Annotated in this window: 37 protein-coding genes (1 of these 37 only partly in view); 19 read left to right on the top strand and 18 right to left on the bottom strand. The window is 56.0% G+C overall.

All coding sequences use genetic code 11. The annotated features are described in order from the left end of the window. Positions 1-35 precede the first annotated feature (35 nt). A complete protein-coding gene (locus tag ACOTTU_RS12300) occupies positions 36-173 on the top strand; it encodes a VOC family protein (protein WP_425658369.1) in 138 nt (45 codons plus the stop codon). Positions 174-276: 103 nt separating this feature from the next. Then, entirely contained in the window at positions 277-1,683 is a 1,407-nt protein-coding gene (locus tag ACOTTU_RS12295; protein ID WP_425658337.1) for a pyridoxal phosphate-dependent decarboxylase family protein, read from the top strand. A gap of 152 nt (positions 1,684-1,835) precedes the next feature. Here ACOTTU_RS12295 and ACOTTU_RS12290 read toward each other — a convergent pair whose 3' ends face one another. The 6 genes from ACOTTU_RS12290 to ACOTTU_RS12265 all read right to left on the bottom strand — a co-directional run bounded on the left by ACOTTU_RS12290 (position 1,836) and on the right by ACOTTU_RS12265 (position 10,501). Then, positions 1,836-2,813 carry an ABC transporter ATP-binding protein gene (locus ACOTTU_RS12290; RefSeq protein WP_425658335.1) on the bottom strand — a complete coding sequence of 326 codons (978 nt, stop codon included), beginning with the start codon at positions 2,811-2,813 and terminating at the stop codon, positions 1,836-1,838. After that, the gene (locus ACOTTU_RS12285) at positions 2,810-3,790 is read right to left on the bottom strand and encodes an ABC transporter ATP-binding protein (protein WP_425658333.1); all 981 of its coding nucleotides are present in this window, start codon (positions 3,788-3,790) and stop codon (positions 2,810-2,812) included. Before ACOTTU_RS12285 ends, ACOTTU_RS12290 begins: the two co-directional genes overlap by 4 nt. 1 nt (position 3,791) lies before the next feature. Then, a complete protein-coding gene (locus ACOTTU_RS12280; protein ID WP_425658331.1) occupies positions 3,792-4,721 on the bottom strand; it encodes an ABC transporter permease in 930 nt (309 codons plus the stop codon). Beyond that, positions 4,721-5,650 carry an ABC transporter permease subunit gene (locus ACOTTU_RS12275; protein WP_298919628.1) on the bottom strand — a complete coding sequence of 310 codons (930 nt, stop codon included), beginning with the start codon at positions 5,648-5,650 and terminating at the stop codon, positions 4,721-4,723. Before ACOTTU_RS12275 ends, ACOTTU_RS12280 begins: the two co-directional genes overlap by 1 nt. A 65-nt stretch (positions 5,651-5,715) precedes the next feature. Continuing rightward, complete coding sequence (locus tag ACOTTU_RS12270) at positions 5,716-7,335, bottom strand: peptide ABC transporter substrate-binding protein (RefSeq protein WP_425658329.1); 1,620 nt, start codon at positions 7,333-7,335, stop codon at positions 5,716-5,718. 298 nt (positions 7,336-7,633) lie between these two features. After that, positions 7,634-10,501, bottom strand: coding sequence for an ATP-binding protein (locus ACOTTU_RS12265; protein ID WP_425658327.1), 2,868 nt, complete (start codon positions 10,499-10,501; stop codon positions 7,634-7,636). A 252-nt stretch (positions 10,502-10,753) separates the two neighbouring features. Here ACOTTU_RS12265 and ACOTTU_RS12260 point away from each other — a divergent pair, with 252 nt between their 5' ends. The 3 genes from ACOTTU_RS12260 to iolB all read left to right on the top strand — a co-directional run bounded on the left by ACOTTU_RS12260 (position 10,754) and on the right by iolB (position 14,012). Then, positions 10,754-11,068 carry a hypothetical protein gene (locus tag ACOTTU_RS12260; RefSeq protein ID WP_298919622.1) on the top strand — a complete coding sequence of 105 codons (315 nt, stop codon included), beginning with the start codon at positions 10,754-10,756 and terminating at the stop codon, positions 11,066-11,068. A gap of 24 nt (positions 11,069-11,092) precedes the next feature. Beyond that, a complete protein-coding gene (locus ACOTTU_RS12255; RefSeq protein ID WP_425658325.1) occupies positions 11,093-12,994 on the top strand; it encodes a RiPP maturation radical SAM C-methyltransferase in 1,902 nt (633 codons plus the stop codon). 193 nt (positions 12,995-13,187) lie between these two features. Further along, on the top strand, positions 13,188-14,012 hold the full coding sequence (gene iolB, locus ACOTTU_RS12250; RefSeq protein WP_425658323.1) for a 5-deoxy-glucuronate isomerase: 825 nt from the start codon (positions 13,188-13,190) through the stop codon (positions 14,010-14,012). A gap of 32 nt (positions 14,013-14,044) precedes the next feature. On the opposite strand, the gene ACOTTU_RS12245 is transcribed toward iolB, so the two are convergent. Genes ACOTTU_RS12245 through phnG form a run of 8 tightly spaced genes read right to left on the bottom strand, consistent with a single transcriptional unit; the run spans position 14,045 to position 20,180 of the window. Continuing rightward, on the bottom strand, positions 14,045-15,193 hold the full coding sequence (locus ACOTTU_RS12245; protein ID WP_425658322.1) for an alpha-D-ribose 1-methylphosphonate 5-triphosphate diphosphatase: 1,149 nt from the start codon (positions 15,191-15,193) through the stop codon (positions 14,045-14,047). Further along, positions 15,183-15,761 carry a phosphonate metabolism protein/1,5-bisphosphokinase (PRPP-forming) PhnN gene (phnN, locus tag ACOTTU_RS12240; RefSeq protein ID WP_425658320.1) on the bottom strand — a complete coding sequence of 193 codons (579 nt, stop codon included), beginning with the start codon at positions 15,759-15,761 and terminating at the stop codon, positions 15,183-15,185. The genes ACOTTU_RS12245 and phnN overlap by 11 nt, the downstream gene beginning before the upstream one ends. Next, positions 15,758-16,441 carry a phosphonate C-P lyase system protein PhnL gene (gene phnL / locus ACOTTU_RS12235; RefSeq protein ID WP_425658318.1) on the bottom strand — a complete coding sequence of 228 codons (684 nt, stop codon included), beginning with the start codon at positions 16,439-16,441 and terminating at the stop codon, positions 15,758-15,760. Before phnL ends, phnN begins: the two co-directional genes overlap by 4 nt. Before the next feature lie 5 nt (positions 16,442-16,446). Further along, positions 16,447-17,217, bottom strand: coding sequence for a phosphonate C-P lyase system protein PhnK (phnK, locus tag ACOTTU_RS12230; RefSeq protein ID WP_425658316.1), 771 nt, complete (start codon positions 17,215-17,217; stop codon positions 16,447-16,449). Then, positions 17,214-18,083 carry an alpha-D-ribose 1-methylphosphonate 5-phosphate C-P-lyase PhnJ gene (locus ACOTTU_RS12225; protein WP_425658314.1) on the bottom strand — a complete coding sequence of 290 codons (870 nt, stop codon included), beginning with the start codon at positions 18,081-18,083 and terminating at the stop codon, positions 17,214-17,216. The genes phnK and ACOTTU_RS12225 overlap by 4 nt, the downstream gene beginning before the upstream one ends. Next, positions 18,080-19,165, bottom strand: coding sequence for a carbon-phosphorus lyase complex subunit PhnI (locus ACOTTU_RS12220; RefSeq protein WP_425658367.1), 1,086 nt, complete (start codon positions 19,163-19,165; stop codon positions 18,080-18,082). Before ACOTTU_RS12220 ends, ACOTTU_RS12225 begins: the two co-directional genes overlap by 4 nt. Then, on the bottom strand, positions 19,165-19,725 hold the full coding sequence (gene phnH / locus ACOTTU_RS12215) for a phosphonate C-P lyase system protein PhnH (RefSeq protein WP_425658312.1): 561 nt from the start codon (positions 19,723-19,725) through the stop codon (positions 19,165-19,167). Before phnH ends, ACOTTU_RS12220 begins: the two co-directional genes overlap by 1 nt. After that, on the bottom strand, positions 19,722-20,180 hold the full coding sequence (gene phnG / locus ACOTTU_RS12210) for a phosphonate C-P lyase system protein PhnG (protein ID WP_425658310.1): 459 nt from the start codon (positions 20,178-20,180) through the stop codon (positions 19,722-19,724). Before phnG ends, phnH begins: the two co-directional genes overlap by 4 nt. 104 nt (positions 20,181-20,284) lie before the next feature. Between phnG and phnF the strand changes: the two genes are divergently transcribed. Continuing rightward, positions 20,285-20,995, top strand: a complete 711-nt coding sequence (phnF, locus tag ACOTTU_RS12205; RefSeq protein WP_425658365.1) for a phosphonate metabolism transcriptional regulator PhnF — start codon at positions 20,285-20,287, stop codon at positions 20,993-20,995. A gap of 33 nt (positions 20,996-21,028) precedes the next feature. On the opposite strand, the gene phnE (ACOTTU_RS12200) is transcribed toward phnF, so the two are convergent. The 4 genes from phnE (ACOTTU_RS12200) to phnC form a co-directional block, all read right to left on the bottom strand. Next, on the bottom strand, positions 21,029-22,318 hold the full coding sequence (gene phnE / locus ACOTTU_RS12200) for a phosphonate ABC transporter, permease protein PhnE (RefSeq protein WP_425658308.1): 1,290 nt from the start codon (positions 22,316-22,318) through the stop codon (positions 21,029-21,031). Beyond that, the gene (phnE, locus tag ACOTTU_RS12195) at positions 22,315-23,181 is read right to left on the bottom strand and encodes a phosphonate ABC transporter, permease protein PhnE (RefSeq protein ID WP_425658306.1); all 867 of its coding nucleotides are present in this window, start codon (positions 23,179-23,181) and stop codon (positions 22,315-22,317) included. Before phnE (ACOTTU_RS12195) ends, phnE (ACOTTU_RS12200) begins: the two co-directional genes overlap by 4 nt. A gap of 75 nt (positions 23,182-23,256) precedes the next feature. Beyond that, the gene (phnD, locus tag ACOTTU_RS12190) at positions 23,257-24,165 is read right to left on the bottom strand and encodes a phosphonate ABC transporter substrate-binding protein (RefSeq protein ID WP_425658304.1); all 909 of its coding nucleotides are present in this window, start codon (positions 24,163-24,165) and stop codon (positions 23,257-23,259) included. 43 nt (positions 24,166-24,208) lie between these two features. Further along, positions 24,209-25,003, bottom strand: a complete 795-nt coding sequence (phnC, locus tag ACOTTU_RS12185) for a phosphonate ABC transporter ATP-binding protein (RefSeq protein ID WP_425658302.1) — start codon at positions 25,001-25,003, stop codon at positions 24,209-24,211. A gap of 218 nt (positions 25,004-25,221) precedes the next feature. On the opposite strand from phnC, the gene ACOTTU_RS12180 reads away from it, so the two are divergent. The 13 genes from ACOTTU_RS12180 to aspS form a co-directional block, all read left to right on the top strand. Next, positions 25,222-25,572: a YbaY family lipoprotein gene (locus ACOTTU_RS12180; RefSeq protein WP_425658300.1), complete on the top strand. Its 351-nt coding sequence runs from the start codon at positions 25,222-25,224 to the stop codon at positions 25,570-25,572. 58 nt (positions 25,573-25,630) lie between these two features. Then, positions 25,631-26,467, top strand: a complete 837-nt coding sequence (locus tag ACOTTU_RS12175; RefSeq protein WP_425658298.1) for a M12 family metallopeptidase — start codon at positions 25,631-25,633, stop codon at positions 26,465-26,467. Next, positions 26,460-27,626, top strand: a complete 1,167-nt coding sequence (locus tag ACOTTU_RS12170; RefSeq protein WP_425658296.1) for a caspase family protein — start codon at positions 26,460-26,462, stop codon at positions 27,624-27,626. Before ACOTTU_RS12175 ends, ACOTTU_RS12170 begins: the two co-directional genes overlap by 8 nt. Continuing rightward, positions 27,623-29,317, top strand: coding sequence for a hypothetical protein (locus tag ACOTTU_RS12165; RefSeq protein ID WP_425658294.1), 1,695 nt, complete (start codon positions 27,623-27,625; stop codon positions 29,315-29,317). The genes ACOTTU_RS12170 and ACOTTU_RS12165 overlap by 4 nt, the downstream gene beginning before the upstream one ends. After that, positions 29,314-32,313 carry a hypothetical protein gene (locus ACOTTU_RS12160; RefSeq protein ID WP_425658292.1) on the top strand — a complete coding sequence of 1,000 codons (3,000 nt, stop codon included), beginning with the start codon at positions 29,314-29,316 and terminating at the stop codon, positions 32,311-32,313. Before ACOTTU_RS12165 ends, ACOTTU_RS12160 begins: the two co-directional genes overlap by 4 nt. Positions 32,314-32,460: 147 nt before the next feature. Then, the gene (locus ACOTTU_RS12155) at positions 32,461-33,630 is read left to right on the top strand and encodes a WD40/YVTN/BNR-like repeat-containing protein (protein WP_425658290.1); all 1,170 of its coding nucleotides are present in this window, start codon (positions 32,461-32,463) and stop codon (positions 33,628-33,630) included. Between the two features lie 19 nt (positions 33,631-33,649). Continuing rightward, a complete protein-coding gene (locus ACOTTU_RS12150; protein WP_425658288.1) occupies positions 33,650-34,498 on the top strand; it encodes a LysR family transcriptional regulator in 849 nt (282 codons plus the stop codon). A gap of 55 nt (positions 34,499-34,553) precedes the next feature. Further along, positions 34,554-35,810: a 3-sulfinopropanoyl-CoA desulfinase gene (gene acdA / locus ACOTTU_RS12145; RefSeq protein ID WP_425658286.1), complete on the top strand. Its 1,257-nt coding sequence runs from the start codon at positions 34,554-34,556 to the stop codon at positions 35,808-35,810. A gap of 126 nt (positions 35,811-35,936) precedes the next feature. Next, positions 35,937-37,349 carry a tetratricopeptide repeat protein gene (locus tag ACOTTU_RS12140; protein ID WP_425658284.1) on the top strand — a complete coding sequence of 471 codons (1,413 nt, stop codon included), beginning with the start codon at positions 35,937-35,939 and terminating at the stop codon, positions 37,347-37,349. A 77-nt stretch (positions 37,350-37,426) separates the two neighbouring features. Beyond that, on the top strand, positions 37,427-38,104 hold the full coding sequence (locus ACOTTU_RS12135) for a GntR family transcriptional regulator (RefSeq protein ID WP_425658282.1): 678 nt from the start codon (positions 37,427-37,429) through the stop codon (positions 38,102-38,104). 165 nt (positions 38,105-38,269) lie between these two features. Continuing rightward, entirely contained in the window at positions 38,270-40,072 is a 1,803-nt protein-coding gene (locus tag ACOTTU_RS12130; RefSeq protein WP_425658281.1) for an NAD(P)-binding domain-containing protein, read from the top strand. A 120-nt stretch (positions 40,073-40,192) separates the two neighbouring features. Next, on the top strand, positions 40,193-41,062 hold the full coding sequence (locus ACOTTU_RS12125) for a glycosyltransferase family 2 protein (RefSeq protein WP_425658279.1): 870 nt from the start codon (positions 40,193-40,195) through the stop codon (positions 41,060-41,062). Between the two features lie 258 nt (positions 41,063-41,320). Next, positions 41,321-42,946 carry the 5' portion of an aspartate--tRNA ligase gene (aspS, locus tag ACOTTU_RS12120; protein WP_425658278.1) on the top strand. Its footprint extends 150 nt past the window's final position, so 1,626 of the gene's 1,776 nt are visible here — the first part of the coding sequence; its start codon is at positions 41,321-41,323; its stop codon lies off the right edge, out of view.

Here is a 42,946-nt window from a genome sequence, read left to right as displayed (position 1 = left end):
TACCAGCCCCCAACCTCTACCCAGACTTCAACACCATCCGCCTCTCACACCTGTGCCTGAACGTCACCAACCTCACCGCATCAAAAAACTTCTACTGCAATACTCTCGGTCTACAATGCACGGGGGATGACAACCGGACATCCCGGAAACGCTCTCTTTGGCGGAAGCCGTGAAAAACAGACATTGCCACTCGAAGCATTGGCTAAGACCATGCTTCGAGTGGCAGCGAAAGAGCGGAACGCGATGGCTCAGAATAGATCGACAAGGAGATAGCTATTGAACTGGGATGAATTCGCTCAATGGGGCAGCCGCATTTCCGATTGGAGTGCTGATTATCACAAAACCCTGCGGGATCGGCCGGTCCGTGCGCAGACTTCCCCGGGCGAGATCGCGGCACAATTGCCCAAAACACCTCCCGAAGATGCAGAGGCCATGGACACCATCCTGGCTGATTTCGAAGACATCGTGATGCCGGGCATGACACATTGGCAGCATCCGCGCTTTTTCGCATATTTTCCAGCCAATGCGGCGCCTCCGTCCATGCTTGCAGAGATGCTTGTCACGACAATCGCGGCGCAATGCATGCTCTGGCAAACCTCACCTGCGGCGACCGAGGTCGAGACCGTCATGGTCGATTGGTTGGGCCAGGCACTGGGGCTTCCCGAAGGATTTACCGGGGTTATTCAGGACAGCGCGTCCTCGGCGACATTATCGGCGGTTCTGACCATGCGTGAACGGGCCACCGGGTATTGTGGCAATCGAGATGGACTTTCTGGTACCGGCCAGCTTCGGATATATTGTTCAGATCAGGTTCATTCTTCCATTGATCGTGCATGTTGGGTGGCTGGTATCGGTCAGGCAAACCTTGTGAAGATCGGCACGCGTGGTGCGCGCCATGCAATGGATACAGCGGCTTTGAAAGAGGCAATCGCTGCGGACCGGGCGGCAGGACACATACCTGCGGGCATCATCGCGATTACCGGTGGCACGGGTGTCGGCGCCTGCGACGTGCTGGGGGCCATTCTGGCCGTCGCCAAAGAGGAAGACCTTTACACACATCTGGATGCTGCCTGGGCCGGTGCGGCAATGATATGCCCCGAAATACGGCAAGATTTTTGGGCAGATGTTGATGGTTTTGACAGCATCGTCTTCAACCCGCACAAATGGTTGGGTGCCCAGTTCGATTGTTCGGTTCAGTTTCTCAAAGACCCTAATCCCCAACTCAACACGCTCAAGATTGAACCTGAGTATCTGAAGACGACCGGGGCCAAGGTCACGAATTACTCTGAGTGGACAATACCGCTGGGACGGCGCTTCCGAGCGCTCAAAATCTGGTTCCTGATCCGGTCCTATGGGCTTGAGGGTCTGCGCAGTCGCATTCGCAACCATATCCAATGGAGCCGTGAGCTCTGCAATGCCCTGCGCGAGCTTCCCGGTTTCGAGATCGTGACAGAGCCGATCCTGAGCCTGTTTTCGTTTCGATGTCCGGGAAGTGACGATGATCAACAACGCCTGGTCGATGCGCTCAATGAAGATGGCCGGATTTATCTCACGCAAGGCGCGTTCAGTGGTCGAAAGATCATCCGATTTCAGGTGGGCCAGTTCGATACGACACGCGAAGACGTCATGCTTGCCCGACATGTCATCGAAGAGGTGTGGGAGAAAATCTCGCGTGGCTCATAACGCTCAGCGTGCATGGTAAAGCCTGAGCAGCTTCAAGATACGCGCCCCTGACTGTCTTCTCGCCGATTTGTTTTGCAAAAAGAGTTCGGCAAAACGGCCTGCTCCCTCAGGGGTCATCCCGACCGCGCTGCAAATTGCTACGCAAATGCCCGTCAACTCCCGGCGAGCAAACAGGCAGATTTCCCATCTGGCGTTGCCTCAAGGGACGGACGCGTTGTTTTGCAGGCATCGAACCGCTTGGGGCATCGGGATTGGAAGAGGCACCCCTGTTGTTGTTCGAGGGGGCTGGGTAAATCACCTTCCAGCACCTGAGGGGTGGATTTTGCCCGGGGGTCCGGGACCGGCACGGCAGAAAGCAACGCCTGACTGTAGGGGTGATGAGGCGCTTCGATCAACCGGCCCGCTGGTGCGGTTTCCATCATCCCTCCCAGATACATCACCAGGATATCATCCGAAATATGACGGACCACGCCCAGATCGTGGGCGACGAAGATGAGCGACAACGAGAGCTCGGATTGAAGGTCTTTGAGCAGATTGATCACTTGCGCCTGGATAGACACGTCAAGTGCCGACACAGGTTCATCACAGAGCAGAACGCGGGGCTTGGCGACAAGTGCGCGGGCGATGCCAATACGCTGACACTGTCCGCCCGAAAACTCATGCGGGAAGCGGTTGAATTGATGGTCGGCAATCCCGACGCGGTCCAGCATGTCACGAGCGGCGTTGGTGCGGTCGATCGAGGACAGATCAGGGCGGAAGTAGATCAGCGGTTCAGCAACAATTTCGCGGATCGTCATGCGCGGGTTCAGCGATGCAATAGGGTCCTGAAAGATCATCTGCAACTGGCGGCGCAGGTTTTGCAGCTTTGTCTTACTGCCATAGTCAATTGGTTGACCATCCAGGTGAACAGTCCCACCAGTCATCGGCGCAAGGCCGGCGATGGCGCGGATCAGGGTGGATTTGCCGCAACCGCTTTCGCCGACAATGCCGAGCGTTTTGCCGGGTTGCAGATCGAAACTGACGCCATTTACCGCGCGCACGATGCCCGGCGCAGACCAGGGCCAGGCCTTTGTCTGATTGACGCGGAACTCAACATGCACGTCCTTGACGGAGAGGATCGACGGATTCATGTCAGTTCCTCCACCGGTCGCAGGCAAGCGCGTTTGGAGTTGCCGCCATCAAGTTGGGGCAGCTTTTCAGCGCAATCGGTTACCGCATCAACGCAGCGCGGATGAAATGGGCAGGACGCAATCGCCCGGCGCTGGTTGGGCGGGCTGCCGGGGATTGCAAGTAGTTTGGCAGCCGGGTCTCCGATGTTGGGAACGGCGCGCAGCAACCCGCGGGTATAGGGGTGCCCCGGCTTTTCGAAAATCTCGAGCGTGGGGGCCTGCTCCATGATCCGCCCGCCATAAAGCACAAGTGTGTCCTCGCAAAAACCCGCAACAAGACCGAGGTCATGGGTGATCAGAACGATGGAAGTGCCCAGATCCCTTTGAATATCGTCCAGTAACTGCATGATCTGCGCCTGAACCGTAACATCAAGTGCTGTTGTCGGCTCATCTGCGAGGATCAGCTTTGGCTGGCACATCAGCGCCATAGCGATCACCACCCGTTGCCGCATGCCCCCCGAAAACTCATGCGCGTAGGATTTTAGCCGGTTCTTGGCGTCCGGAATGCGCACGGCGTCCATGACCTCCAGCGCGCGTTTGCGTGCGGTACTGCGGGATGCCCCCTCGTGCAGCTCGACAATCTCGCCCAACTGGCGTTCGATGGTCATATAGGGATTCAGGGAGCTCATCGGGTCCTGAAAAATGATACCGATTTCCCGGGCGCGGATATTGTTCAGCTCTGAGGTGGGCAGCTTCAGAAGGTTGGACCTGTCAAACAGGATTTCGCCTTCGGCTTGGGCATTGCGGGCCAAAAGCCCCATGATGGACAAGGCGATCTGGGATTTGCCCGAACCGCTTTCGCCGACCACTGCCAGTTTCTGACCGCGCGCGATGTCGAAACTGACATCGTTAACCGCGTGAACCATGCCGTCGCCGGTCCGGAAGCGGATGGAGAGGTTCCGGACGGACAGGAGTGGAGGTTTGGGATGAGGCGTCATCTTAGCGCTCCTTGGGGTCGAGCGCGTCGCGCAAGCCGTCACCGATGTAGAACAGGGATACCTGCGCGATGACGAAAAACATCGCAGGGAACATCAGCTGCCAGGTGGTTCCGAATGTCATCGTTCGGGCACCTTCAGAGATCAGCGCGCCCCAGGATGTGTTGGGTTCCTGAATGCCGACGCCGAGGAAGGACACGAGGCTTTCGGCCATGATGACCTCCGGGATCACCAGCGATGTATAGATCACGATCACCCACAGGATATTCGGCATCAGGTGTTTGAAAATGATTGCCATGTCGCTCATGCCCAGGAGACGCGCGGCGTCAACAAATTCGCGGTTCTTGAGCATCATCACCTGACCGCGCACGATGAGCAGCCCCGCTGTCCAGTTCACGAGGATGATCACCAGGATCATCTGCCCGAGCGAGCGGCCAAAGAAGGCCTGCCAGACAACGAAGAAGATGATGTAGGGAATGGAAATCCAGATGGTGTAGAAACCCAAGACCGTCTGGTCCAGTCTGCCGCCAAAATACCCTGAAAGCGCGCCCAGGATCGCGCCGAGGATAACTGCAGCAGGCCCGGCCACAAAACCTACGAGAAGTGAGGTGCGTGTGCCCTGCACGACGCGGGCATAGAGGTCGCGACCCAGTTCATCGACACCGAAGTAGTGACCATTTGTGAGGGAGGGACCACCTTCGGTTTTGACCTTGCCCAGAACCGACCAGTCAATTTCTTCATAGTTCCACTGCGCAAGGAGATGACCAAAGAGGGCGAAGAGGAAGAGACAAAACAGCATAAAGAGCGAGAAGACGGCCATGCGGTTGCGGAAGAACCGCAGGCGGGCGTCCGCCCAGAACGACCGGCTTGTGACCATTTCTTCCGCTGCGTCATCGGCGAAGGCACGGGAGTTGAGGCGCTTTCGGGCTTCCATCACATATTGCTCCGTACCTTTGGGTCGATCCAGGCGTAGAGCAGATCAAGCAGAAGGGTCAGGGTGAAGGTCAGCACGCTGTATAGAATAGCGAGACCCAGCAGGATCGAGTAATCGCGGCTATAGGCCCCATCAATGAAGTCCTGACCGATCCCGCCGGTGGAGAAGAAAACATCAATGAACACCGATCCGGTGATCATGTAGACGAAAACGGGGCCCATATAGGTAAGCGTTGGCAGTAGTGCCGGTTTGAGCGCGTGGCGGATGATGATCGTGCGTTCCGGCAGCCCTTTGGCGCGTGCTGTTCGGATGAAGGGCGAGCCGAGAACTTCCAACATGGACCCGCGCGTCAGACGCGCAACGCCGGCCATGTAGGAGGTGCCCAGAGCCACGGCGGGCATGATGACGTATTGCCATTGGCCGCCATTCCAGCCGCCGCCGGGCAGTAGCCCCCAGGAAAGCGTGAAAAGAAGGACCATCAGCGGCGCAAGAACGAAATTCGGGAAGATCTGGCTGAAGATAGCCAGTCCGGTCATGGTGTAGTCCCAGAAACTGTTGTGGCGCAGGGCCGCAATCACCCCCAAGGGAACGCCACAGACCAAGACGAAAACAGCAGACCAGAATCCGTAGGTCAGGGTGACCGGAAATCCCTGGGCGATGACGTCGTTCACCGTGCGATCTTTCTGTGAAAAGCTTGGTCCGAAATCGAAATGAAAGACGATGTTCTTGATGTAGGTCCACAGTTGAACGTGAAGGGGTTCGTCCAGACCATAGCGCTCCAACACATTGGCCATGACCGCTGCGGGCAGGGGGCGCTCAGACGTGAAAGGCCCCCCCGGTGCCAGGCGCATCAGATAGAAGGAAAAGATGATCAGAACCAACAGGATTGGTATGACCGTGAAAAGCCTGCGCAGCGTATAGTTCAGCATGGATGCCCCCGGAACCCTTGCCCGCGAGGCAGGCAAGGGTTGTTAGTGTCGTGTGAACTTGCGGATTACTCGGCGGCGACCTTGAAGAGGTCTTTGGAGTACCAGGTCTGTTCAACGTTATCGACCGGCCAACCCTGAATGGAAGCATTCAGCATCATGTTGGTCGAGTAGTGATAGATCGGGATGACCGGCATTTCGTCCGCAAGGATCTGTTCCACTTCGGTGTAAAGCGGTTGGGTATCCTGCGAAGATTTGGCCTCCACCATCAACTCATCCAGGCGGGCGTTGGCGAATTTACCGTCGTTGTAGCCGGAGGGGGTGGTCAGCAGATCAAGGAACGTCGAGGCTTCGTTGTAGTCGCCACACCAGGCGCCGCGCGCCATCTCAAAGTTCTGAGCGCCACGGTTTTCCAGGAACACTTTCCATTCCTGATTTTCCAGTGTCACGTTGATGCCCAGTTTTTGTTTCCACATCTGCGTTGCCACGATGGCAACCTGCTGGTGCGCCTCATTGGTGTTGTAGAGGTAGCTGAACGACAATTCCTTGCCACCTTCGCCATAGCCCGCTTCTTCCAGAAGCGCCTTGGCCTTCTCATCCCGCTCTGCCTGCGTCATGCCGGCATAATCCACACTGGGCACTTCAAAGTTCGCTGTCGCAGCGGGCGTAAAGGTATATGCCGGGAACTGACCGCCCTGCAGCACCTGATCCACAATCACGTTGCGGTCAATTGCGTAGGCCAATGCCTGTCGGACACGGACGTCTTTAAAAGCCTCCGGCCCGCTGTCCAGATTGAACGTGAAGTAATAGTTGCAAAGTCGCGGCAGTGCGTAAGCTTCTTGGGGGAACTCATCTTTTAGTGCAGGATACTGACCTGCGGGGATGTCGGTCTTATCCACTTCACCGGCGCGAAATCGCGTCAGCCCCTGTGCGTCGTCGCCAATCACCAGCGTGACGACCTTTTCAAGCACCGTGTCATCGGCGTTCCAGTAGTTGGTGTTAATCTCCCGAACAGACCGTTCCTTGGGGACATGTTCGGTCAGCACATAAGCGCCGTTCGACACCAGATTGCCGGGGCGTGTCCATTCCGCACCATGGGTGTCAATGGCCCATTTCGGCGAGGGGAAGGTTGTTGCGTGACTTACCATCTTGTCAAAGTAAGGCAGAGGTTGGCTGAGGTTGACGACCAGGGTGTGATCGTCGGTCGCGGATACACCGAGATCGGTGATCGGTTTTTCGCCAGCGATGATCTCGGCGCCATTGGCAATGGACATCAGCTCCATGTACCAGGCGTAAGGGGAGGCGAGTTCCGGGTCGACAGCGCGCTGCCAGGCGTAAACAAAGTCGCCCGCTGTCACCGGTTTACCGTCCGACCATTTGGCGTCTTTGCGCAGTTTGAAGGTATAGGTCATGTTGTCATCGCTGACCTCATGGCTCAATGCGACGCCGGGGACATTGTTGCCGTTGGCATCCTGATTGTAGAGACCCTCAAAGAGATCCCGAACAATCTCGGATCCGTAGGTATCCTCGACGACTTGCGGGTCAAATGATGAGAATTCATCCAGAACGCGGTAGGTAAAGGTCTGGTCCTGAGCAAGGTTGGTTCCTTCGGGCACATCGGCTGCAAAAACCGGGACCATCAGCGTGCTGGACATTAGGGCGGCAAGGCAAAGAGCGCGGCGTTTCATAGAGTTCTCCCTAGTTGAATTTTTTGAAGTGATACCCCACTAAAGTGCATGAATGCTGGAGAGTCAAAAGGCCATATCTTGACGTTGCGATAGTTTGCTTCTCCAGTCTCATCGAAACGGTGAGGTAAGATGTTGGCATCGATTTTATGGATGCTGGCGTATCTGCGCGGTCGCGTTCGAAGGTTTTTAACCAGCTGTTTTAAAGTGGTTTTCGCCCAATTGAGGGGGTCGGTCACTTAAGTCGGAATGCCAAGAAGGGCGCAGGTAAAACGGCAAGTCTGAGTATTGCAGCCAACAATCAGATTTCGCTAACATACTGTTTAATCAATCCGTTATATCCATTCTTCCGGCACATCTCGATCAAGCGGTCCTTGATCTCACGATTTTCAGCCAGTGGGTCAATTTCACTCGAAATTTCCAATTCGGCCGCAAGGAGCTGGGCAACAAAGGCCGCCATCCCCATTGGGCCGGCAATCTCTTGACCCATGGCCAGCGTTTTCTTGGCAGCATCGATCTGGTGCAGCCCGGCATATGCCTTGGCCAACGGGGCTGACAGGAAGGCCCGCAGCACGTCGATTTTGGCCACTTCACTGGTTTCTCTGGCAAACTCCAGACTAGCGCGACTCTTTTCGAAGTCGTTTTCCTGCAAGGCGAGGATGCCGACAGATATGGCATGATACGCCATATCATAGGGTTTCCCGGTGCCCTGCACGAGCTTTTCCATCCTGTCGCACACCGCGGCAGCGTCGTCGAATTTCCCCATGAGGCTTAAAGCATTCGCATGAGTGCCTGATCCCAGGACCGAGACTGTCCCATTGGTTCCGGTGGTCAGGCGATCATTTTCAGGTACGAAGAGGTATCCAAACTTGTCAGCGATTTGCGCGGATTTTTCAAACTCTCCCGTGAACCAATAGGCTTGACTCAGCGCAAATGCAGCCGTTGCGATGAAGCCCGGCGCACCGCTTTTGATCGCCGCATCAAGCTTCTCCTGGCCAATGGGTATGACTGCAGCGACATCCGACAGGATTGTCATCATGATCACGCGGTCAATACCAGCGCCAAGGGCAGATGCGTCATCGCCGATCCGGCGCGCGAGGATTTCAACTTCCCCGGTAATCTCCAGAATATGCGAAAAATCCGCCTTTGGCAGGTAGGCAATCCGCAGACCCTGGCGCGCCTGCATGTTCAAGGTGGCGATCTTTCGAGGATTGGTGTCGAGGCGGCCGGCACAGAAAATCGATCTGTTGAAATGCTTTATCCCATCATCGAGTGCTGCGCGCTCCAACGCTAGATGCCCGCAAACAATGTAGGCTTCGGCCGCTTCGGTCCAGCGTTGGGATTGCTCGGAATGAAAGGCTAGCGAACTCATGGTCGCAAGGTTGGTGACCCGGTTCATGCTCTCAATGATATCGACGAACAAGCCATGCAGATGGCGCAGTCGCCGCTTTGGCAAGGTAGAGTAGGCGACTTGCTGAATAAGCGCATGACGGAATTTTGCTGTCGGCGCGCTGACGTTCTCCAAAAGATCCAGCCGAGCGAGCGACAAGAGCGATCTGGTATCCTCCAGCCCCTCCCTGCGCAGCAGTTTCTTCAGCAGGTCTACCGAAAATTCGGTCCCGATAACCGCAGCGATCTGAAGCGTCTGCCGGTCTGCAGGGCTCAACTCATCAATACGTTGAGCGATGAGTGGCTGGACCGTGTCCGGTACCTTGAAATTCTGCCCCGCCGAACCGTCCGCCGAAATGCCCGTCGCTTTGAGATTGCGAACGACCTCTTCGATGAACAATGGCGTGCGACCGCAAATTTCTTCGACGAATGTGCTGAGATCGGCCTTGCCGCTGTCATGGCTGAGCAGGTTATTGATGAGATTGCGACTGGACTGGTCATCTAAAGGTCCAAGAAAAAGGTGCTGAATGACCTGGTCCATTTCCTGTGGGATGCCATCGAGCGTTCGCGAGGTTAGAACCAGCATCAGCTGATACTCCGGTGCCGCACGGATCAGTTCGAGGCACAAGGACAACGTGTATTGGTCAGCCCAGTGCATGTCCTCGAAAATGATGACAAGCGGCTTCTTTGCTGCCATCCCGGTGATGACCGCAACCAATGCCTCCACGATGGCGTCTTGGCGGGCTTTTGGCCCCAGTGCCGTCCACGCAGGATCATCGCTTGCGGCATGGAGAATGGACTGCAATGCGTTTGAATGTCTGCGAAACAGGGCTGATGCGCCATCAAGGTAGCTGCTTACTGCCTTTTTGATTTCCTCGGGATTATCCGAAGATGAAAGACCGAGGAATAGTTTGATCGCGCGCGTCACCGGGGCGTAAGCGACTTGTTTGTCAAGCGCCGTCGCGCTCACACCAAGCACTTGGGCGGTCGTGAAATTTACCGAATCCGTGAATTCGTGGACAAGGCGCGATTTCCCGATCCCGGCTTCGCCAATGACCGCAACGGAAGATCCCGACCCCGCCAGACTTGCGCTCCAGGCCTGCCCCAGCTGTTCCAGGTCCGCCTCTCGACCCATGAAAGGCGACAAGCCCTGGCCAATGCGGATCTTCCATCTCGAGATCGCTTGATCGCGGTCAATAATCTCAAAGAGCGGTAGTGGTTGATCGACGCCACTGATAACGGCGTTTCCCGCTGGCCGGCTGTGAAACATCTCTCCTACGGTATCGACAACAGTTCGGGACACGGTGACGGTATTCGTGCGCGCAGCAGATTGTATCTTGTCGGCTAAATGAACGACCGGACCGGTCAGCGTCAGCTCATCGAAATTTGTATGGGACAAACTGCCAAACAGCACAGGACCACTGTGAATGCCAACCCGGATGTCCACGCGATCAGACTTCATTGCCGACACCCGTTCGATGACCGCCAGCCCGGCTTCGACCGCCCGGATACAGTGGTTTTCATCCGCTGCAGGAAAACCGAAAACAGCCAGAGCACCATCGCCGACAAACCGCATGGAGGCACCAAATTCTTCACAGGTATCCATGATCATCTCAACCGCTGGCCCCAGCCGGTCGAGTGCCTCTTCCGGATCAAGGTTCTCGATAAGCGCCGTCGACTGGACGATGTCGATGAAAGCAATTGTGCAGATTTTCCGCTCGCGCGCCTCGATCTGCATATTGCGCTTTCGCGGTCCTGACGATTTCGGGCGTTGCGACACGATTTCCCTCCGGGTCGGCACTAGCGGTATGGGTCAAAAACAGCGCGTTACTCTTTAATTGCCCGGCAAAAAACCCGAACACGATCATAGCAGTTTGGCCGTCTCACTCGCAAACCCGATCGTTAACATTCCTTAACTACTAGGAAGTAATGGGTTTGAACTATGGGTGGAACCCCTATTGACGATGAAGAGGTTAACAATGTTAACTGTTTTGGCAGAGCACTTAGACTTCATTTCTCCAGGGGATAATTTATGGCCGACAATGAGCACACACACGGTGACAAGCATCTGACGCTCGAGGATGTTCAACTGATTATCGGACGGGCAATGGTGGATGAAAGCTTTCGTTCCGAATTTACGCGCGCACCCAAAGAAACGTTGAAAAAGCTGCATATCAGCGCGACAGTTGGCGGCAAGGAAGACGAAAAGACAATGAAGTTGATCAATGCTCTCGCGGAAGCATTCAGCGACAAATGTTCGGGTGCAACACTTCAGGAAGCACTTGAAAACATTAGGAACTCCTACCTTCAATCAACTGATGGGGTTATCCGCCCCCGTTGCGGCTGATCGTCGTGAGACCAGGTTGAACGGATGTGGAACCGGTCGGACCCGGCGAGGGTCCACCTGGTCTCATTACCATTCACATCATTGCAGTACCCAAACCTGGGAGCCAGCCTTTTGGGGACGGCGCTCAAGGAACGCGGAGTCGATTGCGCGATCGACTATTTCGCCTTCGACTTCGCAGAAGCGATAGGTATCGATGCTTATCTTTTTCTCTCGCATGAGAAGTTCTATCAGGCGTTTTTGGGCGAATGGGTGTTTTCACCCCTGGTTTTCGAGCGTCCTGAATCGCTTGACATGGAATACCTGACGGATGTCTTGCCGGATTTCGCCGATCCACTCGAAGCCTTGCTTTTGACGAACTCCGCTTTGGCCGCAAGAAAAGCGGTGAGAGGGTTCATTGAAAACTGCGCAGATCAGATCGCGGAAAACGCGCCTGAAATCGTTGGCGTGACCACTTCGTTCCAACAGAATATGGCATCTATTGCATTCGCAAAGGCGCTCAAACAACGGGCCCCGGATACGACAATTGTATTTGGCGGAGCAAATTGCGAGGCCGAGCTGGGCCAGCATCTACTGGACCGCTTCGACTTTATAGATGCGGTTTGCAACGGTGAAGGGGATGTTTCATTTCCAACATTTGTCGAGCGTTTCTCTCTCGCAAAACCGCTCCCCGAGGTTCCGGGCATCACAACCAGAAACGGCAGCTCGTCGCGGCAACAAGGTGGGCTTGTCCAAGCACTCGATGACCTTCCCACGCCGGATTTTTCTGAATTCTATGCCCGGTTTGACAAAACGCCTGGGCTCGATGAGCTTTTGCAACCAGCGCCGACAATCGAAACATCGCGAGGCTGTTGGTGGGGCGCCAAACATCACTGCACATTCTGCGGCCTCAACGGAAATTCCATGGCCTACCGAAGTAAGTCTCCTGACCGCGCGTTTGCGGAATTCCAGACCCAGGCGGAAAAATATGGTCCGGATTTTGTCGTCGTGGATAATATTCTGGACTACGCCTATTTCGATAGTCTTTTGCCGATGCTGCGGGACGCTCCGACCCCGTTTCTGATGCACTATGAAGTGAAATCGAATCTTTTTCCGAAACATATCAAGGCGATGGCTGAAGCGGGTGTCCGCAAGATTCAGCCGGGTATAGAAACTCTCGACAGTCAGATTTTGCGATTGATGAAGAAGGGTGTGACCGCTCAGCAAAACGTTCAAACACTAAAGCTTTGTGCGCAGGCTGGGATTTTTGTGGATTGGGGGTTTATCTTCGGTTTTCCGGGCGAAAACCCGAAAAGCTATGATCAAATGGCCGAGCTCATACCTTATTTGCATCACCTGCAACCACCAACTGCCTTTGGGCCGGTGCGTGCAGATCGGTTCAGCCCTTACTTCACCCGCCCTTCAGATCATGGCATTCAGCTGGCCCCGGCTAAGCCATATAAGTACATTTATGCAGGCGTCGGCGATGAGCTGAGCAAGTTCAGCTATCATCATCAGATGTTTGGTGGCGATATTGACGATGCGACCGAGTATACCGAACCTGCGAAAGAAGCTGTAAAAAAATGGATGTCGTGTCATTCGGACGCCCGGTTCTACATTGACGATGATAATGCCACTCAGATGACCTTGGTGGACAGCCGCATAGGCAAGGAAGAGAAGCGGTGGCGATTGAGTGTCCTGGAGACGGAAATCGTCCGCCTGAGTGCCTGTATCATTGCCAGGGACCGTGTCGCGGACAAACTGGCGCACGGGTTTTCGGCATCGCAGGTGGAAGTCACGATTGGGAAACTTCTTGAAGATGGCGTGCTTTTGAAGGAACGCAATTCGATCCTGGCTTTGCCTTTGCAACCGGGTCTCTACCGGCAAGCGCCAACCTGGCCAGAGATCAGGGCGGAGGTTTTTCAAGCTGACCTTGAAGGGGTCCAATAGGGCTAGGTTGGTGTCAGATAACAGATGATGCCTGTCAAATCAGCGACGGTATCATCTATAGACCAAACCATGGTCGTTTGGGGGGAGCGGGCTTATCGGTGACTTGAGCACGCTGTAGGATTTCACCGGACACCATTCACGCACAAAAGCACGCGACATTGAGCGTTACGACCAGATTATTTTGGGGAGAAATATGCCGGATCTGCTGCGAAAACCGATTGGAGCTTCTGGTCAAGCCCATAACATCACGCCGCAAGCAGCTGGTTGGCGGTATGTCGGCTTTGCACTTCACCAGCTTTCGGCAGGTGACATCGTGTCGGAACACACGAATGACCGAGAGGTCATATTGGTTCTGGTGGAGGGTAAGGCAGAATTGACAGCAAATGGTGTTGATTTCGGTGAAATGGGGGATCGGATGGAGGTCTTCGAAAAGACGCCGCCGCATTGCCACTATGTTCCCGACCATAGCCAGTGGCAGGTCACCGCCACAACCAGGCTCACCCTGGCAGTTTGTTCCGCACCGGGTCTGGGCGGGCACAAAGCGCAACGTCTGGGCCCTGACGGGATCGCTCTGACGCAACGCGGCATTGATCAAAACACACGATTTATCAACAATATCGCGATGGAAGACCGCGATGTTGCGGACAGCCTTCTGGTCACGGAGGTGTTCACGCCGAGCGGAAACTGGTCCAGCTATCCAAGCCATCGCCATGACGAAGATAACTTCCCGCAGATGACTTATCTGGAAGAAACCTACTATCACCGCCTCAATCCGCCTCAGGGATTTGGCGTTCAGCGCGTCTACACAGAAGATGGGGATTTGGATGAAACCATGACGGTCAAGAATGGTGATGTCGTTCTGGTGCCCAGAGGACATCATCCCTGTGCCGCGGGCTACGGGTACGAGCTATATTATTTCAACGTGATGGCGGGTCCGCTGCGAAAATGGCGTTTTCAGAACGATCCGGCCCACGACTGGATCGCACAACGTGATGCAGCCCAGGAGCGCACGGGCTAGGTTTCACCATTCTTCCGGCCTTTGTCGGGTCTCTACGCGACCCGTTTGCCCTGGCTCCACACGGCGCTCAATATGGGTGTATCTTCGATCTTGCCAAAGAGTATCAAATCGGCGCGTTTCCCAATCTCCAGCGATCCTCTGTCAGAGAGGCCGACGCTTTTGGCGGGGTTGCGTGTGACTGTCGCTATGCCAGCGGGCATATCGTCCCAGATTGTGGCCAGGCGGAGGGCACCCTGAAGCAACGCGGCTGGCACGTAGTCTGAGGAAAGGATGTCGAGGCGATTTCGCTGAGCCAGGTCCCCGGCTGCCACATTGCCTGAATGTGATCCTCCGCGCACCAGATTTGGCGCGCCCATAATCGTTGCAATGCCAGCGGCGTAGCAGGCGTCTGCTGCTTCGAGCGTGGTTGGGAATTCCGCAATCGATACCCCCCGGTCCCGGCTGTGATCAACTTGCTGCACAGTTGTATCGTCATGGCTTGCAAGTGTCGCACCATACCGGTTTGCCGCGGCCACAGCTGCCGCTTCATGTTTGGTGCCAAACTGCTCCTGTAGCCCGTAGAGGAACTCTACGTAGTCGCCAAAACCATCGCGTGACAGACCATTTTTGCCGCAGACGTAATCCTCGAACTTCTGCAAATCCCTGAATTGGCGCTGCCCCGGCGTGTGGTCCATCAAAGACACGATGCCAATCTTGTCGGCTGGGCCAAATTCGTTCAGCTCTTCCTCAAGCGTTTCAGAACATATTTCTGCTCTCAGGTGAATATGATGACTGATTTTCAGAACCCCCGCGTCGCGCATCTCCAGAATCTCGTCTGCCATGGAGCGGGCGTATTTTCCAAACCGACGCTTGCTGTTTTCGGAGATAATCGACCCCGCCCGGATGGCGTCAAAGACCGTTGTAATTCCCGTGCCTGCAAGCTCGCGATCATGCGCGACGATCGCAGCCTTATGGGGCCAATCGACCTTTGGGCGCGGCTGCATATGACGCTCCAGGTTGTCAGTATGGAGTTCGATAAGGCCCGGTGCCAGAAATTGATCCTGACAGTCAATCGCGCCTTTTGGTATTGAACTACCCTGATCCATATCGACGATTGCCCCATCTCGGACGATAAGCGACCCGCGGATCACGTCATCGGGCAGGATCAACCTTGCATTCGCGAAAATCTGGTTACTGGTCATGTTGCATTTCGCCTGTCTGATGAGGGGTTGTGGCACTCGCGTAGAGCAGATCGCGTGCGCGGCTGACCGTTTCCGCCAAGGCGCCGGAATTGTCCAGAACGGTGACTTCGATACCGGGAGGTATTGGCTTATCGGCTCTTGCCAGGCGACGCGAAATTTCCGTTGGAATTTCGCGGCCTCGCTTTTTAAGCCGTTTCTCAAGAATGTCCGGGCGGGCCACCAACGCAAGGGTGCTGAAACTCTCGAAGCGGCGCGATGCCTGTACCAAGGCGCCTCGAGAAAGGTTGGCCAGAACATCGAAGCCATTTTTCAAATCGATATCGACGCCGACGGGGATGCCGTACGCCAAACCATGGGCTTGCCATGACAGCGCGAATGCTCCGGCGGCCTGACGTCTGTGAAACTCGTCCGGGATCACACCATCGAAGACTTCGCCGCCTGAATCGCCGGGTCGCGTGATCACCCGCCGCGCCAGCCGGAGACGTGGTTCAACCCTTGCAAAAGCTTGCATGAAACTGTCCTTGCCAACACCCGAGGGACCGACCACAGCGATGAAGCGGCCCGTCATGATGCTGATACCGGCGCGAATTCTGCGACATCGATCTGGCGATCACAAACCCTTTCCCGAGCCGCTTTATCATGGAAGATACCAACGATTGCAGCCCCGCGATCTTTGGCTTCTTCGATCAGTTCCAATACAGTTTCGCGATTGCTGGCATCGAGACTGGCCGTGGGTTCGTCCAGTAGCAGGGCGGGGAATGCGTAGGCGAAACCACGGGCAATGTTGATACGCTGCTGTTCGCCGCCTGAAAACGTTGTGGGGCTCAGATGCCACAGCGTTCGTGGAATGCGCAGTTTCGTCAGGAGCATTTCGACCTGATGCCGCGCAGCCTCCGGGGGCGTTCCGGTCCGCAGCAACGGCTCGGCCACGACGTCAATGGTCGGCACACGCGGAACCACTCGCAAAAACTGACTGACGTACCCCAGGGTGTTGCGCCGCAGTTCCAGTATCTGGCGCGGATTGGCTTGAGCCACATCCGTGTCCCCGATCAGAATGGTTCCGGAGGCCGCAAGATAATTGCCATAAAGCATCCGCATCAGGGTCGACTTGCCTGACCCGGATGATCCCGTAAGTCCGATGCATTCGCCTGGCTCGACCCTTAGTCGGGCGTTCTCCATCACCGGAATGACCGCACTGCCTTGATGGTGCAACGTGAATGATTTCGAGACATTTTCAACGGAGATCATTTGGGTCACACCTGCAATACTGAAGAAACGAGGAGTTGGGAGTAAGGGTGTTGCGGGTCATCCAGCACCTGATCGGTCAGACCGGTTTCGACAACATGACCATCCTTCATGACCATCAGGCGATCCGCCAGCAATCGAACGACGGCGAGATCATGGGTCACGATGATGGCGCTGAGGTTCATCTCTCTTACCAGACCTCGCAAGAGATCAAGCAATCGCGCCTGCACGCTCACATCCAATCCACCGGTGGGTTCATCCATGAACACCAAGCGGGGGCCGGTGACCAGATTTCGGGCAATCTGGAGCCGCTGCTGCATTCCGCCTGAAAACGCTGTGGGCCGATCGTCAATGCGGTCCTCGTGGATTTCCACGCGCCCCAACCAATCTGCTGCTGCCATCCGAATGTCGCCGTAGTGGCGGGCACCCACGGCCATCAATCGTTCCCCGACGTTCCCGCCTGCACTGACATTCATTCGCAATCCGTCACGGGCATGTTGGTGCACAAAGGCCCAATCCGTCCGGCCCAGCATGCGGCGCTCCGGCTCGTTCATCGTGATTGTGTCACGCAAGCCCTCTGCCCGGGTGTCGAACCAAACCGCACCGGTGTCTGGGGCGAGATGCCCCGCAAGGCAGTTGAGAAGGGTGGATTTTCCTGAACCGGATTCACCTACGATGCCCATGACTTCACCGGGGTAGAGATCGAAGGATACGCCCGCACAACCTACGCGTTTCCTGTAGAACTTCGCGACGTCTTCAACTTTCAGCAACGGCGTCATGTCGCGGACCCTTCAAACACGGTTCCTTTGATGCCAACATGGCCTTGTCTACGCCGGGAGGCGCAATAATCCGTGTCGGAACACATGAACATCCGGCTCCCCTGATCATCCGTGATCAACTCGTCGAGATAGCTGTTTTCAGCCGCGCAGAGATCGCAGGCATGATCGGCCTTCGTTGGTTCAAACGGATGATCCTCAAAGTCCAGAGAGACAACTTTCGTGTAGGGAGGAATGGCGTAGATGCGCTGTTCGCGACCCGCGCCAAACAGTTGAATTGCGGCCATTTCCAGTTTCGGGTTGTCGAATTTCGGGATGGGCGAGGGGTCCATGACATAGCGCCCCTCGACCTTGACCGGGTAGGCATAGGCTGTCGCGATTGCGCCGTGTTGCGATATGTCTTCATAGAGTTTGACATGCATCAGCCCGTATTCTTCAAGCCCGTGCATCTTGCGGGTCTCAACTTCGGAAGGTTCCAGAAACCTGAGAGGTTCCGGGATCGGGACCTGATAGACGATGATCTGGTCTTCCCGCAGCCGCTCTTCCGGTATGCGGTGTCTGGTCTGAATGACACTCGCGTCACCGGTGGCTTCGGTGACGGAGACAGCGGCAGTTTTCTCGAAAAAACGTCGAATGGAAACAGCGTTCGTTGTGTCGTCCGCACCCTGGTCAATTACTTTGAACGTATCGGCGGGCGTCAGTATCGCTGCGGATACCTGAACGCCGCCTGTGCCCCATCCATAGGGCATGGGCATTTCACGGCTGGCAAAGGGCACCTGATATCCCGGAATGGCCAATCCCTTGAGGATGGCACGGCGGATCATGCGTTTGGTCTGCTCGTCCAGATAGGCGAAGTTGTATTCGCTCATTGTGCAGCCTCCTGTGCCTCGGCGGTGGCTTCGCGGCGCAGCTTGCGGATCAGTTCCAGCTCGGACTGAAAATCCACATAATGCGGTAATTTGATGTGTTCCAGAAATCCGGTCGCCTGAATATTGTCTGCGTGATAGAGCACAAATTCCTCGTCTTGCGCAGGCGCGCCGACAAAGTCTTCGCCAAGTTCCTTCCACCGCAAAGCCCGATCCACCAGGGCCATCGAAATTGCCTTGCGCTCCGACATTCCGAAGACAAGCCCATAGCCGCGGGTAAACTGCGGCGGTTCGGTCTTTGATCCTTTGAATTGATTGACCGTTTCGCATTCGGTGATTTCGATTTCGCCAATCTCAACGGCGAACCCAAGTTCGGGGATTTCCATTTCCACGGGGACGATGCCGATCCGCAATTCCGCCACAAAAGCATGATTGCGCGCATAGCCGCGCTGGGTGGAATAGGCCATGCCAAGGATGAACCCTTCGTCGCCACGGGCCAGCGATTGCAGACGCAGCGCCCGGGTGGCGGGAAGCTCCAGCGGCGCGCGTGTCAGGTCAGGCGGGTGCGTGTCGTCAAAGGGTTCGGTCTGAACCAGGTCTTCCCGGTTGAGAAAATCCATGATGTGGGGTGTCGCGTCTTGTCGGTTCAGGACTTCGGTGGCATCGGGCACTTCACCCTCGGCGGCCAGTTTGAAATCCAGCAGTCGATGAGTGTAGTCGAAGGTCGGCCCCAAGATCTGTCCGCCGGGGGCATCCTTGAAGGTTGCAGAGATGCGGCGATCGCAGGTCATGTTGTCGGTGGCGATGGGAAGCGCCCCGCCAAAGCGCGGCAAGGTTGTCCGGTAGGCGCGGATCAGGAAGATTGCCTCGATGAGGTCGCCGCGCGCCTGCTTGATCGCCAATGCGGCGAGGTCAGGATCAAAAAGGGACCCTTCGGCCATGACGCGATTGACGGCGAGGGCCAGTTGTTCGCGGATTTGTTCGACCGATATTTCAGCAATCGCGGTGTCCCCGCGTCGTTCTTCGGCCAGCCAGGCATGGGCATTGTCGATGGCCCGTTCACCACCTTTGACTGCGACATACATCAAGACACCTTTGTCGTGCGTGGCAGGGCCGCAAGGCGGTTACCGTGCGTGAAATAGAAATCAAGACCGAGCGGAAAAAGTTGAGCATTCGTCACGAACACCTCCGTCTCCGGCAAGGACAATGTTCGGCTATTCTTGATCCCCGGGCCACGCAGTACAAAGCCTTGCGCGCGCAACTCTTCGACTTCAACGATCAGGGTGGTTGAGCGGTCGGGATATTCTGCGGTGCCGATGGGAAAGGACGCAATCGGCAAGTCTTTCCAGACACCAACCGCGAATTGCGCATCACCAGCGCTGGCAAAGGGCGCACCGGTATGAAACGTGATCCAGTCACGCACCGGATCAATGTCAAAGCCGGGTGCCAGGAACAGGGGTGTCTCAGGGTCGCAGAGCGTCAGCAAAATGGTTCCTGCCGCTATGGAAAGTGGCGCAGGAGGTGCAGCGCCTGATACGTCGAGGATTTCGCCGGGGCGTGCCATCGCGGTCATGATCTGGCGAAAGGCCTGCGCGCTTTGAATGGGGCCATCCACGAAGCCGCCGGACAATGCCAGACCGTTCATGTATCTTCTCCCCGGACCATGGTGAAAAAATCTACCTTGGTCGCTGCGGCTTTTGCGGATCGGCGGGCGCGCTTTTCTTCATGCCGCGCCCGCAGGGGGGCGACGATCATCCGCTGCACCTGTGGCGCTGCGGCCGTCTGCAACAAGGCATCTATCATCGCTGCCTGAAGCGCTTTCTTCTTGTCACGGCCCTGAATATACCCATGCCCGGTTTCGCCCGATGCCAGTTGCACCGAGCACCGCGTGACAGTCATTTCGCCCAAATTAAAAGCAGCACCGGTCGCCCCTGTGCGCCCACGGACCATGACGCTCCCCACTTCTGGTGCCCGCAAAACACTGTGCTCGGGGTTCTTGTTATATGTTGCCCAAAGCTCTGACAGGTGGCTTGATGAGGCTTTCGCCAACAGGCTGATCCAGACTTTGCGATCTGAATGCGGGGGCGTGGAATTGACCATCTAGACACCTTGCAGATTTGTCTATTTATATATACAACTAGACAACTTTTATCCGAAGACGACGAACTCTGCAATCCCAACTTCATGAAAGTTCCGTGACACTGATGGTTCGAACACCGATCTGGAAATCAATTGCAACGACGCTGACGGCCGAGATTGCGCAGGGGCATTATGCACCCGGTGAAAAGCTCCCAACCGAGGCGAACCTTGCCGCGAGATTTGGCGTGAACCGTCATACGGTACGTCATGCGCTGGGCTCACTGGTTTCCGAAGGGCTGGTCCACACCCGCCGAGGGGCCGGTGCCTTTGTCGCACAAAGACCAACAGATTACCCTATCGGTCGCCGTGTCAGGTTCCACCAAAATTTGGCGGCGGCGGGGCGGGTTCCAGCAAAAGAGGTGCTGACACTGCTATCTCGCTCTGCTGGTCCGCGCGAATGTGAGGCGTTGAACCTTTCTGCAGGGGATGAGGTTCACGTCTACGAAGGGCTTTCACTCGCAGATGGTCAGCCGATTGCGCTGTTCAGAAGTGTTTTCCCCCGTACCCCATTCCCGGACTTGTTGAAAGATCTCAATGAAACCAAATCGGTGACCGCGGCGCTGGAGCGCGTCGGTATTGAGGATTATATCCGCGTCTCCACACGCCTGACGGCCAAGCAGGCCAATGCCACGCAAGCCTTGCATTTGCGGATCAGCGAAGGCGCGCCCATCCTTCGGACGGTTGGCATAAATGCCGATCTTTCAGGCCGACCGGTTGAGTATGGGCATACCTGGTTTGCGGGAGACCGCGTGACCTTGACTGTTTCGGATGTGTAAAAGGTCGCCACCATCCTGGCAGGCTTTTGTGGCTCAATAGTCAGCGCCATCGCCTTTTATCAGCTTGGCGCGCAGCCAGCCGGAAAACGTATCCATCGCCATGACCATCAGGATGATCAGGACGATGTAGTAGGACACTTCCTCCCAGTCTTTTTGTGTGATGATGGCCTGTGTCAGCAATAACCCGATGCCACCACCGGTAATCGCTCCAATGATCGTGGCTGACCGCGTATTGCTCTCCAGATAGTAAAGAATCTGACTGAGAAAAACCGGGGTGATCTGGGGGATCACGCCAAACCGGTACCGCTGCAAGGGCTTGGCGCCGGTGGAGGTTACGCCCTCGATTTGCTTTGCCTCAACGTTTTCCAATGCTTCTGAGAATATCTTCCCGAAAGTGCCGGTATCGGTCAGCAAGATGGCCAATGATCCGGTCAAGGGGCCGGGCCCGAATGCGCGGCTTAGAACAATGGTCCAGATCAGCCCGTCGACGCCCCGTAGAAAGTCGAACACGCGTCGTGCCGCGAACCGCAAGGCACCAAGTGGTGTAAAGTTCTTTGCCGCCAGGAACCCCAGAGGCAGCGCGATGATGGCGGCGCCGAAGGTCCCCAGAAACGCCATCAATACAGTTTCCAATAGCGCCCAGGCCACATCGCCGTGACGCCACATCTTGTTATCCCAGAAAGCCCGCAAGATATCGCCGTAGTCTCCGGTGGCGACAAGTTGTTTCAGGCTCATGCCATGATAGGGGCTGTCCAAGGTGAAAAAGAACAACTCCCAGCCCGCGAAGTAACGAAACACTTCAGCGCGGTTGCGGGTTACCGTCAGGCGGCCGGCATCGGTTTTGATGGCAAGGCGGTTTTTTGAAACGTTGATCCAACCCGGCAGATTGTCTGTCGGGAAAACGGCATTGATCCCGTCCTTGTCTGGCTGGGCAGCGATGCGGCCAAAATTGGGGATGTCATAAGTGATCTGCTGTCCAAAAACCACAACATGGCCGTTGCCTAGGTCGATCACCGTCTCGTCGCCCAAGACAACCCATTCGGGGCTTTTTCCAGCTGGATAGCGGCCTTTGCGCTCGCCTTCGATGGCGATTTCTATGTCGCCCGAACGATTGTTCCGCGCGACATGTGTCTTGTAGCTGTAAACATCCGAGAGCAGGACTTTCACGTTCGGGATACTGACCCTTTCTCTCAGTCCAGCGATGTCAAAGGTGAAAAAGACATAGACCAGATAGCCGATGATCGCCGCCGGAACCATCATCGCCTTGATGCGTTTGCGCAGCAGATAGGAAGCAACCTGATATTCAAGCATGTCGGATTTCATGATGTAAGGGCCCGTTCCTGTCTGCCAAATGCCAGGTGGTTGCGCACAACGCTCGAAATCTGATCCACTACAATGATCGTTGCGAACAGCAGCAGGAAGATCGCCGCAGCCTCATCGAACTTGCCTTGTCCCCAAGACATGGTGTTGCGCAGGTCGTAGCCGATACCGCCGGCCCCAACAAACCCCAGAATGGCCGACGCGCGAATGTTGATTTCGAATCGCAGCAAAGCGTAACTCAGATAGTTGGGCGCCACCTGGGGAATGACCCCCAAACACATGCGCTGCATCCAGTTTGCCCCCACTGAGGCCAGCCCTTCGACGGGTTTCAGGGAGGCGTTTTCGTTGACTTCCGAAAACAGTTTACCCAAAGCGCCAATGGTGTGCAGTGCAATGGCGATCATCGCAGGTACCGGGCCGCCGCCGAGCAGAAAAATCAGCACCAGAGCCACGACGATTTCCGGAATGGCGCGGAGAATGTCCAGCAGGCGCCGTATCGGGCCGATCAGGCGCACCGCCGGTGCAAGCCTTCGCGTGGCCAGCAAAGACAGCCCCAGGGCCATCAGGGCACCCACCAATGTAGCCGCAGCAGCAATATTCACGGTTTCGATCAAGGAGCGCGCGTATTTTGCAAAGTAACCGGGAAGCAGGTGCTTCCGATCCCATGCTTCACCGACAACGTCGGTTGGAAAATCGAGGATGTTGGGAAGGCCCTGCCAGAAGCCGCCTGCATTTCGCGCATTGGCGGTCTGAAAACCGGCAAGAAGCAATGACACGAAAACAATCAAGAGAATGCCGTTCAAAAGGCGTTTCTGTCGCATCGCCGCGAGGTAGTTCGCTTGGATCTCGATCCGGGTGTCAGTCATTTGGCGCGGCCTTCAACGAAGGCAGATCCCGCTCTTGCATGGAGGGGATCTGCGGGTCGTTCTGAAACAGAGATGTCAGTTGGATTTCGCTTTACGCGCTTCGACGATGGAGACATATGCCTCGTGCGTAATCGGATCAAAGCCCAGGCTGTCACCCGCCGCGACGCCGTAGGCGCAATCTGCATCGGCCTCATACAAACCATCGACAAGCTCAGTCATTGTGGCTCTTACATCAGTGGGCAAGGCCTTGCGCAGGACAACCGGACCTTCCGGGATCGGCTTGGACCGCCAGATTTCGATAAGATCGTTCATATCAATCAGCCCGGCATCCACTGCCTTGCGCAAAGCACCCGAGTTGTAGCCATCTTCCCAGTCACCCTGACCGTCCGCCCAAGTGACGCCACCGCTCACGTCGCCGCCATTCACCGCAACGATGGTCTGTTCGTGACCGCCTGTAAATTTCACTTCGCCGAAGTAATCACCTGACGTCATGGTTGCGCCCGTCTTTTGCGGGATTTCGATGGAGGGGATCAGGTAACCGGACGTGGAATTTGGATCGCCAAATCCGAATGTCTTGCCTTTGAGGTCACTCAGCGAGGTAATACCACTGTCCTTGCGGGCAAATCCGATCGAATGGTATCCATAGGACCCATCCAAATTGATCTTGACCAGAACCGGTTCAACGGCATCAGGATCTTGAATGTGAACTGCAGCATAAGATGACGCGCCCAGCCAGGCCATGTCCAGCGTGCCGCCCAACAGACCCTGAATGACGCCATTGTAGTCGGCGGGCGCAAAGAGCTTGGTCTCAACCCCCAGCGCTTCCTTGGTATAATCCGCCAGGCATTGGTAGCTGTTTAACCGATCCTGCGCGTTTTCGCCGCCAAGAATGCCGATGCGAAATTCGGATATTGCATCACCATCTGCCATGGCGGTCGAAGCGGTGACTGTAATCGTCAGCACTGTTGTGAAAATCTTCTTCATTCGTGGTCTCCAACAAATAGCAATGCCGCCGGTGGCGGAAGGTTCAGGCATATTCTCTTTCGAGGGTTTCGATTTCGGTGGATGTTGCTGCTTCGGAAAACGACGCGTCCGCGCCGTAAATGTCTCGCGCCACTCCGGCCGTCAGTTGCGCAGGTGTGCCGTCAAATACGATCCTGCCGTCCCGCATGCCCAGAATCCTGTCACAGTAGCGCCGAGCCGTATCGAGCGTGTGCAGGTTTGCGATGATCATGCGACCATCTTCTTCGTGGATACGCCGCAGGCTTTGCATCACCAGTTGCGCATTCATCGGGTCAAGACTGGCAATTGGCTCGTCGGCAAGAATGATCCTGGGGTCCTGCATCAGCGCGCGCGCGATGGCGACGCGTTGTTGTTGCCCCCCGGACAAGGCTTCAGCCCGTTTTGGGCTGTGTTGCGCGATCCCCAGGCGATCCAGAATACCAATGGCTCTTTGAACGTCTGATGCCGGATACATGTTGAACAAGGTCGCGAGCGTGGAACGGCGGTTCAACGTGCCATGCAGGACATTCGAGACAACATCCATCCGGGGCACCAGATTGAATTGCTGAAAGATCATCGCGCATTGTGACTGCCAATGCCGTACCGACGCACCTTTCAGGGTTGTGATGTCTTTTCCTTCAAAGCTGATTTGACCTGACGTCGCATCTGACAGCCGGTTCAGCATTCTCAGAAGGGTGGATTTTCCGGCGCCCGAGCGCCCGATGATGCCGATCATGGCAGGCTTTGCCACCGTCAGGGATACCGAGTTTACGGCAGTGTTCCGGCTGAATGTCTTTGTCAGGTCTGAAACTTCGAGCATGCCGATCCTCGCGATTTGATGCGGGTCTGACAGGCGTAGTTCTCAGATTTGTATCAGACCGGCGAAAGTTCTGTGACGGTTTGCCTGGTGATGGAGAAGACATTAATCTGGCTTTTCCTGCTCTCGTGACTGCAACGTCAGGTCGGAAAATTGTGCTATGGATGATAAACTTGGTGCATCACCAACGACATCAGGTGCGAAAAGCACAGGAGGGTCATTTGAGCGTCCAAGGATTTGTTCGATTGCCAAGAGGCAGTGCGACGATTTCCGGTGAGCTGGTCGTTGCTGTAGAAGACGTGTCCTTTGCGGATGCGGAGGCACAGGTGCTGACAGAGTTCAGCACCCTGATCAGTCAGGGGGATTGGCAAATTTCTGACGCGGGGTATTCCTTTGAGTTTGAGATTGAGGTTCCTGATGACCGAACCAGCTACCGCAGACTGGTGCTAAGCGCGCGGGTTTATTGCGGAGGCCGCAACGCTCTGACCGCCGGTGATGCCTTGACCATAGACTCGCAACCTTTGCCCGAAAGTGAATTGCAGACTGTTGCGCTCGACCTAAAAATTCTTTGAATGTTCTCGTTTGTCGTGTACCCTTTAACCATTATTAAAAAATAAATTACGGGTTCCAATGTCAGATTATGATCCGGACACCGCCCCCGATGGATTGCTATTGAGCAATACGGTCAAGACCGGCTACGTCCGGGGCGTTTATGGCAGTGACAAGTTCTCTGTGCGTGAAATCGAATACTCTGTGGTTGACGGATTGGCCGTTTTCGAAGGCTGTATCGTGCTGGGGACCACTGACGAAATGGCGGCGCTAAGCGAGCAAGTCACGCGCGATGGTGGTGTCGATCTTGTCAATGCAACCGAAGGTTTCGGCCTCACCGTGTTATCGCGGTACCTATGGCCCGAGGGCATCGTCCCTTATCAGATCGACGAAAATTTACCAGATGCCAACCGGGTGATTGATGCGATTGCCCACTGGGAAACCAAGACAAAAATCCGATTTGTGCCCTATGTCGATCAGGCCGATTTCGTCACCTTTCGACCCGGCTCGGGATGCTCTGCAAATGTCGGCTGCGTGGGCGGCGAGCAATTTGTCAATCTCGGCCCCGGTTGCACTTTGGGAAATACGATACACGAAATTGGCCATGCGTTAGGCCTTTGGCACGAGCAGAGCCGTTCTGACAGAGATCAGCATGTGGAGGTGCGATATGACAACATCCACAACAGCGCGCTGCACAATTTCAACCGGCATATCTATGACGGCGTGGATCGTGGACCCTATGATTACGGCTCGATTATGCACTACCCGCCAAATGCCTTCGCCAAGGACCCATTGAAACCCACACTCGTGGCACCTGATGGGGTGGAAATTGGCCAAAGGCTAAGCCTCAGCAGCGGCGATGTGGCCGCGATCGAGCAGGCCTATGCGGAGGAGTTCGAAAAGCGCGACAATGTCTGACCCCGCTTCCCTGATATTCAAGGATAATCGCCCGGCCGATGCGGTCGGCGTGCATGCGGTGGTTATTGGTGTCGGGCACTACGCACATCTTCCCGGCGGAAGCAGCCATCGCTTCGCCGATCACGAGGGCATGGTGCAACTCAGCTCGCCCCCGAGATCCGCAGAGCACATCGCCAAATGGTTGCTGGACACGTATCATGATGACCAATCGATGCCTTTGCGCAGCATGCATATGCTGGTGTCGAAAAAGGGAGCTGCGCAGAAGTTTCACCATAAGCACTGCCCCGAAAGCGAAATTGCGTCAGCCACATTAGGCAATATCAAGAAGGCTGCGAGAGACTGGTTCAGGCGTAGCGACGAAAACGCACAGAACCTGCTACTGTTCTACTTCTGTGGTCATGGAATCTCCGCAGGTATGCAGCACACTTTGTTGAGCACTGACTTTGGTGAAGATACGCTTGCGCCATTTGAAAATGCGGTAAACTTCACGGATTTTCATTTAGGGATGGGCCGCTGCAAGGCGCAATCACAGGTTTACTTTGTTGATGCCTGCCGGTCGATCTCGAAGAATCTGATTGAGCAAAGTGCGAGTTTTGGGGATTCCCTGATCCCGGGTGTCACGCCGATTGTTCAAAAAACGGCACCGGTCTTTCTGTCCGCTCAGCCCGGTGAAAAGGCCATGGGCCTTCCCAGAGAACCTTCTGCATTTGCGCAGGCCTTGCCATTGGCTTTCAAAGGCGGGGCCTGGGATAAGGTGGACGGAGAGTGGGTTGTGTGCACGTCTATGTTGCGGCGGGCGCTGGAACGACAGACGCGCCGTGTGATGCGCGCTTTCCCGAATTTCAACTTTGAAGTGGGCGGTTATGCCGATGCCACGATCACCATCAAGCGCCCCGAAGGCGAACCCGTTGTGCCGGTCGATTTGGGGGGGCGGCCCGATACGGATCACAACCTTCTCGAACTGGCTTATGAACCCGATGGGACCAACGCGCAGGTCATCAAGGAGGTCAATAACGACGAAGTCTGGCTGATTGATCTCACGGAGGGAGATTACGAGTTCTCCGCCAAGTTCCAGAATGCGGCCGGTCAGCAAAAGGTTGTGACGCTAAGAAAATTCGTGTCGCCGCAAAATGTGTCTGAAAGACTGCGTCTGTCATGACCGGGTCACTGAAGATGCACGTTGTTCAGTATTTGGATGGCCAGTCTGCCGAAAGCGAAGGCGGTGAGGTCATTGCGAACATCATTCCGTTGTCAAAGGTCAAACTGCCCGCCGGTGTGGAGGTCAGCGACATACTGATCCCGGTTGGGCCGTCCGGGAAGGTGCAGCCGCGCCTTGTTTCCAATTTGCCGGCGGGCAGATATCAGGTTCGGGTGCGGATGCCGTCTGGTACTGAAATGGATCAGGTAATCGCTATCGAGGAGGGCGAGGAGGCGGAAATTGCTTTTGAAGCGGAAAGCTCGCCATTCGAGACCCTTTCATGGCAGGCCTTCGCGGGGGGCATCGCGCAGCAGATAGAACGCAGGTTGAGGCGCGAACTTCAGGCGCGGCAAAACCCCCAGGAGCGTGCCCCGGTTCAATCCCATGAAGATCTTCAGCTGATCAAGGGCATTGGACCGGCTGTTGAATCTGCGCTCAACCGGATTGGCATTGAACAGGTCGGCCAGCTTGCCCGACTGGCATCGCCCGTACTGGGCCTGCTGTCGCAATCCTATCTCAAACGAATAGACACATCCGGGTGGCTGGAGCAGGCCGAAAACCTTTTAAAAGAGCGCGAGGAAGCCCCCGAAGCCGAGGATGATTTCAGCCCGCCGTTGCCCGCATTGCCCCAACCGCAGGCGCGCTATTTTTTCAGAACTGAAGGTGAGAACTCGCAGTCTGATTTCCTGAGTGTCCTCGCGCGTCGATTGTCGGAAAATGCGCAAATAAGAACAGATGTCTTTGTGAACGCGGATGCTCTGGCTGATGAAGCAGGCAACAGTGTCGCCCCTCCCGAAGATCTCAAGCTGCGTGTGCAGGAGGGGGGCGATGAAACACTGCGTGTGTGGGGGCTGATGAACACCCAAAGGCAGGAACCTCGGATTATCAGGCGCCGCGAGGGCATTGATCGCATGTACGTTGTAGCCGATGACGGGATGGTGCAGTGGCTATTTTGCGTTCCGACGCCCTGGCCTGGCTTGATGAACGGGCAGCCGGTTGGCATTGATGTCAACTTTGACCGCAGTATTCCCGAAGAGTCTGGTGTCAGTATCGTGCCCCGCCACGCCCGGTCGGCGTCGCTGCTGGGGTTCATGCGCGAGGGGGACGTTCGAGCAAGCCGGGCAATTCTCGATTCCGCCAGGTCGCTTCTGTTTGAAAAAGTAGCCAACCCTTTTGCGGCCGCGGCGGGCGGTTGCGTGTTGATCAATGAGTTAAGATGGGGCGGTGGTATCCGTGAGGAGCACCAACCAAAGGCGTCCAGCGTGCGGGGGGCGGGCATGGATGGACCGTGGGATCAATGGCTGGAAAATCTGGCGAACTGGTTCCCCTGGCTGCCCGACGCAAAAATATTGCTGGCATGGCACATTCTGCTGTCAACAACGCCAAAGCTCACAAAAAAACATCGCAAGATGGTGCGAGACCTTTTGTTGAATGCCGCCGAGGGCGGATTGCCCGTCTACACCGCCAGTTTCCGGTTGCTGGTCGATGGGTTGAAATTCCTAAAGGCGTCGGAGGAAGGCGGTCCGATCATCACCAAAAGGATATCCCATGCCCTGAACGCAGCCATGAGCGTTTCGATGCGCATTGACACTCGGCAGGTATTTCTCACCGTACGTCTGACCCCTCGCGACCGTATCGGGTTGCCCTTATGACGTGGTTTCGAAGACTTTCCGCCTTACTGTCAGTCGTACTGCTGCTGAGCGCAGGCCCGGCGCTGGCCGCTGATCCGGTGACGCTCGTGGGGCAGTCTCCGGGCGAAATCGTGCTTGCCGAGGATGCCGAAGAAAGACGACAGGTCGACATTCCGATGCTGCTTCAGGCGGAAGGTGCCAGCGTGGTTTTTGCGCAAACAGTTTTCGCGAAGCATGATGGCAAACCCGCCCAGCGGGACGCTTATGGCGCCTGTATCGTAGCCCCAATCGACAACACTGGCATCTGGAATCTGCGGCTCAGTACGGCTGCCGCGGAGTTTGCAGAGGGCAAGCATGACATCGCCGTGATGATCTGGACGGATGGTGACCCAAGACCGGCGCAGGCCGATTGTCTTGGTAATTTTCCCGGGGAGGCAGCGCATTCGACTGTAACGAATGACGATGGAACAACGCTTCCTGCCATCTCTGGCTGTGCGAGCAAATCCTGCAAAATCTACAATTTTTCTGTGACCGTTCCAAAGCCAGCGATACGCAAAGGGGAATTGCTGACGCTTCTTGGCGGTGCAAAGCGCCTGATGACGTTTGATGAGGAAGGCAAACCCGAAGCGGCTGTCTTCGAATTTGTTCCCGGTGAGAGTATCGAGGCCGGTAACATATGGCTCTTTGACGCGGCGCAGTCGGCCTCAGACGGGCGAGCAGAGCCAGATGGTTTTAAAGCGTGTATTTCGCTGCAGGATGTCGATGCGGGTGCTGTGCCAAAGATCATACTGAACCCCGAAAGAACCGCTTATCGTAGCGCGACCTATTCGGTTGGCCTCCATGCAGTGTTCAGCGCGCAGACCGGGCGTACCTGCGCCGATCCGGGCACTGCGCCGCCAAGACCAACCGCTTCAAAGTGTAAATCTGCCGCGGAAACTGGTACGGAACTGACCTGCCAAATTCTGGAGCTTCAGGTAGAACGAAAAGCGGCCATTTTGGATACGCCAAATGAGGTCGTAATCAACATAACCCGGGTGCCGATCTTGGAGATTATCCCGGCCAAAACCAGCGATAACAACATTAACTGGGTCGACTCAGAACCGATATCGGATCCTCTGCGGGTGCGGGAAACCGGTTTCCTGGGTGCGATGGATCTGTCGACAACGCGGCGCGCGGTCCGGTTAAAGGGTGCGGGAGGTGAAACGGATATAGCGTCAGTGACTTTCGGCGTCGCCAATAACCCTGGTGATGATCTTGGCATTCTTGGCCCGGGCCGCGGAATGGACCTTGTGCCTGTGAGTTTCGAGTTGCCAACCGGCTACGGAAGCTACAGCGGTACATTTACCATCGATACCGTCAACGCCACGGCGCCCGAGAGAGAGATCACCATCAAGGTCATACTGGGCGTCCCAATGTGGTCGCTGGTTATTTTGATCGTGGCTGGAATCATCATTGGATTTGTTTACCGGACATACTTTGAAAGCGGGCTTGAACGTGACCGCGAATTGATTCAGGCGCGCCATGCGCTGGACAAACTGATGCGCAAACAACGCGCTGCCCGCGATGCGGAGTTTGTCGCGACAGTGGATACTGCCATTGGTCAGTTGCGCGTTGCAATGCGGGATGTTGAAGCCACAGCCGACAGCGTGAAAAATGCCCATGTAAGCGCGCTCGCTACTTTGGCAGCCGCCGAAGAGGGCTTGAGCGAAGCCGTTCAATTGGCATCGGGTGAACTTGAAGCATGGCAGCTTGCCTTGCCGAGTTTTCCGTTTGAGCCGATTCAGATCACCCGGGCGTTCACGCCAGCACGCGAACATCTGCGCGAACTGCGCCAGTTCCTCAATGAAGAGGATGTCACGCAGGTTCGCGAACGTGCGTGGCTGCCCAGAACCCCTGAAATCATCAAAAAGGCGCTTGCCGAGACGCAAGCCTGGGTGAACCTGCATAGCTCCGAACTCCGCGATGTCATACGGCTCTGGGCCACGGTGCGCGCAGAAAGTGGTGATCTGGGCCGTTACGAAGATGAAATTGATCTGGTTGAAGACGCGTTGAGTAAACTGGCTACCGCAGACATAGACCCTGAGAAGCTTCATGAAGTGCAAGTGGCACTCAAGAACTTCTTGTCAGGATATGCGGTCGTGTTGCGGCACCGGTTGGTAAACGAATTGGACCCTTTTGTGATCGCGCTGGATGATGCCGCGCGATCAGCGATTGAGGCTGCGGCAAGTGCCAATCCACCTGAAGCTGCCCCCGAGATGCCGCATGTCGCGATGATGGCCAGCCTCAGTGCGTTGAAACAAGCAGCACAAAGCGCGGAATCCGATTGGCCGGTTATGTCTTATGTAACCCACGCCAAATCTCTGCATCGCTATGTTACCGAAGTTGCGCGAGGATTGGTTGTGCTGGGACAGCTTGGCGATGATAAAGAGCCGGTTGCGCCGGGTGTTGCCCTTGAGCGTGCCTATGGGTTCTGGCGCGCCGGGAATCTGGCCGTGATCCCGACTGTGCTGCCTCAATCTGACATGCAGATCGCCGGTGAGCTCACGTCAACCGGGTTCCGGATTGTGCCCCCGCGCGTGGTTTATGGCGGCGAAGCACAGATGTGGCGCGTCGAAGGCCTTTCGCAGGAAGTGTTGCCTGAAACCGTGACATGGGCCCTCGCTTCCGGACTCAAAGACCTTGCCGCGGGTAATTGCGTTTACCTGACGCTCGAAAAACCGGAAACCGTAATCGCAACAGTGGATGCCGCCGGAGCGACACAGAAGCTGGAGATGCGCGCGCTGCCGTTGAAATCCGAAATGCCTCCGGATGTATCTGCACTCAGTAAACGCATCACAAAAACCGTCTGGGCCCGTACCCTCGTAAATGGGATTCTGATCACGATTTTCGGGGCGGTGGCTCTGGAGCAAGTCACTGCCGGGTATCTGGCCTGCGTCGTCGCATTGGTCTATGGGCTCGCCGCTGATGTTTCTGCCAACAGGCTGACGGATATTCTGGCGCGGGCGCCCAGCAAATAATGCTGGAACCCGTCTCGCGTTCTGACTGGCCGCGCGACGGGTGTCACAGGTCATGAAGCTCGAGGATCGCGCTGGCGTGTCTGGTCCAGCGCTATCTGAAATTGAAAAATTGCGGTACAATCATCTGGCATAGCTGGGAGTGGTCCGATGGAAGCTGGCTCTATCTTGATATTGTTGGGCACCACGAAGGGGGCATTTTTGCTTTCGGGAGATGAAGATCGGTCCAATTGGTCGGTTACAGGTCCGTGTTGTGAGGGCTGGCCCATCAACCACGTTGTCGGGGACCCGGAAACCGGGATGATCTGGGCAGGTGGTGGCAGTGATTGGCATGGAGCCGGCGTCTGGTGCTCCAAGGATCAGGGAAAGACCTGGGATATTACCAAGCTGACCACCGGGTCGATGGATACATGGGCTGAGCAGGATCCTGATTTTGCGGAAATGATCAATTGGTCCAAGCCTTCGGTCGAATTTGACGATGAGTTCTCCCAGATCTGGTCGCTGGCCTACGCGCATGGCGTTTTATACGCGGGAACCAAACCCGCCGAATTGCTGGCCAGCCATGACCATGGCAAGTCGTGGTCCCGATTGGAGGGCCTGACAAATCACCCGTCGCGTGAAAGCTGGGAGCCCGGAGGTGCCGGCCTTGTGCTGCACACCATCGTTTCGGACCGGAGTGATTCAAATCGGCTGTGGATTGGTATATCGGCGGCCGGCGTTTTTGAGACCGAAGACGGTGGCAACACCTGGGCGCGGCGCAATCGCTTGTCCAACGAAGAAAGCTGCACCGGTCATTCGCATCCGGCCGCGCCCAAAGACGGAGAGACCGGACATTGCGTGCACAACATTGTGCATGCTCCCGGTGGCAACGACATCCTCTATCAACAGAACCATCACGGTGTATGGAAGTCGCGCAACGGTGGACGCAGCTGGGAAGACATCACCGAAGGATTGCCCTCTACCTTTGGCTTTCCAATCCGCGTACATCCGCGTGATCCAGACACGATCTGGACGCTTCCGCTGAATGGCGACAGCATTGGCCGATACCCGCCCGATGCGGCGGCCGCAGTTTGGCGGTCCCGAAATGGCGGAGAGAGCTGGCAGGCGCTGAGGCAGGGGCTGCCCCAGGAAAATTGCTTTTTCACTGTGTTGCGGCAAGCCATGGGAGGGGATGTGCGCGATCCGGCGGGCATCTATTTTGGCACCAATAGCGGGTCTGTCTTTCTGAGCGCCGACGAAGGTGATCATTGGGAAGAGGTCGCCCGGCACCTGCCGACGATCTTGTCGCTTGAGGTGATGGATTGCGTTTCGACGCGCTAGCGGGCAGAAAACAGCACTTATGAATATTCAACAAATGCGGAGCCTCGTGGCGGTTGTTGACAGCGGCTCATTCGCGGCGGCCGGTGATGCTGTGGGTCGATCACATTCTGCAATCAGCCTGCAAATCAAGGGCCTGGAAGATGAGTTGGGTGTTGTGCTGTTCGACCGGGTCGTCAGACCCCCAATGCCTACCGCGAAGGGGCGGGCGCTTGCGGATCATGCGCGTAAGGTGATTGCGTTATTTGATGCCTCCGAAGGCGTTGTTCATGATCAACTGGTGCATGGCAGGCTGACTGTCGGTGCGGTGCCCACAGTTTTGAGCAGTTTTCTTCCCAAGGCGCTGGCAGAGTTGAAAACTCTGCATCCCGATTTGTCCTTTGACGTGCGCAGCGGCAGCTCAAATGCATTGGCCGATCTGTTGGTTCAAGGCGACCTGGACATCGTAATCTGCACCATGCCGCCCCAGCCCATACCGGGGCTCGAATGGCACCTGATCGGGCATGAGCCCATGGTCGTTATTGCGCCAAAAGAAGTGCAGGGCGACGAGGAAACGCTGCTGGCCACACAGCCGTTCATCTGGTTCAATCGACAAACCTGGGCAGGCGCTGGCATCGAGGCTGAGCTCAAAGCGCGCGACATCCATGTGCAGGCAACAATGGAGATTGATTCACTGGATGCCATTGCGGCGATGGTACGAGAGGGATTGGGTGTTTCCATCGTTCCGTCCTGTCGAGGAAGCACCGGCGTCTGGCCCGGATTGCGTTCTGTTCCATTCGGGAAACCTCCCTACGCGCGCAGTGTTGGCGCGCTGCTGTCTGGCGGTGCTGCGTCCGATCCCTTGATAGGGACTTTTTTGGCGGCGCTATAGCGCAAGTTTTTCTCACGAAAAATGCAAGATAATATCGTTACCATTCTATTTTCTGATGAAGTATCTTGTCGATACCGCATTAGGGAAAGCACCGATGTTTGACAGACAGATGCAGATCTCGCCGTCTCTTTCGCTCAGTGCCGAGCAACTGGCACTGCAGGCGCGCGCGCAGGACCTCGCGGAGGCGGTCGTTCGCCCACAAGCTGCCAAAACCGACAAGAGCGAGGCTTACCCTACCGAGATTGTCCGTAATCTGACAGAGGCCGGTTTCATGGGGATGTCGGTCCCGGAAACCCTCGGCGGCCCCGGCTTGACATGTTTTGAAATCGCGCTGGTCGTTGAAGAGATCGCGCGATGTTGCGGTGTATCCGGTCGCATCGTCGTTGAAGGCAACATGGGCGCGATTGGTGCGGTAATGCAGTACGGGACGCAGAAGCAGCGCGAGATTGCGGCACAGCATGTTTTGTCCGGAGACAAGCCGGCGATCTGCATCACTGAACCTGACGCGGGAAGTGCGGCGACGGATATGGCGACAACAGCCGTACGTGATGGCAATTCCTGGGTGTTGAACGGTACGAAACACTGGATCACAGGCGGCGGTGTCTCGCGATTTCACCTGATTTTCGCGCGTGTTGTCGAAGATGGCGTCTTCAAGGGTATTGGCGGTTTCATCGCATTTCTGGGTGAAGATGGCCTTGAGATCGGACCGCGTGAACCGACAATGGGGTTGCGCGGTATTCCCGAAACCGTGGTCGCATTGCGCGATTTGCATTTGCCACTTGACCGGTTGCTGACACCGCCGGAAGGTATCGAGCGCGGTTTCGCGGGGTTGATGAATGCCTATAACGCGCAGCGCGTTGGGGCTGCGACCGTGGCCCTGGGGATTGCCCGCGGCGCGTTTGAGGCCGCCCGTGATTTTGCAAAAAAACGCCAGCAGTTTGGCCGCCCAATCGCTGAGTTTCAGGGGTTGCAATGGATGCTGGCAGATATGTCGATCCAAATTGATGCGGCACGCATGATGATCTGGCGTGCGGCGCTGAGCGCGCAAACCGATCCTTCGGGATTTCCCGATCCGATGTTGGCGGCGCAGGCGAAAGTTTTTGCCTCGGAAATGGCCGTGAAAGTCACGAATGATGCGTTGCAGATGCATGGGGCGAAAGGATATTCGCGAAATTCACCGGTTGAACGCATGGTGAGAGACGCCCGCATGTTCACGATTGGCGGCGGCACAGCTCAAATGCTGCGCAACCTCGTGGCTGGGCGGGTTCTCGATATGAAAACGCCCCAGACCCGCAATGGGTTTGGCCAGTAGTCGAAAAAACGCGGTTGAATCGGACATCGCAAAATAGAATCTGCGTGAGGTAGCGAGAAGGCAGTGCAATTTTCTTCCATATGGAATTAGGGTGCCCTCACCTGTGTTTTGAGGGGAGCATCATAGATGCAAACAAAGAGTTCTGCCGCGCCTGTGGCGTTTAAAGATATCCGGGGCGTTCCGGTTTCCTATCCGGATCGCGCGGCGATAGATGGATTGGAAAGCGCCATCTTGATGTCGTTGTCTTTTCGCGGAGATGCGATTGGAGAGATCGACAAAGTGCTGCAGGAACATCCGGATTTCATCATGGGATGGTTGTTCAAAGCGGGCTGGTTGACGCAGGCGATGGAAACTCGGGTGTATCAGATGATGCTCGACAGCCTGTCAGAAGCCGAGCGGTTGATCTCCAAAGGGAACGAACGCGAGCAGGGGCATTTCGAGGCCGTCAAAGCCTGGATAGAGGGTGACTTCTTCGGGGCAGTGCAGAAATGGGAGGCGGTCCTGACCCGGTACCCAATGGATTTGCTGGCGCTGGAACTGATCCACTACACGATGGTGTTGCTGGGCGATGTTCCGGGTCAGCGTGATGTGGTTGCGCGGGTTTTCAACCTGTGGGACGAGAGCATTCCCGGGTATGAGTTCGTGCTTGGATTCTATTCCTTTGGGCTTGAGGAAAACCGTGATTTTGCGCGTGCTGAGGAATTGGCCCGCCAGGCGCTTTCCATTCGACCGGACAACCCCTACGCGGTGCATACCGTGAGCCATGTGATGGAAATGCGCGGTCGGCAGGCCGGCGGTATCCGGTTTATGCGCGACTATGCCGCGACCTGGGGCACCTCGAATTTTGCCAACCATTTGTGGTGGCACACCGGCCTCTACCATCTTGACCTGGAACAATACGACGACGTTTACAAGATTTTCGATACGCATCTCGATTCCCGCAACAAGGATGGTCACAAATACGAAGAGCTGGACGCGGCGGCTTTGCTTTGGCGGATGAACCTGGTCGGGCAGAATGCAGGCGACAGGTGGAGCCATCTGGCCGACAAATGGGAGCCTGCCGCGCAAGATACGCTTTATGCTTTCAACGATGTGCATGCGATGCTCACCTTTGTCAGCGATGATCGGGAAGAGGCACAAAAGGCGCTCCTTTCTGCCAACGAGCGGTATCTGGAGAACGCCTCCGACGCCAATGTTGCGATGACCCGGGAAATTGGCTTGCCTTTTTGTCTGGCCATGCAGGATTTCAAAAAAGAAAACTACACTGCATGTGTCGAACGCCTTCTTCCGATCCGGTATATGACGCATCGGCTTGGAGGGAGCTACGCACAGCGCGATATTATTGGCTGGACGCTGCTTGAAGCAGCATTACGGGCGAAACAGTTTGACCTGGCACTTGCGCTCGCAAATGAGCGGACCGGTATCAAACCCACATCGGCTCAAAACTGGCGGGCGGTCGCGCGCGCTTTCAGGGGCTTGGGTGATCGTGGTCAGGCGGATCGCGCCACAGCCAAGGCCCAGGCATTGATTGCTGCGTAAAATCTTGCAAAACACCCTGCTTTCAGGCCTTCTGCACAGTTGTGAGCAGAGTGTTCTGATTGATTGGGGAGGCAAGGGTGACCTCGCGTTCTGGTAAGACGGTCTCAAATGCGCAGCGGGCTTTGCATGAGCTGCGCGCGATGATCTTTTCAGGTGAGCTTGCGGCTGGTTCAGACCATCTGGAATCAGAACTGGCTGCAAGGCTGGAGATGTCCCGAACCCCGATACGCGAGGCGGTATTGACCCTCGAAGGGCAGGGATTGCTGGAATTAAGACAGCGCAAAGGCGTGCGTATTTCACCGGTCTCACCCGATGACATGCGCGAAATCTATGACGTCTTGACCGAGCTCGAAAGCCTTGCGGCAGAACATGCTGCCGAGGCCGGCTACGACGATGGTGACCTGGCTCAACTGACCGCTGCGATAGATGATATGGACGCCGCAATCGATGCAGAGGATCGCGAAGCATGGGCGGCGGCTGATGATCGCTTTCATGCAGAGCTTGTGCGATTGGGCGGAAACCAGCGTGTGGCGTCTATTGTGGGCATGATGCAGGATCAGGTGCGTCGCGCGCGCGCGATCACGCTTTTCATGCGCCCGATGCCGGTGCAGTCAAACGAAGACCACCGATTGGTCTGTCAGTCCATCCGGAATGGCAATGCAGATGTCGCGCGGGCAACCCACCGGGCTCACCGTCAGCAGTCAAAGGAGATGCTGGTGGGATTATTGGAGCGCCACAGACTACGATCCCTCTGACAATCTTGTTTTTGAGCAATAAAACAATCTTTGGTGGAATCCGAACCTCTCGTTAAGGTGGAGCGGATTGGGGGCTCCTCAAACAATAAAGCCACGGCGATTTACGTCGAAAAAAGGCCTGGGGTTTTCTCAATCAGATGTGGCGACACAGCGGAGGAGGAATAAATGCTGGACACGACAACGAACGAACAGGTGACGCAGGTGCTGGATGCGTTTGGGGCGGCGCTTGAGGCAGGGGACATCGAGGCGGCCGTCGCGATGTTCCAGTCAGATTGCTATTGGCGCGATCTGGTGAGTTTCACCTGGAATATTCGGACCATGGAGGGGCAGGATCAGGTCAGGGATATGCTGCAATCTCAGCTGGATGCGACCAAGCCGACAGGATGGCGCATTGCAGAGGGTGAGGTTGCAACCGAAGACGGCGGCGTCACAACGGCCTGGATTTCCTTTGAGACAAATGTTGCGCGTGGCTTCGGATTGATCCGATTGCAGGGCGGATTGATCTGGACGCTGCTCACCACCATGACCGAATTGAAAGGCCATGAAGAACCCTTGGGTTATGAGCGCCCGTTGGGTGCCAAACATGGGGCGGGCAAAGGCCGGCTGACCTGGGCCGAGGAGCGTGCAAAAGAACAAGAAGAGCTTGGCTATAAAACACAGCCCTACACTGTGATCATCGGTGGTGGTCAGGGCGGAATTGCCCTTGGTGCGCGGTTGCGGCAACTTGGCGTGCCCACGATCATAGTTGAAAAGAACGAAAGAGCCGGGGACAGCTGGCGCAATCGCTACAAGTCGCTCTGCCTGCATGATCCGGTCTGGTACGACCATTTGCCCTACCTGCCCTTCCCGCCGAACTGGCCCGTTTTTGCGCCGAAAGACAAGATCGGTGACTGGCTGGAAATGTACACAAAGATCATGGAGCTGAACTACTGGACCCGCTCAACTGTCGAACACGCCGAATTTGACGAAAGCACCAAGGAATGGACCGTCACCGTTGATCGCGACGGCGAAAAGGTCGCGCTCAAACCCAAACAACTGGTCTTTGCCACGGGTATGTCCGGCAAGGCAAATGTGCCCAACTTCCCGGGCATGGATACGTTCAAAGGGGATCAACATCACTCCTCGAAACATCCGGGTCCCGATGCCTACAAAGGCAAAAAGGCCGTTGTCATCGGGTCCAACAACTCCGCACATGATATCTCGGCCGCGCTTTGGGAGGCCGGTGTGGATGTGACCATGGTTCAACGCTCTTCGACGCATATCGTCCGCTCCGATCCCCTGATGGAGATCGGTTTGGGTGATTTGTATTCCGAACGCGCTGTCGAGGCGGGCATGACAACGCAAAAGGCGGATCTGATCTTCGCCTCGCTGCCATACAAGATTTTGCACGAATTCCAGATCCCGGTTTACGAGAAAATCAAGGAGGTAGACGCCGATTTCTATGCAGGTCTTGAAAAGGCGGGATTCCAGCTTGACTGGGGTGCGGACGGGTCTGGCCTCTTCATGAAATATCTGCGCCGCGGGTCGGGCTATTACATTGATGTAGGTGCCAGCCAACTGGTCATCGACGGTGCCATCAAGCTGAAGGCGGGACAGGTCAGTGAAGTGGTTGAGGATGGTGTGCTTTTCGAAGACGGCTCGAAACTGGAAGCAGACTTGATTGTCTATGCGACGGGGTACGGCTCAATGAATGGATGGATCGCCGATCTCATCGATCAGGAGACAGCGGACAAAGTCGGGAAGGTCTGGGGTCTGGGTTCAGACACACCAAAAGACCCCGGTCCTTGGGAAGGCGAACAGCGCAATATTTGGAAACCCACGCAACAGGAGGCGCTCTGGTTGCACGGAGGCAACCTGCATCAGTCGCGTCATTATTCGCAGTTCCTGTCGCTTCAGCTCAAAGCTCGGATGGAGGGGATCGACACGCCCGTCTACAAGCTTCAGGAAAGCTATCACAACGGCAGATAAGCTCCAGGGGTGGGCGGCCGAGATTCGGTCGCCCCTCTCCATATATCAGGACAGGGCTGGCACGATCCGGCGAACCCGGCTACCGAGGTCGCACAATAAGAATCTTCAGGTCTGAAATTCATGCACGAACGCATTCGGATAGTCTCCGTCACCTACAACAGCGCGGAAGTTATAGGTGATTTTCTCGCATCTGTGCCCAAGGGCATTGAGGTCGTGGTCGTCGACAACAACAGTCAAGATGAATCGCGCGAAATTGCTGCAGCGATGGGGGCGAAGGTCATTGCGCTCGATAAAAACTGCGGCTTCGGGACAGCGTGCAATCGCGGTGCGGAAGGCAACACCAAGGAGTTCGTATTTTTCTGCAACCCGGATTCTACGTTGACGCCTGATTGCTGTCGGTTGTTGGTGGAAGCGGCGGAAATGCATCCCGAAGCGGGTGCCACCAATCCTGCCATCCTGAATGCACGTGGTGCCCTGCGACTTGACCGGCGTTCCGCTCTGATTTCAAAGTCAGAATATACAGACCGTCGCTATGCGGCACCCGGCAACAAAGACAGCGTGCAGGTGAACATTCTTACCGGTGCGGCATTGTTTTGCCGGCAGCAAGCTTTTGACGAGGTTGGCGGCTTTGACGAAAACATCTTCCTCTACCATGAGGATGATGACCTTGTTTACCGCATGCGGCAAGCCGGTTGGACCCTTCGCATCGAGCATCAGGCGACCGTTTCTCATCTGGGGGGCAAATCGTCCGGCAGCTCGATCCAAGGTGCTGCGTTCAAGGCGTATTTCATCGCGCAATCCCGTATGTATGTTGAGCAACGCCATGGTATTTCTGCGCCCGTCCTACGGGCTGCGGTCAGGGCGTTGGTCAAGATCGCGTCGCCCATAAATCTTCTGTCTGCGCGGAAGAGAGCCCAGGCCATCGCCTACCTTAAGGGTACCTGGCGGTTCGATATGGTGCGGTATCAAAATGGGGATTACCTGCCTTAGGTCAATTATTTCGGATTGGCGCAAGACAAAACCGAAATTCCGCGGTCCGAGCATTTCGAAAGATGAGCCTGCTAAATGTCCGCCTTTGGGATGAATTCGGTGCCGCTGCGTTTGCGTGGACATTCAATTTGCAAGGGTTTTGGCGGCTTTGATGATCTGCATGCCCTCACGGTTGGGTATTTTGGCCGCCGACGCCTTGACTTCCCCGTGTCCAAAAGGTGTATCTGGCGCGAATTCTGACCCTGAAGGGATATGTCCATGCACGCCTATCGCAGCCACTCCTGCGCCGACCTTACCGCTGAAAATGTGGGCGAAAATGTCCGCCTGTCTGGCTGGGTGCATCGGGTGCGAGATCACGGTGGCGTCTTGTTCATTGATCTGCGCGATCACTATGGCGTCACACAGGTGCTTTGCGATCCGGACAGCAAGGTTTTTTCCGATGTCGAAAAAGTGCGCGCGGAATGGTGCATTCGCATCGATGGCGAAGTCAAAGCGCGCGATGCTTCGCTGGTAAACCCCAAGATTCCGACAGGGGCGATTGAGGTTTTTGTGCGCGACATTGAGGTTCTTGGGGCAGCGGCGGAGTTACCGTTGCAGGTATTCGGGGAGCAGGAGTACCCCGAAGAAACCCGTCTGCGCTATCGCTATCTCGATCTTCGCCGCGAAAAAATGCAAGCCAATATGGCGCTACGCTCAGATGTTGTTTCGTCGATCCGCCGCCGGATGTGGGACGGCGGGTTTCGAGAGTATCAGACGCCGATCATCACAGCTTCGAGCCCTGAGGGCGCGCGCGATTTTCTTGTGCCGTCGCGTCTGCATCCGGGGAAATTCTACGCGCTGCCACAAGCCCCGCAGCAATTCAAACAACTGTTGATGGTGTCCGGGTTCGACAAGTATTTCCAGATCGCGCCATGTTTTCGTGACGAGGATCCGCGGGCGGACCGCTCGCCCACTGATTTCTATCAGCTTGATCTGGAAATGAGCTTCGTCGAACAGCAGGATGTTTTTGACACCATCCAGCCTGTTTTGTCCGGCATATTCGAAGAGTTTGGCGGTGGCAAAACGGTTGATCAGAAATGGCCGCAGATTTCGTATAAAGACGCAGCACTCTGGTATGGATCTGACAAACCTGACTTGCGCAACCCGATTAAGATGCAGGTCGTGTCGGAGCATTTCGCAGGCTCCGGCTTTGCAATCTTCGCCAAACTGCTGGAGCAGGAAGGTACCGAAATCCGTGCAATTCCGGCGCCGACCGGTGGAAGCCGGAAATTCTGCGACCGTATGAATGCCTTCGCGCAGAAAGAGGGTCTGCCAGGCATGGGTTACATTTTCTGGCGCGATCAGGGCAATGGAATGGAGGCCGCAGGCCCATTGGCCAAAAATATCGGGCCGGAGCGTACGGAGGCGATCCGCCAGCAGTTAGGCCTTGAAGTAGGCGACGCCGCATTCTTTCTGGGCGGAAAACCAAAGACCTTCGAGGCGATCGCTGGCAAGGCGCGCAATGTCATCGGCGCAGAGCTTGGCCTGACGGATGAAAATCGGTTTGCTTTCGCGTGGATTGTGGATTTCCCAATCTATGAAAAAGACCCTGAAACGGGAAAGGTCGATTTCGAACACAATCCGTTTTCGATGCCACAGGGGGGCATGGCGGCCTTGGAAGGCGATCCTCTGGATGTTCTCGGCTACCAGTATGATCTTGCCTGCAACGGTTATGAGCTTGTATCGGGTGCGATCCGGAACCACCGGCCTGAAATCATGTTCAAGGCCTTCGAAATTGCAGGCTACGGCGAAGACGAAGTTCGCAAGCGGTTCGGGGGTATGGTCAATGCGTTCCAATATGGCGCACCTCCTCACGGGGGCTGTGCTGCCGGGATCGACCGGATC

It is taken from the genome of Roseobacter sp. EG26 (genome assembly GCF_049830555.1).
Taxonomy (GTDB): domain Bacteria; phylum Pseudomonadota; class Alphaproteobacteria; order Rhodobacterales; family Rhodobacteraceae; genus Roseobacter.
The sequence above is the reverse complement of the archived record's forward strand: the minus strand, read 5'-3'. Positions and strand labels throughout refer to the sequence as shown.

Bases quoted from the DNA above. Each gene is read 5' to 3' on its own strand.
- phnL (WP_425658318.1), bottom strand. From the start codon at position 16,441: ATGATCTCCGTTGAAAATGTCTCGAAATCATTCACGTTGCACCATCAA.
- phnE (WP_425658306.1), bottom strand. From the start codon at position 23,181: ATGACTGACACCCGGATCGAGATCCAAGCGAACTACCTCGCGGCGATG.
- ACOTTU_RS12220 (WP_425658367.1), bottom strand. From the start codon at position 19,165: ATGTATGTCGCAGTCAAAGGTGGTGAACGGGCCATCGACAATGCCCAT.
- ACOTTU_RS12170 (WP_425658296.1), top strand. From the start codon at position 26,460: ATGTCTGACCCCGCTTCCCTGATATTCAAGGATAATCGCCCGGCCGAT.
- ACOTTU_RS12140 (WP_425658284.1), top strand. From the start codon at position 35,937: ATGCAAACAAAGAGTTCTGCCGCGCCTGTGGCGTTTAAAGATATCCGG.
- ACOTTU_RS12150 (WP_425658288.1), top strand. From the start codon at position 33,650: ATGAATATTCAACAAATGCGGAGCCTCGTGGCGGTTGTTGACAGCGGC.
- ACOTTU_RS12165 (WP_425658294.1), top strand. From the start codon at position 27,623: ATGACCGGGTCACTGAAGATGCACGTTGTTCAGTATTTGGATGGCCAG.
- phnK (WP_425658316.1), bottom strand. From the start codon at position 17,217: ATGACGCCGTTGCTGAAAGTTGAAGACGTCGCGAAGTTCTACAGGAAA.
- ACOTTU_RS12280 (WP_425658331.1), bottom strand. From the start codon at position 4,721: ATGGAAGCCCGAAAGCGCCTCAACTCCCGTGCCTTCGCCGATGACGCA.
- ACOTTU_RS12160 (WP_425658292.1), top strand. From the start codon at position 29,314: ATGACGTGGTTTCGAAGACTTTCCGCCTTACTGTCAGTCGTACTGCTG.
- ACOTTU_RS12285 (WP_425658333.1), bottom strand. From the start codon at position 3,790: ATGACGCCTCATCCCAAACCTCCACTCCTGTCCGTCCGGAACCTCTCC.
- ACOTTU_RS12130 (WP_425658281.1), top strand. From the start codon at position 38,270: ATGCTGGACACGACAACGAACGAACAGGTGACGCAGGTGCTGGATGCG.
- ACOTTU_RS12225 (WP_425658314.1), bottom strand. From the start codon at position 18,083: ATGAGCGAATACAACTTCGCCTATCTGGACGAGCAGACCAAACGCATG.
- phnC (WP_425658302.1), bottom strand. From the start codon at position 25,003: ATGCTCGAAGTTTCAGACCTGACAAAGACATTCAGCCGGAACACTGCC.
- ACOTTU_RS12260 (WP_298919622.1), top strand. From the start codon at position 10,754: ATGGCCGACAATGAGCACACACACGGTGACAAGCATCTGACGCTCGAG.
- phnG (WP_425658310.1), bottom strand. From the start codon at position 20,180: ATGGTCAATTCCACGCCCCCGCATTCAGATCGCAAAGTCTGGATCAGC.
- ACOTTU_RS12175 (WP_425658298.1), top strand. From the start codon at position 25,631: ATGTCAGATTATGATCCGGACACCGCCCCCGATGGATTGCTATTGAGC.
- ACOTTU_RS12155 (WP_425658290.1), top strand. From the start codon at position 32,461: ATGGAAGCTGGCTCTATCTTGATATTGTTGGGCACCACGAAGGGGGCA.
- phnE (WP_425658308.1), bottom strand. From the start codon at position 22,318: ATGAAATCCGACATGCTTGAATATCAGGTTGCTTCCTATCTGCTGCGC.
- phnN (WP_425658320.1), bottom strand. From the start codon at position 15,761: ATGACGGGCCGCTTCATCGCTGTGGTCGGTCCCTCGGGTGTTGGCAAG.
- ACOTTU_RS12125 (WP_425658279.1), top strand. From the start codon at position 40,193: ATGCACGAACGCATTCGGATAGTCTCCGTCACCTACAACAGCGCGGAA.
- phnH (WP_425658312.1), bottom strand. From the start codon at position 19,725: ATGAACGGTCTGGCATTGTCCGGCGGCTTCGTGGATGGCCCCATTCAA.
- phnD (WP_425658304.1), bottom strand. From the start codon at position 24,165: ATGAAGAAGATTTTCACAACAGTGCTGACGATTACAGTCACCGCTTCG.
- iolB (WP_425658323.1), top strand. From the start codon at position 13,188: ATGCCGGATCTGCTGCGAAAACCGATTGGAGCTTCTGGTCAAGCCCAT.
- phnF (WP_425658365.1), top strand. From the start codon at position 20,285: ATGGTTCGAACACCGATCTGGAAATCAATTGCAACGACGCTGACGGCC.
- ACOTTU_RS12255 (WP_425658325.1), top strand. From the start codon at position 11,093: ATGTGGAACCGGTCGGACCCGGCGAGGGTCCACCTGGTCTCATTACCA.
- ACOTTU_RS12245 (WP_425658322.1), bottom strand. From the start codon at position 15,193: ATGACCAGTAACCAGATTTTCGCGAATGCAAGGTTGATCCTGCCCGAT.
- ACOTTU_RS12270 (WP_425658329.1), bottom strand. From the start codon at position 7,335: ATGAAACGCCGCGCTCTTTGCCTTGCCGCCCTAATGTCCAGCACGCTG.
- ACOTTU_RS12290 (WP_425658335.1), bottom strand. From the start codon at position 2,813: ATGAATCCGTCGATCCTCTCCGTCAAGGACGTGCATGTTGAGTTCCGC.
- acdA (WP_425658286.1), top strand. From the start codon at position 34,554: ATGAAGTATCTTGTCGATACCGCATTAGGGAAAGCACCGATGTTTGAC.
- ACOTTU_RS12275 (WP_298919628.1), bottom strand. From the start codon at position 5,650: ATGCTGAACTATACGCTGCGCAGGCTTTTCACGGTCATACCAATCCTG.